Genomic DNA, 42,482 nt, shown 5'->3' on the forward strand with positions numbered 1-42,482 from the left:
TCACGCATTTCAGCGCTATAGCCTTCTTTAAAATAAAGCACAGCACGAATGGCAGGAATAGCCCCAACATAATCTTCTGGACCTTGGGGAGTGAAAATACCTCCACCAATTGCACCTTTTTCCTGTTGATCAGCCCAAACCTTATAGTCTTCTTGATTTTTAAAATGCAAAGACCTATCCCCAATCCACACGCCGATCTAAAAATGCATATTTAGAGCTTAGTTTAGGTTCTGCCTGTAATTTTTCAAAATAATCCAGTACGTCACTCTCTGGAATATCAAAACGTTTTAACCAATTGTCCGCAAGATAGCCTTTGACCAACGGAATCTCATCAGTGGAGTAGTTACCGCGATGGAAACTGCCAATCTTTTCAACCCGTAACGGTTTTAAAACACGATTCATTAATACATAAGGCGCTGGTAATGGATCTGTTTCAATTGAACCCGGCAGCGGTAATCTTCCTGCTTGAATCACTACGCCTGCGCCATAGTCATAACCGATAAACCAACTCATCGGTAATTCAATATTTAGTGCTTTTTCTTCACGAATTTGATTAAACCATTCCGTGTTAATCGCAGTTAACCAATTTACAGTTTTAATGCCATGAATTAAATTATCTGATTCTAGATAAGGGTTACCAATATCCATTGCCCACATTTTTCTTGAAAAGAAAGCTTCAGTTGGTTCATTTTTATCACTGCGAATTTCTGAGATTAAACAGGCATAACCAGCATAACCATGATGTGCTTTTAAACGGCGAGCACAATTCAAAAACAGTTCAATAAATGCCTTACTGTGCTCTTCTACCCATTCAATCGGCATGGCAAAGGTTAGAGTGCTTTGTTGTGTTCCCTTTGCAAATTGCCAACGGCTAATTCCACCAATATTAAACTCCCAAGCCCCCGTCTCAAATTTTTCTTTACCACTGGTATATAAAAAGCTAATCGGTGTCATTGGGCTATAGAGTTTAAAAATTTCACGGATTGGTTTTAACTTGCTATAGGCAATACAATCTGCCCCAGCACCTTTAGGTGGCGAACCTTGCCACAACCAAGTGAGATGCTCGTTGGCATAAGTCTGATAATCATCAAAACACTGTGCAATCGCTTCACGCATCTCATCGCTATAGCCTTCTTTAAAATACAGTACCGCACGAATCGCTAGATTAGCCCCTACATAATCTTCAGGGGCAGGTGCAACAAATAAGCCATGCCCCAAAGCTCCTTTTGACTGTGTTTTTGCCCAAGCTTCATATTCCTCTTGCGTTTTTAAATACATACTTTTTCCTTTGTTCTACCAAACAGGTACAGGAAATCTCGGCGCTGGAGTTTTCCCACGAGAGATAACATATAATAATGCGCCTGCAATTCCAGCAGCCCAAGCCGCAGCCGTAGATAGCTCAGTTACAGTACTCTCTTCCAGATTGCCGCAATCGCACTCTTCTGGCGTTAAAACTTTAACTTTATTTGCATCCCCAGCAATCTCTGTATAGCTTTTTTCTTGATCTCGGCCATACACATCATTACCAAATTTAATTTCCACCACATTCTTAATATTCTCCTGTGTCGGTGGCTTGCTTGGATCTTTGACAATGATCACATCGGGTCGTTTAGTTAAATTCTGTCCTTTTTCATAAGGATACCCTTTTTCTTTCTCCCAATATTTACGAATCCAAGCAGGCACATATTCATGAACTTTTGTCAGCAGACGCTTACTCATGATTGGCTCAGGTGGAGAGGTTGTCATATCGTAGGTCACCTCGGGTTTATAAGGACTTTGATGCCTCATAAATTTATCCAATTCACGCAAGCGTTCCGAGACACAGGACTGATGCAGATTTTGCCCAGTCTTCCCTTTATTTGGTCTCAGACCACAATAACAAATCGCCTTACATAACACTTCTTTATCTTGTGGCGTTAAAGCCCCTTGATCAAGCGCAATGACTTTGATGGGTTCTAACTGCGTCGTGGTGAGTGTTCCAAGTGGTTTTCCGCCCTTAGCCATAATTTAACTCACCGACTAAATCCAGATAGATTTTTGCCTCAGACGGTGTATAAATCCAGTCAGTAAACCCATTTTCATCACTTGCATAAATCGTGCTTGTGCCATCCTCTGTCGTAACTCTGACACGCCGATGCGCAATTGGCTCACCTGTCTTTTGATCGACGATTTGAAATCGGCCACTATAGTTTTGGTGCTCAGGCGCAGCGACCGTCTCTGCATCTTCATCGTTCGGATTTCCTATCAGGTAAGAAGAAAATGGAGAACTTGGGTCAACTATCACCAAATATTGGCTGGGCAACAAGCTTGCACCACATGCTGTTTTCATATTGGCTAGGGCAACAGCCCGCCCATCGGGCAATATAAAACTATTTTCACCTTGGGTAATCGGGAAAACACCTTTACATTTCGGACAGGCAACCATATAGCCTTTGCCCGCCATGCCGATACCATTAATTGAAATACTTGGGTGTCCTTGTATGACCACACCGCCATGATCAGTTTTGCAACCTTGCACAATTATAGCTAGAGCCATATAGATATCCTTATCATTGTTTTTAATTTAACTAAATTATAAACAATAAAAGTCACCTGTATACAGACCAGTCCATCTTATTAGTAAAATTAAGTAAACCTCTACAGCTTTAAAGAGAATTCTGATTGCACTGAAAGAAATGAGAATCAAAATCAACATTACCTACAAAATCCATATTATGTACTTATTCTTAGGTTATAATTTCTTACATGAACTTCATTATCTTTCCATTTTTTGACCATGTTTAAAAAAGCATTCTTCCAAATTCATTGGTTTTTAGGGATTACTGCGGGGCTTATTCTCTCTTTGATGGGGGTAACAGGTGCAATCTACTCATACGAACCACAGATTCTAAAATGGATCAACCAAGACAGCTATGTTGTTGAGGTTGCTCAAACCCCAAAACTCACGCCTGCTCAGCTGTATCAACATTTCAATCAGCAGCAACCCGAGATTGAAATTAACAGCATTACCATTGCTTCTGACCCAACGGCATCTTCGACCGTCAATATCAAAAAAGAAGGTGCACGTCGTGGCTATAATATGATGGTGAATCCTTATACCGCTGAGGTCCTACCTGATATTAAAGGTCGTGACACGCTGCAATTTATTCAGCGGTTGCACCGTAATTTAACCGCGGGAGAATTTGGGGCACAGATTACTGGCGCATCTACGCTGATGTTGATTTTCTTTGTATTGAGTGGCATCTATCTGCGCTTTCCAAAGAAACATAGCATCAAACAATGGTTATTTATTAAGCCAAAACTGAAAGGTCGTAATTTTATTTGGGATCTACATGCAGTGGTTGGAACCTGGGTGGTGGTGTTCTATCTATTGTTTGCATGCACCGGCTTATATTGGTCTTATGACTGGTGGCGTGCAGGTATGTTCAAAGTCATGGGTGTTGAACAACCACAACGTAATCAACAAAACAATGAACGTGGCAAAAATAAACAGCCTGAGCTGGAAAAAGCACAGCTTAACAGCATCCTGACGCAGACATGGACTGGGGTAAATGCGCAGATTGGGCGTGAATACTCAAGCTTAACCTTGAATATTCCAAAAAATGCGGATGCAAAAGTTGAACTCTCGTTTGTCGATGCCACCCCTCAACATGAACGTGCGCGTAACCAAGCAGTCTATAATTATCAAGACAATAAATTCGAAAAATTTGAATTGTATGAAGACAAGAAGCTCAACGAAAAAATCATGAGCAGCATGTTGCCTGTGCATCGCGGCAGCTTTTTTGGTTCGACCTATCAATTTATTGCCATGCTGGCTTCACTGGCAATGCCACTATTCTTTGTAACGGGCTGGATGCTGTATCTAAAACGTCGCAAACAGAAAAAGCTGACTCAAGCTGCACGTCAGTCACTTAGCGCACAGCAGATTGATCCAAATGCTAAGCCTTGGCTGATCACTTATGCGACGCAAACAGGTGTGGCTGAACAACTGGCATGGCGTACTGCGACCAGCTTGCAGGAAGCGCAACAGCCAACGACGGTTAAACCGATCCAGCAATTGACTGAGCAAGACCTATTGCAGGCGGAGCAAGTTTTATTTGTGATCAGTACCTATGGCACAGGTGAGGCACCCGATCTCGCTGCAAGTTTTAGCAAGAAACTGATGCAACAAAAGCTTGATCTTAGCCAAATGCACTATGCTGTACTCGCGCTCGGTTCAAAAGAATACTCTGATAGTTATTGCAGCTTCGGCTATGCAGTCGATGCATGGTTAAAACAATGCAAAGCACAACCATTGTTCGATTTGATCGAAGTGGATAATGCCAATGCCAACGATATTCAGCGTTGGAATCAAGGTCTATCTGCAGTAACCCAGCATGAGCTACATGCAATGAATATTGAGAAAGTATTTGATCAATGGACCTTAAGCGAACGCTCCCTGCTCAATCCAGATAGCCTCGGGCAAGCAGCCTACAATATCGAACTGCGTTCGGCTTCTGATATGACATGGCATGCGGGAGATATTGCAGAAATTCAACCAGCCAATAGCCTAGCTGAAATTCAAAACTTCTTGATCAAGTACCAAACCCCAGCCCACAGTATCGTTAAATCATTGAACCAAAATATTGAACAAGCACTTTGGGATAAAAATTTGCGGGTTGAAATCAAGCCTTTCAGTTCGCTTGAAGATTTACTGGAACAGTTGCCGACTTTACCTACGCGTGAATATTCGATTGCCAGCATTCCATCGCAACAAATACTGCGACTAGTGGTTCGTCAAAAACGCGATGAAAATGATCAACTCGGCCTTGGTTCTGGTTGGTTAACCGAATTTGCAGAGCTTAAGCAAACGGTTGCTTTACGTATTCGGACCAATGAATCCTTCCATTTAATTGACGATAACCGCCCGATTATTTGTATTGGTAATGGTACAGGTATTGCTGGTTTGATGAGCCTGTTACAACAGCGTAATCGACAAAATTACACGGCAAACTGGCTGATCTTTGGTGAGCGCCAACGCGAACATGATTTCTTCTACCAAGAAACCATTCAAGCTTGGTTAAACATGGGGACACTACAACGTCTTGATTTGGCTTTTTCTCGCGATCAAGAGCAGCGCGTCTACGTTCAGGATGTATTACGCAACAATGCTGATGAACTGATCAAGTGGATTGAGCAAGGGGCTGTGATTTATGTCTGTGGTAGCATTGAAGGCATGGCCTCAGGTGTTGATCAAGCTTTGACAGATATTCTCAGTGAAGAAAAACTAGATGCATTAAGACAGGCTGGGCGTTATCGTCGAGACGTTTATTAATCTTTTTCCGATCTAAAAAACGAGTGCCAGCCACTCGTTTTTTTTCATCAGCGCATAAGAGAATTTGCCTTTCTCAGAATTTTGCATACACTTAGCACGGTTCAAATCGACACAATTAAGATTATGCAAATAAGTTCATGGGTTCGTATTGTTTTCGCCCTTATCGGTTCAATTCTTTTTTTAGATGGCGCAATTCTGATCGCCTTTAAAAAGATTCACATCGGAACAGTACTCCCTCTCCTCCTTGGGCTATTTTTCTGTCTTTATGCTTATTTCTATTATCATATTGAACGTTTCTTCTTCTATCATTTCCGCCTGCATTCGATTTGGCGCTTTGGTTGGCTATGTTTCTGGATCTGGTTAGTGAGCTTAGGCTATTTCTTTGATTATCTTTCAGACAATAATGCCAAAACCCAACATATTCCACCCGTCAAAGCGATTATTGTATTAGGTAGCGGCGTTGAAAATGGCCAACCTTCTGCCACATTGGCTAAACGCCTAGATCGCGCTGCCCCGATTGCTTTGGCTCAACCACAAGCCAAATTAGTCATGACAGGAGGGATTGATTTTGGTGAACATGATAGTGAAGCAATGGTGATGTCACGTTATGTACAGCAGCACTATCAAATCCCAACCTCACAAATCATCTTGGAAGATAAAAGCACCAGTACCGAGCTAAATCTTAAAAATAGCCAACAACTCTTGCAGACACAACAAATTAGCATCCAGCAACCGATTGCAATTGTGACCAGTGATTTTCATACCTTGCGTGCTGCCGCGATTGCTAAGAAACAGGGCTACAGCAATATCACCCTACTTGGCGCAACCACACCTCTTGCGACACGCTACAATGCATGGCTAAGAGAATATTTTGCCTATGCCAGTGGTTGGATCTTAAATGAATATTGATTGAGGGTCTCCTCCTTCAATACTAGGATGAAGCTGAGTTATGCAAACGAATATCGCGTGGTAGCGGAAGTTTTAACTCAGCAAACACATCAGGACGCTGTAAATAGATTTGATATAAAAAATTCTTGATATCCAATAATAAAGCATCTGGAGAAACCAACAGGTTATTGCCTTCAGGGGTTAAATCCAAAGATAAGATGGTATTGTTTTCTTTTAAAAATGGAATCATTTTTTCAATAAAGGCCAGCAAAGTTATTTCCTGAATTTCGTATTGCGCCCAATTGTCTTTAATTAATAGTTTTGCCAAACTTTTATTTTGCCAAACCGATAACGCATGCTGTCCAGAGGGTGTTGAGCATAATGCCCAGCCGTCGTGATAAAGTGCGATCACCTGACGTTGCATAATAATATTTTGGATAAACTGACGATATGCATCTTTGAGTGAAGAATTGGCAGGTGTATTTTGAGATTTCGACGCAGCCTTGCGTTGATAAGGGTTTCTCATAAAGTACTTCATATTAGAATCATTATTGATGCTAATCATAAAATAACTTTATTGGGATTACAATGTATGAGATATGGGGAGAAATATGGTGGGCGCTGACGGGATCGAACCGCCGACATTCTGCTTGTAAGGCAGACGCTCTACCAACTGAGCTAAGCGCCCTGAGGAATAAAAATTGATTGACTATCAATTTTTATGACGCAAGACAAACGGAGTGCGTAGTGTCTTACATTTTCATTTCCTTGAACAGGGAATCAAGAAAATGGCGCAGCGGACGGGGCTCGAACCCGCGACCCTCGGCGTGACAGGCCGATATTCTAACCAACTGAACTACCGCTGCACTGTATACTTCTATAGAGAAGTAGATGTCACTAATTATGGTGGGCGCTGACGGGATCGAACCGCCGACATTCTGCTTGTAAGGCAGACGCTCTACCAACTGAGCTAAGCGCCCTGAGCGAGGTAACAAATCTAAAGCATCGCTTTAAAAATTTGTTTGAATATAAAAGACATAAATTCTAATGTACTCAACTCTATCTAATCTTGCAATCTTAAAGTGGCGCAGCGGACGGGGCTCGAACCCGCGACCCTCGGCGTGACAGGCCGATATTCTAACCAACTGAACTACCGCTGCACGATAATTTTGCAATCATAGCAAACGACGATTAAAACTTAAGTGGCGCAGCGGACGGGGCTCGAACCCGCGACCCCCGGCGTGACAGGCCGGTATTCTAACCAACTGAACTACCGCTGCACTTGAGTCTTAACGTAAAGAGCTTGGTGGGCGCTGACGGGATCGAACCGCCGACATTCTGCTTGTAAGGCAGACGCTCTACCAACTGAGCTAAGCGCCCTTAACGTCTTCATCGTTTGTGAGGTGCATTATAGAGAATCTTTACAGCCTGTCAAACGCTTTTGCCATTCTTTTCCGAAAAAACCGCACGAATGATTAAAAAATAAGTCATTCCATGCAAAAACCGATATTTTCGTATTTTATTTAAGCACTTATTGCGATTTTCATGCATCGTTTTTAATGGCATGTTCAGAAATATAAACCCGTGCCTGCTCAGAAATCAGCTCAAAAAGCTCTATCACTTCATCATTTTTCATTCGGATACAACCATGTGACATGGGAATGCCCATCGGTTCAGTATCTGGTGTGCCATGAATATAGATATAGCGCTTAAAGGTATCGTGCCCTTCCCCATGGTTAAAGCCTTCTTCTAAACCATCCAACCATAAGATTCGTGACAAGATCCAATCACGTTGCGGAAATTGCTGGGCTAGTTGTTGGTCATACACCTCACCCGTGGGTTGGCGAGCAATAAATACCGCATTTTTAGGCGCATCCCCACCGATCTTTTGTGCGACCTGATGCCAGCCTCGTGGCGTTTTACCACTATTCTCTTGTTCACCAATACCGTTTTTACCCGAAGAGATCACATAGAATTTATTATGTTTTGGCAAATGTAAGGTTTGTTGTGCCAAGTCAATGATGATGTCTGCCTGATCTAGGGTATAGCTCATTTTTATCTCGAAAACTGATAGAACAATTTTATTTCAACATAGACTGTCAGCTTTTTCTTGTGCTTTTCAGTAGTTTTAATTGTTCGTCGGTTTTAAATATAAAAAAACAAAACAGTATGATTTATCTTTGGGATAAGCTAAAAGCGTTGCTTTAAGTTTATTTATCCTCGCCACTCGCAGCATATGAGCCATATTTGGCGCAAGGTCTTGCGCATGAGGAATTATTCCGCAAGAGCGTTGCTTTTCTTAACTCGCCACTCGAACATAGTTCTCGTCTTGCGCATGAGAAATACATTTCGCAAGAGCGTTGCTTTGCTTAAACTCGCCACTCGAACATAGTTCTCGTCTTGCGCTCGGACAAAGCGTTGCTTTGTTTATCCTCGCTCAGGCTCGGGGCGTAACCACAACCACACAGCCACGATAAACATGGTGACATCGGTAAAAACTTTTACCCAAAATGGCGCATTGGTAAATAGCATCAAAATACCACTGATCAGCATCATGATACTGGCAATCCATTTTGCCTTACGAGGAACAGTGCCATGCTCGCGCCAATTGCGTAAGGTCGGTCCATATTTGGGATGATTCAACAACCATGCATCCATTTCAGGCCAGCCTTTGGAAGCGGCCCATGCGGCAAGAATCAGAAATACGGTGGTTGGCATGCCAGGTAAAATTGCTCCAATGATTCCTAACGTAATAAAAATCACGACCAAACTACGCCAGAATAATGTTTTCATTGAGCAATTAACCAACACCGATTTACAACCGTGCTAGTATAAAGTGTTTTTATCGTTCTTTCTTAAACTTCACTTATTATTTCAATGATTGAGTTAATTCATGCCTAACCTGATTACCACTTCCAGTTATTTTGAACCGTGGTTACAGTTTAACAACCCAATCGTACGACATTTAGCATTTTGTATTGCCAGCCCTAATATATTGGCTGAAATTCCCAATGAGCTTCATGTAAAACATCATTTTGAACTCCACTCAGATCTGATTTGGCAAGGTCATTATCAACGTTATGAATCACGCTTAAAACAGCTCGATCAGCAGCCCCAGCCACTGATTGATTTTCTGGCACAACTCAAAAGTACCCGACTTGGTCTACGTTTTGAAAATTTGCTCTGGTTTTGGTTATTGGATGATGATTATCATCCCTATCAGTTGCTAGGACACAGTATTCAAAAAATTGCGGGTGCAATCACTTTGGGTGAACTCGACTTCGTGGTATTTAATCAGCAGACCGCAGAAGTTGAACATTGGGAAGTCGCCTTAAAATATTATCTAGGCGAAGGACAATTAGATTTAGCGCAATGGTATGGCCTAAACAGAGAAGATACTTTACAGCGAAAGTTAAAACATTTTACTGAACGGCAATTTCAGTTTTTAGAAGCCAATCACCATCAAATTCAAAGAAAGTTTGCAGTGATGAAAGGCCAACTCTATCTACCCCAAGAGCAAAATAACTTAAATTTACCATCTTGGATCAATGCATCACGACGTTTAGGGCATTGGGGTACGCACATCCCACAAACGCCTTATTACCGCCTACAACGACATGAATGGCTCTGCCCTGATCTAAAGCCCTCATCACAAACCGCAGTCTGGTGGAGCAATGGTCTGTATCATCAAGCAACAGCTGAACCAAACTTTTATATGTTTCGTCAGCCCTCATTATTATTTAGTGTAACTTAACAAAGTAATTACCCAATAAGATAACATTTCATAACACTTCTACCATCAAACACTTATGTTCATTTTCTGGTAAATTTTTTAGCCTCTTAAGTACATCATAATTATATTCAAACGGAGAAGATGATGAAAAAAATCTTAGTTGCTTCAATCATGACTGCTTTTGTTTTAACTGGTTGTAATACATTCAAGGGTATCGGTAAAGATGTGTCTAAGGCAGGTGACAAAGTCACTCAAACTGCTGAAAAAACACAAGATAAAATGTAATCCTTGAAAGCAGCTTAGTAAAACCTTATCTAAACCTAGATAAGGTTTATTTTTACATACCTTTCTTTAGCATATTCCCCTATTATATCGGTTCATATTTCACCAGATTTAGCTACATCCCGCATGAACCATTCCGATACACTCGAACTCAGTTTACAACTCCTACGTCAACCCTCTGTAACGCCTATTGACCATGATTGTCAAAATATCATGGCTGAACGTTTGGCAAAGATTGGCTTTAATATCGAAAACATGCGTTTTGAAGATGTTGATAATTTATGGGCACGTCGTGGCACAGAAAATCCCGTATTTTGTTTTGCAGGCCATACCGATGTAGTCCCTACAGGTCACTTAGACGACTGGAATTCAGATCCATTTTTACCAAGTATCCGTGATGGTAAATTATATGGTCGTGGTTCTGCCGATATGAAAACAGCTTTGGCTGCGATGGTGGTTGCCTCTGAACGTTTTGTTGCTAAACATCCGGACCATAAAGGCTCAATCGCCTTCTTAATTACTTCTGACGAGGAAGGCCCATCCATCAATGGTACCGTAAAAGTTGTTGAAACATTAGAAGCACGTAATGAAAAAATGACATGGTGCTTGGTCGGTGAACCATCTAGTACCCATCAATTGGGGGACATTGTCAAGAATGGTCGTCGTGGTTCTTTGAATGCGGTCTTAACTGTATATGGTAAACAAGGCCATGTGGCATATCCACATCTGGCAGAAAACCCGATTCATACGGCCTCTAAAGCACTGAATGAGCTCTGCGAAACCGTTTGGGACAATGGTAATGAATATTTCCCTGCAACCTCATTCCAGATTTCAAATATCCAAGCAGGTACTGGCGCAACCAACGTCATTCCAGGCACATTAAAAGTGACCTTTAATTTCCGTTATTCGACTGAAGTCACTGCCGATATCTTGAAACAACGCGTACTTGAGACTTTAGATCAACATAAACTCAATTACGACATCCAATGGACTTTATCTGGTTTGCCATTCCTGACGCCTGTCGGTGAGTTAGTCAATGCTGCAAAAACCGCGATTAAGAGTGTCACGGGCATCGATACCGTGCTTTCAACCAGTGGTGGTACTTCGGATGGTCGCTTCATTGCACCAACAGGTGCTCAAGTGCTTGAATTAGGCGTATTGAATGCCACGATTCATCAGATTAATGAACACGTCAATGTTGCCGAGCTTGAACCATTGGCTGAAATTTATGAGCAAATCTTAATCGAGCTGCTTGCTTAAAATAAAAAGACAGCTATAAAAAAGGAACTCAAATGAGTTCCTTTTTTATTATAGCCCAAGCTGGGTTTGTATATTTTGCAGATGGGGAACATAAAATTCATGCTCTCCCATCTTCACATATTTAAACACTTTATCATCATCGATTTCACGCTCTTCATCCACAATTTCAGAAATACGCACACGAATCGACTCAGGCATTTCATTGCAGACCAGTGCAAATCGTTCAGAAACGTCATCGCCTTCAATCACCAATGCAACACCGTGTTTCTGCTTTGGATCATTCACAGCGTAGACAGGAAGTTTTAGATCATGCCATTCGATATGATCAACGTTGGTTTGGGTATCCATCGCTGACAACACAATATTTTGTGGTAACAGCATCGGTACTTTTTGATGGCACTGAATAATATATGCATCAATAAATCCCGTTGAGACCGTAATTAAATGTTGTAACTCTTGCTGGTCAATCTGGCCCAGTGTGGAGTTTGCACTTTTCTTAGCCATTATTTTTCACCTCTTAGCGCACCGCAAGTAAGCTTTCAATATTTTCCAAGAGCGCCTCTTCTTGGAATGGTTTACCCATATACTGGTTTACACCCAACGATAACGCACGTTCACGATGCTTCTCACCGGTACGTGATGTAATCATGATAATTGGCAAGTCACGATGAATTTCATGATGTCGTACTAGGTTAGACACTTCAAAACCATCCATACGTGGCATCTCGATATCCAGCAACATTAAGTCTGGCTTCACAGTTTCAAGCTGTTCAATTGCATCCACACCATCTTTAGCGGTCACAACATCATAGCCTTGACGTTCTAATAGACGTGAGGTCACCTTACGTACTGTCACCGAGTCATCGACAATCATAATCAAGCGACGTTCATCATAACGTTGCTTGGTATAAGTCTCATCGGCCTGCTTACTGCGTGCAGTTGACTGCGCTTGTCGAGCAATGTTTTGACCATCCAAGATCAAACACACTTGACCATCACCAAGAATCGTTGCACCTGCAATCACGCCAATACTTGAGAACTGTTGCCCCACGGGTTTGACCACAATTTGTCCTCGCGAACCAATCAACTGATCAACCAATAATGCCGTGGTCTGACCTTGAGCCCCTTTAATCAACAGCACAGGTAGAGAATGTACCACGCCGCTTAAACGTGGAATTGGCTGTCCAGCCACGAACTCAGACAAGTAGCGTAAACGATAACGTTCTTGATCAATACTGAAGTAATCTTCTTGGCTTTCAAAGTACTGTTCTAAAGCCACAGGTGAGATACGTACAATACGATCGATCTGCGCCAATGGGAAGGCGAACTGTTGATCGCCAGCTTTTACCATCAAGGCATCACTCACCGCCACTGTGGTCGGTACGCGAATGGTGAAGGTGGTGCCCTGACCAAAGCTTGAATCGACACTGACATGACCACCTAAGGCTTTAATATCACTTTGTACAACATCCAGCCCAACACCACGACCTGAAATCTGTGTCACTTGAGCCGCGGTACTAAAGCCTGGATGGAAAATAAATTGTAGAATTTCTTCCTGATCCAGTTTCTGATCTTTGGTCATCAAGCCTGTTTGTAAAGCTTTCTCCTTGATGCGCTTAACATCAATGCCTTTACCATCATCACTAAAGGTCACCACAACATCTGTGCCTTGACGGCCAATGTTCAGCACAATATGACCCGTCTCTGGCTTTTGCGCTTGTAAACGCTGTTCGCGGTCTTCAATGCCGTGGTCAATCGCATTACGTAACATATGTTCAAACGGCGCAACCAAACGCTCAAGAATACTGCGGTCTAACTCACCTTCGGTATTATTCACCACCAATTCAGTTGGGCGGTTTAAGGTCGATGCGGTTTGACGCACAATACGCTGTAAACGTGGTAATAGACGCGAGAATGGGACCAAGCGAGTACGCATCAAGCTTTCTTGAATTTCAGCCTGAATACGTGACTGCTGTAGTAGCAAACCTTCGGTATCACGAATCTTTTCAGACAGCGTGGTTTTGAAATCAACCAAATCCGATGCTGACTCAGCTAAAGACTTGGACAATTGGTTCAACGATGAATATTGATCCATTTCCAGTGGGTCAAAGTCGGCATAACGCGAATTTTCACCGCCATGTCGTGCAATGATCTGACTTTCCAACTCACCTTCCATTCGGCGTAACTGATCCGCCAAACGCTTGATCGCCAGTTCCATTTCCGTCAGGGTACCGCCCAATTGGCCTAAGTCCATCTCGATACGTGAACGGTTGATCGCATTTTCCCCTGACAAGTCAATCATCTTTTCAATGACGTCAGCAGAGACACGGATCATTTCATTATTCTGTTCAATACGTTCAGCGGTTTCCCACTCACCCAACATTGACGGCGGCTCAGTACCATCCCCCTGAACAAACTCCATCGTATATTCAGGCGTAAAGATGTCCTTAGCAGAGAGCTTCTGTGGCAGTTGTGCCGAAACATCGACAAACTCCATCTTCTCTAAGCTTTGTTTTAAGCCATCAAAATTGGCATATTGGCGCTTAAAGATCGCATCATGCAACCATGCGAATGCTGTATTGAGTAAATTGTCATACACATTCGAACTGAAGTGATGTACACCGAATTGCTCAAAAGCATTCTCTAAATGATAGGCAATAATCGCGATGGCATCCATTTCTGCCATGCGTGCACCACCTTTCAGACTGTGGGCATTACGCTGTAACTGTAATAGCAAACTACGGTTACCCCGTTGATCGAACCATTGCTTCAATAAACTTTGTGCTTGCTCAAGCAATTCTTCTGCTTCTTCAAGGAAAGTCTGTTCAACTAGATTACGAACATCATCATCTGTCGTATCAGCAACGGTTTCTACCAATTGTGCTGCGGAAATATCCTCAAGCACTTCTGTCTCAACAGGTGAAGCCTCAAGCTCAATCGCTTGTTCAGCAACTACGGCTTCAACATTGTCCAACGCAGGCTGTTCCACCTGAATCGCTTCAACTGCGTCAAATTCTTGTGCTGTCTCAGGCACTAGCTCTACAGCAACAGACTCAATTGATTGATCTGCCTGTTGTAATAACTGCACCACATGCGTCGATGGATAATCTGTTTGCTGATCGCGAATGGTTTGAATACGATCTGCAATATCATCCTGTACCAAACGAATAATCGCGATGAGTTGTGGCGTCGCTTGAATCTGTTGGTTAATTAGCTTTTCATAAATGGTTTCTAATTCATGCGCGATCAAACCAATATGACGCGCTTGAATCATATTTGAACCACCTTTTAAGGTGTGCAAATAACGCATCAAATTCTTTAAGGCATTAACGTTTTGATGGTCCGCAGTCCATGTATTCAGGTCCGTATCAATCCCACCGAGTAACTCATCTGCTTCTTCTAAGAAGATATCCAGTAGGTCTGGATCAAAGTCGCGGTTAGCATCTGCTGACTGGAGCTGTTGCTTATCCAAGGCAAGCTGTGCCGCAAAAGCAGTGACATCAATCGCAGTAGACTCAGTTTGAACAGAAGTGGCTGTCGTCAATGTTTCGACTGGCTCGGCATCTGCTTCACTCACGATTGATTGATCTTGTTCCACTGTTGATACAGCTTCAATTCCAACCTGATCAGCAACGGGTGCTGTTTTAGATAAATCAGCAAGTACAATCAACGTGTGCGTCGCTGGGTAATCTACCTGTTGATCTCGAATGATTTGGATACGATCGGCGATATCATCTTGCACTGAACGAATCGTCGCAATCAATTGTGGCGTTGCCTGAATCTGTTGATTGATCAGCTTTTCATAAATTGTTTCTAATTCATGCGCAATCAAACCGATATGACGCGCTTGAATCATATTTGAACCACCTTTTAAGGTGTGCAAATAACGCATCAAATTCTTTAAGGCATTGAGGTTTTGATGATCCGCTGCCCATGTATTTAGATCGGTATCAATACCACCGAGTAACTCATCTGCTTCTTCCAAGAAGATATCCAATACATCTGGATCAAAATCACGATTGGCATCTGCTGATTGGAGTTGCTGTTTATCTAAAGCAAACTGTGTCGCCACATCTGAGGAAGCATGACTCACTGCGCTAACGGGCTCAATAACAGATGCATCTACAGGCACATCCATTGTTTCCACCGCAGCAGCCTGTTCCAAAGACTCAATATTTTGCTGGGTAAACGAACTTAATTCATTCAAAACACGTTCATGTGTTTTACTCAATGTGACACGCTGTCCCGCCGCCAAAGTATCAAACAGTTGAATAAACTGTTGATGAACCTGATGATACAGCTCAAAGGCATAATCAAGATTAAGTAAACTTGGCTTATAGATCAAATCCTGATAGCTGGAACGCAGCAAGCTGGTGTATTGATACATCCCGATCGTGGCATGGTGATGGGTATGCTGTAACAAGGTTTCTGCTTGCTGACTCAAGCACTGAATATATTGTGGGAACTCGTGACGGGCACGCTTCTCAAAATCAAACTCAACGTCTAATAGATCATTGATATTCAATTCAAGTAATTCAGAAACCAAGCCTTGCGGCCGCACAGATGTTCCGTTCTTTTCTTCAAGTTGGAAGTCATAGCTATCCCAAGCAACATTGAAGGTTTGATAAATTTCATCAAACTGTTGCTGTGGTGCTTGCTGCTTCAAGGTATGCAAATAATCACGTACAAATTGCGCATAATGCGTCAGTAAAGCCGTTTCATCCGAGCTTGAATCCAGCTCTTCTTGTAATAATGTTTTAAACAGATTTTCAACTTTAGAGCTGGCCTCAAACACATGATCGACATGCGCCATGGCAGAGCTACCACGCAAGGTATGTAAGGCACGAATGAGCGTATTGTAGTGATCATTACTTGGGCGATCATTCTTTAAGAACTGATCAATCGTTGCAAGATGCTCTTCCGCTTCTTCCAAGAAGATGGCCAACGTTTCTTTAGCAAGTGCCTCATCTTCAAATGGTGCCGCCCATTCAAGTTCGGTAGCAGGCTCAAGCTGTTCTTGCTCAAGTAGCGTAGTTTCTCCAACAAGTTCAAGACCTGTCGACCCCTGCGCTTGATTCAGGTCGGTGGCTAGATTCAGAAGCTCTGCCAAAGCAGGTTCAGGACTTTGCTGCTGTTGTAATTGTTGTCCCAATAAAACCAATGGTCTGAAATCAATGAGATGACTTCGAACTGCTTTAAAATCATGTATAAGCTTAAAGCGATAAAGATTAAATACTGTTTGGACATAGCGTTGAATATCACTGTTGAGCACAATCGTACCAGCGATCACACGATTCAACGTATCTTCAACCGTCCATGCCAACTCACCTGATGACTTAGCACCCACCATTCTTCCAGAACCTTTTAAGGTATGAAAATGGCGGCGAATATCGCTCAACACATTGTGTTGATGTGGTTGTTCTGTCCATTGAACGAGTAATGGTTCTAACTCAACAAAGATTTCATCTAATTCTTCAATAAAAATCTCAAGAATCTCTGCATCTTGTTCAAGATAACTGTCTTCAGGAAGCGTCATCGTTTCAACTAACGTTTTTAATATTTGTTTCATAGCTGCTTCTTTCGTTTTTATCCACCAATGTGGGTAAAAATTACGTCTATCTATCACACAAGATGTAGTTACATTTCGCCATCACCTTGTTGAGATATCCAACATCTCTAAAAATGGAAAGACAGACACCCCCATCTGCCTTTCCAATTCGGTTTAATCAGGTAACTTAAAGTCCGTTACCGATTCACGTAATGATTCAGCCATGTTTGCCAACTCAGATACTGAGCGTGCTGTATCAAACGTTGCAGTTGTGGTTTGTGAAGTAATTTCCTGTACGACATTCATCGTGGTTGCAATATGACTGGCAGACGCAGACTGAAGTTTTGCTGCATCAGAAATGCTCGCAATCAGTTTTGCCAAGTCACCCGATACGGTTTGAATCTCATCCAGTGCAATCCCCGCATCCTTCGCCAAGTTCGCACCACGAACAACCTCGGACGTGGTTTGTTCCATCGAAATGACCGCTTCGTTGGTATCAGTCTGAATAGTTTTTACCAAGCTTTCAATCTGCTTGGTTGCTGATGCAGAACGTTCCGCAAGACGTTGGACTTCATCGGCTACGACCGCGAAACCACGGCCTGCTTCACCCGCCATCGATGCTTGGATCGCTGCGTTTAATGCCAAGATGTTGGTTTGGTCGGCAATATCGTTAATCAACGAGACGATGTTACCAATCTCTTGCGAAGATTCACCCAAACGTTTAATACGTTTTGAGGTCTCTTGGATCTGTTCACGAATGTGATCCATCCCTTCAATCGAACGGTTTACCACTTGCGCACCATTGGTTGCAATTTGTACCGAACGTTGTGCTACGTCAGCAGATTCAGATGCGTTGGCAGATACTTGGTCAATCGACAATGCCATTTCGTTCATCGCCGCTGATGCACCTGCAATTTCTTGTGCCTGATGTTCAGATGCTTCTGCTAACTGGTTGGTAATACTCTGAGTATCTTGGGTATAACGTGCAACCTCTTGCGAAGTGTCGGTAATACGAGAAACAAGGTCACGTAACTGATCAATCGCGAAGTTAATCGAGTCGGCAATCGCCCCCGTAAAGTCTTCAGATACTGTTGCATACGAACGCAAGTCACCGTCCGCCAAGTCGGCAATCTCATCCAGTAAACGTAAAATTGCGTTTTGGTTACGGTCATATTCGTCTTGTAGACGCGTTACACGTTCTTTATCAGTATTACTACGTAACATTAAGAGTTGTAATACAAAAAACACCAGAGCCGCTAAAGAGAGGATTAAGAAAATACCTGCAACAACGTTATCCCAACCACCTTCGGCTTTATTTGATAAATCATTGAGTGAGGTCAACAGCGCATCAGACTGCGAGAAAATCTGCGAGGATGCTTGACGTACACGAACAATCTGGTTGGCGTTTTGCAATACGGTTGCTGCTGCTGATTTCAATACAGCATCATAATCTGACTTAATGCTGTCTACAGATTCACGCAATGCTGCTGAACTGATACGGTCTACACCAAGTTCAGAACTACCATTCAATTGTGCATTCAGATAAACACCAAAAGTATCAATATCGGCACCAAAGTCATTTGCAGAAACGCTTGAGTTGTCTGTGCCGACCAGTACCGAGTTGATCGAACGTAAAATACGTTCTGCAATGAACACTTGGTTTTTGGTGATAATTACCTGACTACTCGGCATGTTTTCACGCACCATTTGGTCGACCATCAGGTTATATTCCGCCTGAATCTCAGGAATCGTTTCACTGATCGAGATGTTGGTGTCGTAAAGCTGGTTAATGACTTTTTGTTGCGATGCAATCAGATCAATATTCTTGGCAACAGTGTCCCAAAGACCACTGACTTTCTTGTACTCATCAGAACCTTTACCATAAACACTTTCAACAGTGTCTAGGTTTTCAGCAAACTGCTTCTCTGACTCGACCAATTTTTTCATGGCTTCTGGCGTACCAGATGCAGTTGCTTCAGTTGCTTGACGTGAAATGGTTTGCGATAACAAACGCAATTCACCCAAACTACGGGTCAACTGGTTTGAACGCGGAACGCTCACGAATAAGTAAATCAAGAGGATCGCTGCAAGGGCCAAAGCAATTAAAGCACGATAGATAATCGGTTTTGATTTCTCAGTTTCACCGAATAAGCGCGAAAACTGGTCAAGTTGCGTTCGAATATTGTCTAAGAACGCCCCACCCTTTTTCAGCCCTGCACTATCGCCATTGCCGTTCTTTTTTTTAAGTTTAAAGCCCATCTCAGCTTCTCCCCTGAATACGCGCTTATGTTCCGTAGCGTATAAATTAGTTTATAAATTTTATTGATGCATTCATGTACTGAGGGTTGTTTAATAACCGGCTCAATAAAAACACATGCCATTGTTGATTATGTTGATGGAAATGACCTTGGCAATAATCTTTCAATTTATTGTCCAGCTCATTATTTTGAGAGAAAAAACTCTTCTTATTAAAGTGTTGAATCCCCAAAACCTGATCGACGACCAACCCCACATAATGGTCTTGATGGCTAATACAAATCACTTTTTGCGTTGGAGAAAACTGACTTCGCTGCCCTGAAATAAAGTGTGTTAAATCAGAAACCGAAAGTAGTCGTCCACGAATATTGGCCAAACCTCGCACCCACGCCTGAGTGTTTGGTACTGGTGTGTATTTCGGAGGATAGATTACCTCCGAAATTTCCCCTAAAGGCGCAACAAAATATTGCCCTAACATCTCAAATGCGATACCAGACCAGCGGCTGACTTCATTTTGAGTTGAAGTGTATTGTTTATTGCCTCGCTTGGATAAACGAAGCAACTCGATAAATCCATTTGCTGCCATACCCTATCCCGTATTGAGTAATGAGAAGGCTCATCTTGAGCAAAAAAATTAACTTAATAATTGTTTAATGACATCAATAAGTTGCTGTTCATCAATAGGCTTAGTCAAATAATCACAAGCCCCTTGACGCTTACCCCATACACGGTCTGTGGCCTGATCTTTGGTACTCACAATCACAACTGGAATATGTTGAGTGTCCTTACCTTTACTAATTTGACGCGTTGCCTGAAAGCCATTCATCCCTGGCATTACCACATCCATCAGCACCAAGTCAGGCAATTCTGCCTGCGCCATGGTCACCCCATCAGCACCATTGGTTGCTTCAATAACGTCATAACCGTGCTTCGTTAAAATTTCTCTAAAGCGAAACGTTTCCGTAGGTGAATCATCTACAATAAGTATGCGAGCCATTTTTTCCTCAATCTTAAATTTTATGCGCTAACATGGTTGCGAATCGCGTTTAACAGCTCATCTTTACTGAATGGCTTGGTTAAATATTCATCCGACCCCACAACACGCCCTTTCGCCTGATCAAACAAACCGTCTTTGCTTGACAACATAATGACTGGAATATTTTGATAATTTAAAGAATTTTTAATTAATGCACAGGTTTGGTAACCGTCTAAACGAGGCATCATGATGTCGACAAAAACGATATCTGGATTAGCTTCTGCAATTTTTGATAATGCTTCAAAGCCATCAACCGCTGTAATTACTTCACAACCTTCACGTTGTAATAAAGTCTCAGCTGTACGACGAATCGTTTTTGAATCGTCAATCACCATGACCTTCAAATTTTGAAATTTATCTTCCATTTATTGTCCTGCCCCAATACTCAATACAAATTATGGTTGGTTTAATTTGTTTTATACAGATTAGTTGATATTTTTAACATATCTTTACTTGCATTATCAATGAAGTTTTTTGAACCAACCTATCAGTTTCGCTTAACAATCATAAACAGTTCACACTTTTGATTAAATTCCTAATTTTTTTGCTGAATAACTATTTTTAAATGTCTAAATTAGCACTAATATACAACTGATTATTATTTAAAAATAAGTGATTTAATTAACTTTTTTTCGGGGAATGTAATGACTGGTTCGTTAAAGTGCGGTTTCCGCATTGGTCACTTTACAACGATTACTCGTAGTTACATTTGTGGTTTTTTTCTATTGCTATTTGTCAGCCATTCTTGCCTTGCAGCTACTGAACAAGTTAAACCAGTTTGGTATCGTTATTATGACAAAAATGGCGTTGCCAATGTCAGTACCTCCGTCACCCCAGAACATATCAGACATGGCTATGAAGCACTTGATCGTAATATGCAGGTGATCAAACGCAATCGTGCTTATAATGCCGCTGCTGATGTTCAGCAATCGGCTCAACGTGAATCTCTCGCACGTCGTCGCGAACAAGATTTAAGACTCAAACGCGCCTATGGTAGTCCACAAATCGCAGCAGCAAAACGCGATCAAATCTTAGCAAATCTCAAAAAACAACTGAATTATCAGCAAGAACAATTACAGCAATTACAAAAGGACAAGATTGCTTTTAAACGCCAAGAGATGGAATATCATCGCAAAGGTGAAATGCTACCGACCCAACTTAAAAGCAATCTGCAAAATAATGCTCAAAATATCGAAAACGTCAAAAAAACGGTTGAAAGTCTACGTAATGCCTACCATAAGACTGAGGTTGAATATAGCGAGATTATCAATCGCCTAAATGCACTCGGCTCGACCTAAACCCTAAATATACAACCACGCACTGACCATCTCGACATTAATCTTTAAACAATTCCAATACTTAAGCGCATGCCTGTACTTTATACTGCGCCAAATTGAATGATTCATGTCATAATGCCCATTGCTCAAAACTGAGCTGATTATTTTGCTCATTGATAGCACTTTTTAAATAACACTTAACTTTAGGACAGTTTCCATGCGCGCAAGCCGCTTTTTATTTGCAACGTTAAGAGAAACCCCAAATGATGCTGAAGTGATTTCACACCAGCTCATGCTACGTGCGGGGATGATTCGTAAACTCGCTTCTGGCTTATACTCTTGGTTGCCCATGGGAACGCGCGTTTTAAAGAAAGTGGATGCCATTGTCCGTGAAGAGATGAACCGTTCAGGCGCATTAGAAGTCTTTATGCCAGTGACTCAACCTGCTTCGCTTTGGGAAGAGTCGGGTCGTTTTGAACAATACGGCCCAGAACTATTACGCTTTAAAGATCGTCATGACAATCCATTTGTGCTCGGTCCAACTCACGAAGAAGTAATTACCGACTTGGCCCGTAATGAACTCAAAAGCTATAAACAGCTCCCTTTGAATTTCTATCAAATTCAAACCAAATTCCGTGACGAAATTCGTCCACGCTTTGGGGTAATGCGCTCGCGTGAATTCATCATGAAAGATGCATATTCATTCCATGCGGACCAAGCATCATTACAAGAAACCTATGATGTGATGTACGACACTTATAGCCGTATCTTCACTCGTCTAGGTTTGGACTTCCGTCCAGTACAAGCAGATACCGGTTCAATTGGTGGTTCAGCTTCACATGAGTTCCATGTACTTGCGTCAAGTGGTGAAGATGACATCGCTTTCTCAACAGAATCTGACTTTGCAGCCAATGTTGAAATGGCCGAAGCCCTGTTAGTGGGTGAACGTGCTGCTGCAACTCAAGCGTATACTCTAGTCGAAACACCGAATCAAAAAACCATTGCGGATGTGTGCCAATTCCTCAATGCTGATGCGAAACAGTCCGTTAAAGCATTATTGGTACAAGGGCCGACCGATGATAAAGGTCATACACCAGTTGTTGCCTTGTTCCTCCGTGGTGACCATGAACTTAATGACATTAAAGCTGAAAAGCATCCATTGATTGCTGCACCATTAGCCTTTGCGACTGAACAGCAATTGCAACAGCATGGTTTAACCGCTGGTTTCTGCGGCCCACAAGGTTTAGTGGAAAAAGGCTTAACCGTGATTGTGGATCGTGCTGCATCGGTCTTGTCTGACTTTGTTGCAGGTGCAAATGAAATCGACAAACATGCAACTGGGGTTAACTGGGATCGTGATGCCAAATTCACAGAAGTATTTGACCTGCGTAATGTGGTTGAAGGTGACCCATCTCCAGATGGTAAAGGCACAATCCTGATTAAACGTGGGATCGAAGTCGGTCATATCTTCCAGCTCGGCACCAAATACTCAGAAGCGTTAGGCTGTAAGGTTCTTGGCGAAGATGGTAAACCATTTACCGTCACCATGGGGTGTTACGGCATCGGTGTAACACGTGTGGTCGCTGCGGCGATCGAACAAAACTTCGATGAGAAAGGCATTATCTGGCCACAAACGATTGCTCCTTTTGAAATTGCGATTGTGCCAATGAATGCACATAAATCACCACGTACGCTTGAAGCAGCAGAAGCATTGTATGCTGAGCTACAAGCACAAGGTTATGATGTCCTGCTAGATGACCGTAACGAACGTCCAGGTGTGAAATTCTCTGATCTTGAATTAATGGGAATTCCACATCGTATCGTGATTGGTGAAAAAGGTTTGGATGCAGGTACGTTCGAGTACAAAGGTCGTCGTGATGCTGAATCAAGCAATCTCAATAAAGAAGAATTATTAGCAAAACTTGTTCGCTAATCTAAATTCTAAACATAAAAAAGCCGTTTCCATGAAACGGCTTTTTTATTCATTAAGCAGTCAGATCTTTAATGGTTTCTGATGGGCCATTATTTTTCACAGACTCAATCCCCTTATCACGAGACTGTTCGCTTGCATACAGTTGACTGCTTCCAATCACCTGATGATTGGCAGCCTTTAAATTAAAATAAGCTTTTTCATTTTTAGACGTCAATCGTTCATAACGACCATCATCTGGACTATTTTTTTGTACCGATGCAATCCCATTTAAGGCCGCTGCTTTGGTTTTATACAACTCACTATTCAATACGGGCTCGCCATTTCCGGCTTTTAACACAAAACGATATTGCCCATCACTTGCTTGACTGACTTCGAACCATCCTGCCATAAGGACCTCTATTTTTTGGAGTTAGTGTTGTTTGTTATCTCATCCAATATAGAACAGCTGTGAAAGTTTAAAAAGATTAAATTTTGTTCGCTTTTGGTAATTATCATCAAACATAAAAAAGGAGCATTTTCATGCTCCTAAATAGAAATCGTTTAAACTTTTTTCACGAACTCTGACTTTAGCTTCATCGCACCGACACCATCAATTTTACAATCAATATTATGACCGTCACTGGCATCTGGAACCAAGCGGATACTTTTCACTTTTGTTCCAACCTTCACCACAGAAGATGAACCTTTAATTTTTAGGTCTTTCACAACCGTTACGCTATCCCCATCGGCTAGCACATTTCCATTGGCATCTTTAATGATGTCCTGTAATTCTGAAGCCGCTACTTCCCCTTCCTTCCATTCATGTGAACATTCAGGACAAATCAATAAATCGCCATCTTGGTAAGTATATTCTGATTGGCATTGTGGGCAATGTGGAAAAGACATAAAAGAAACTCAAAACGGCTATTATGATGGATAGATGTAATTTTTCAAAATTTTAGGCTTGAATCTCAATGCCAAGTAAATAATTCTTCAAAACTAAAGCATGATTCAGTTGAGGATCTTTGGCTGCATAAATCAGCGTCAATTGCTGTTGCGCTGCCATTTCTCGGAGCTGCTGTACATAAGGATTCTCTTTAAGCTCTTGATAATAGCCTTGCTGAAAACTAAGCCAATGCTCAGCCTTGTGGCAAAAAGCCTGCCGCAATGCCGTTGAGGGGGCAATTTCCTTTAACCATAAGTCTAAGTGCGCACGCTCTTTGGAAACCCCTCTAGGCCATAAGCGATCAACCAAGATCCGCTTTCCATCAGATACGGCTACAGGATCATAAATACGTTTAATCTCGATTTGCATACTCACTCGCCTTCAACTTAGACTTAACTTTCCATTGCAATATCCATCACCTGCCCTTTTGTATCAAAGCTGACACAAATCACATAATTGGTAACCCCATCGGGCAAGGTAAAATCAAGCATATCATGTGGCGCTAAGCCCTCCTCCTCGCATTGATGTTCAAGAACCAAAAACGCTAATACCTGCAACGGCGTTGGGGTCGATGTCCCAAAATGTTTTTGCCAATATGCAGATTCAATCTCTTCAAGATGATGTTGAATAAATAACTCTACACTGTCTTCGGCCTGTTGATTTTCTAAAGCTTCCCGCATTGCAAGGCGTGCAAGCTGCTCACGGCGTTCAACAATTGCTTGTTCTGACATAGCATCCCCCGATGTCATCATCATAAACTATATTTTTAAGCTGATTTTTCTTTTCGATTACTGATCTGGAATCTCAGCCTGCACCAATAAGCCAAGCAGATACAGTGATTCCTGCCACCCTAAATAACACGCTTCGACAGGAATCACCTCTGGTATGCCTTCTTGAGTGATATGGATTTCGGTACCGACCAATACTGGTTTTAATTGAATCGTGACTTGAATGTCACCCGGTAAATTCGGATCGTCAAAGCGATCGGTATAACGCAAGCGTTCATTGGGAACCAGTTCAACATAGGTTCCACCAAAAGAATGCGAGCGTCCGGTTGAAAAATTGGTAAATGACATTTTATAGCTACCACCCTCTTGAGGATCAAGATGATGGACTTTTGCGGTGAATCCATGCGGTGGTAACCACTTTACCAAGGCATCAGGATCTAAAAAGGCTTTATAAACCCGAGCAGGTGGCGCATTCAATACGCGATGTAATTTTACGGTACCCGTCATTATTATTCTCCAATCTTAGGATTCTTGTGTTGGATCGATTTATCATAGCGATTTGGTGCACAAATGCTATGCCTTTAATCCCTCATTTGAGCACGAATATCGAGAATCTCAAGCTGCTTTTTTGTGAAAAATAGCGCAAAATAACAATCCATATTTTCGTGATTAGAATGCAGATTTAGGATTGATCTATGAGTCAGCTTGCTTTTACTGCTTTTAGCTTAAATGGTGTAGATGCACAAAAATTTTTACAAGGTCAGGTGACCGTGCATGTAGAGCGTATACCTGAAAATGAAAGTCGCTATACCGCTATTTGTGATTTAAAAGGACGTATTCATTTTGGTTTATGGATTAAACGACTTGGCCCAGAGAGCTTTGAACTTGTAACCACGCAAGACCAAGCTGAAGAATTTGCTAAGCACATTAAAAAGTTTGGTGCCTTCTCTAAAATGAAGTTAGAACAAATCGGTCCTGTCTTTCCAACGGTAAATGGCATTCAAACCGAATTTTCATCAGTAGAAAGTGATCTCAACACTTGGCAAATTCAGGCAATTCAGTCTGGACAAGCGTGGATTAGTCAAAGTACAGAGCATTTATTTCAACCACAAGAATTACGATTACATCAACGTGATGGCGTACATTTTGATAAAGGTTGTTATCTCGGTCAGGAAATCGTGGCGCGTCTTTGGTTTAAAGCAAAGCCGAAGCATTGGTTGCATTTAATTCAAGCCCAAGGTGATCTGCCTGCGCCAGCAACTCAACTCAGCAAAGATGTTGAGGTGGTGAATAGTGTTTCATTTGAAGAAGGCTATTTAGCACTGGTCATTGCAAAACCCGCTGCTTTAGAAGAGCTCGGTGTAACCGCTTTGGATCTACCAGATGCACTGAATGGTGATGTGGCTCGCCCGCAATCATAAAACCCTAGCAAAAGCCCTCTTAGGGCTTTTGCATTATGTATAAAATTATTAAAATAAAATTTCCTTTCAAATTCAACATATACTGATTTAAAACAATTATGCCTATTCTTTTTTTACGGGAAATTTCTGTGTATAAATTAAATTCACTTTATATTATGACAATTGCAATAATATTGAGCTCACAATCTATTTTTGCAAATACAGAACAAATTCACCAACGAATAAAAAGCCTTCCAAAAGAGCTCAAACCTGAATTTATAGATAAGACACCGATTCCCAATCTATATACTCTTTCAAATATTAGAGGTTCTATATTGATTGATGCTTCAGGCCGATATTTAATTGATGGGGATATGATTGATCTTGAGAATATGCAAAACATAGCAGACTATAATTATCAAAAACATTATGCAATCAACCCAAAGCAACTCCCTACAGCCAATGCATTAAAAGAAGTAAAAGGGAATGGTAAAAGAGTTTTATATGTTTTTGCAGATCCCGACTGCCCTGCATGTCAGGCATTACAAGGGATTCTTGAGGATATTGATAACATAACAATTTACACTTTCCCAATGGGATTAGCACATTTACACCCCACGGCCATTGAAACCTCCAAGAATATTTGGTGCTCAAAAGATCCTGTCAAAGCTTGGAAGGCATATTTATTAGATGGGGATAAACCAAATAAAAGAGCAAATTCGTGTCATCAACCCATCGATCAAAATATGGCAATAACCAAAAAATATCGAATTAATCTAACACCGACAATATTTAATTCACAAGGACATCGAGTTGTTGGGGTACCCGAACTTGAAGGCTTAGAAAATTTTATTAATACTGTCGATCATGAATGAGGTACTTGTTTGAATACCCTGTTTATTTGTAGTCGTAATCAATGGCGTAGCCCAACAGCTGAGCGCATTTTCGCTCAAGGCTATGGCCTACATACCCGTTCCGCAGGGACCAGCCGTCATGCCAAACATACTCTCTCTTTAAAGGATATTGCTTGGGCGGAACAAATCTTTGTAATGGAGTCTCGACACAAGCAACAGATCAAAGAACAGTTTTCTAAACAACTCATACATAAACGAGTGTTTGTGCTCGATATTCCAGATGACTATCGCTATATGGACCCGGAGCTGATTGAATTACTTCAATTGGCGATGCAACCATATTTAAAATAAAGTTTGGGCTAAATTCTTGTCGAAAGCACAAATCAACGTTATTGTTCCTTTATTCTCAACACAACCGATTCCTCATGAAAATAACGATCAAAACATGGTTATCTGCACTCAGCTTGAGTCTGCTCAGCTTACAAAGCCTACATGCCGATAGCAAAACACTGGAAAGAAACTTCAAACAGAATTATCCAGATATTCCAGTCAAATCAGTTAGTCCTTCACCTTTACCTGGTATTTATGAAGTCTATGCTGCTGGCAAAATCATCTATACAGATGAAACAGCCAAATATCTGTTTTTCGGTAACCTTCTCGATGTCAAAAACAAGAAAAATTTGACCGAAGAGCGCTTAGCTGAATTTGGCAAAATTGATGTCAAACAACTACCGCTCGATCAAGCAATCAAATATGTAAAAGGTAAGGGAGAACGTATCCTTTACGTCTTTAGCGATCCTGACTGCCCCTATTGCCAAAAACTTGAACAGAACATGACCTCTATCGATAATGTCACGGTTTATCTGTTCTTGTTCCCACTAAAAAGTTTACATCCACAAGCTGAAGCTGTTGCCAATCAAATTTGGTGTTCAAAAAACCAATATGAAGCTTGGGAGGATTATATGCTGCATCGTAAAGCACCGAAAAACGCAGTACAGTGTGAAACCCCAATACAAAAGAATCTTGCCTTAGGTCAAAAACTACAAATTGATGGTACCCCGACCCTATTCCTGCAAAATGGGATGCGCCTCTCTGGTAGCCCACAAAATGCGGAACAGATTGAGCAGCTTTTACAGGAAGCCAGCAGTAACAAATAATACGCAATGATGGAGGCTTGTTGACTTTTTTGCCACAAAGGGTTCACAAGCTTTCATTCAAAAAATTAAACATAAATTATTGATTTAATTTTATTTATTTAATTTACAGACTTAATTCCCCTTCTTCCATTTCACTACGATTTATACAAAATCCTTATTTACATTTTCGCCCAAACTTTTATGATGAAGGCAGCATATTGAGTTCTGCTATGCAAAGGATGAAAGCAGATCAACATGAAAGGAAAATAAACATGAAAAAATTGCTCATCGCGAGTTTAATTACGATTGCAAGCCATACAACATTTGCAGCAGACACTAAAGCAACAACCGTCAAGGCCGATCCGTTATTCACCAAAGCGACTCAACTTTACGAAGCAAAAGACTACCCTGCAGCCTTTCAGGAAATGCAACGTTTGGCCGATACTGGAAATAAACAAGCGATCTTTAATTTAGGTTATATGACTCAAGCTGGGCAAGGGACAGCGAAAGATGAGAAGAAAGCATTGCAGTATTATCAAGATGCATCAAACAAAGGCTATGGCCCTGCAACCTTTGCACTCGCTCAGGCCTACCATAAAGGCACACTTGGGCTAGGTAAAAATCCACAAAAATACAAAGAATATTTAGAGAAAGCCTCAATTCAAGGCTCGGATGAAGCGACCGTTGAGTTTGCTGATATTCTTTTTAGGCAAGGTAAGCCTGAATATGATCAACTTGCTATTCAGAAATTATTGCCTTTATTGAGAAAAGATTATTATCCTGCTAAAAATCTAAAAGCGGTGTATGACCTTGGCATTGGTGTGAAGAATAAAAATCCATTCATGCAGCAACAAGCGGTTGAAAGTTTAAAAGAGCTTGCCAAGAAAGACTATGCACCGTCACTGATGATTCTAGGTAATATGCTCGCCAACGGGAATATTATCGATCAAGATTTAGAACAGGCAAAAAATATTTTTACTCGTTTAGCAGCAGCAAATTACCCCAATGCGAAAGAGTCTTTGGCCAAAGTTGAAGAAGTAATTGCTGCGAAAAAAGCAGCGCCCAAAAAGTAAAAAATAAAGAGCAGCATACACATGCTGCTCTTTTCACTTAGAATTGTTTGCTTACTTTAATTCCAGCACTCCAATTACGCCCATCCGCTGGTTCAAAGAAACGGCTATTGCTATCATTGACAATCACAGAGCCTGCATAGTTCTTATCAAATAAATTATCAATACGCGCAAAGCCATTAACCCCCCAATCTGCATATTTCCATGCATATCCTGTATAAATTGAAGCAACGGTATAGCTTGGCGCTGTATCACTATTCACGTCGTCTACATAAACCTTGTCCATATACTGCGCATCTGCACCCGCATAGAAGCCCTGCTCTGGTTTCCACGCTAAACCAAGAGAAGCTTGGTTCTTCGCAATACCGGGGATTGCGTTGCCCTTTTCAACAGCCTTAACCGTACCGATAGCTGGAATTGCAGCATCAAACTTAGCATCTAAATACCCGTAACTACTGCTAATCTCAAGATCTTTCCAAAGCTTTTTATTCCATGCTAACTCAAGCCCTTGACGAAGCGTTTTATCGGCATTCCGAAAGGTCGCACGTCCATTTGAAGTGCCTGCTGAAACAATATCATCTTTGGTTTTGCTCTGAAAAACAGCCAAAGTAAAATCACCGAGCAGGTTTTGTGATTTTACGCCGAGTTCATAGTTATCACTGCTAGATGGTTTTAGATTAAAGTTAAATCCAGCTTTATCCTTATCCGCCTGATAAGCCATTTCGGTAAACGTTGGGGTTTCAAAGCCTTTGGCGTAGCTCGCATAAGCCAATAACGCAGGTGTAATTTGCCAGCTTAAAGCAGCCGACGGTAACACCTTGTTATAATCTGTTTTATCACTATCATTGCCATTGCTTAAATAGTGATCCTTAGATTTATAATGCACATTGCTATAACGTACACCTGTGTCTAAACGCCAAGCTGGTAAAAACTGCCAAGAGGCTTGTAAATAGGGATCAACATTCCATAAAGTATTGTCTTCATCGCGACGCAATGTGCCTTTCACCCCATAAGTTGGCTTAGCGTTAACGAGATTAAAATTCTCATAGCCTTTGCGGTCTTCATCCATGCTATCAACAGCAAGCCCTGCGCTGAAGGTTGTATTCGGTAACAGCTCTTTCCCTGTCCAACGGAAATCAGCACCATAATAATTCCGTTCAAAATCGATCACCCCACCCGCATGATTTGGATTGGCTTGAGCTGTTTGAGGAATCGATTGATACTGAGTCACTTGACGATTGCCGAAATAAGCCATCACATACAGCTCATGCTGATCATTAATCGGTTTAGACCACGTCACACCCGTTTGCGTTTGCTCAATATCTTTACGGACATTATAAGTATTATTCGCATCATTGACTTGACGCGGATTTTGCTGCCATTGAGCTCTATTTAACCCTTGAGGATCATCAGCATGAATCTTGACATAGTTGGTGACCCAGTTGATTTTAGTGCCATCATCCAAGTTCCACGTCAGTTTGGCATTATTTAAGACTTTTTCTGCACTGCTATGGTCACGATAGCCATCGGTATCAAAATAAGATGAACTAATGATATAGCTCGGTTCATTTTGATTTTTTGCACCGCCCTGTAGTACCACTCCTGCACGATTCTTGTTATGGCTGCCACCCGCATAACTCATTTCAATCGAATCTTTGCCCTGACCTTCTTTGGTCGTTGCCAAAATCGCACCACCTGATGAGTTGCCATATAGTGATGAAAATGGACCAGTTAATACTTCAAGATGACTGAGGCTACTTAAATCAATATTCGAGGTTTGGCCCTGTCCATCTGGCATCGTTGCTGGAATACCATCGGTATATAAACGGATCCCGCGCACACCAAAGGTAGAACGCGCACCAAAACCACGCATCGAGAGCTGCAAATCTTGAGCGTAATTTTCACGATTGCGTAATTGAACACTTGGAATCCCTTTCACCACTTCGGTTAAGTTCACCTGCGCAGATTGATCATTTTGCGGCATATCCACTCTAAAGATCGATGCAGGTGTTTGCATATAAGGGGTATTGGTTCGTGTTGCTTCAACTTTAATGGTTGGAAGCTGCACCGCCTGATCTGCATCGGATTCAACTGCCCAGACAGCGCTACTACTCGCCCCCATACACATTGCGACGCAACCATATAAAAGGTTTATTTTCAGTGAAGGCATGAAGGTTCCTTATTTCTCAAAATTTCAAAAGGATGATTTTTAAAAGTAAGCATCTGATTATTTTATATTTGTCTTACATCATTCACTTTAGCCAAAACCATCAATCTGGTTACTGATTGGCATTGGTAAATAAAATTAAATATCGTCATAATTGTAAGTGAAACATTTGCCCTCATTGTATTGTTGTTGAAACAACTTGAGCTTTCTATGCCCGAACTTCCTGAAGTTGAAACCACCAAAACCAGCTTGCTACCGCTGTTAGAACAACGTGTTCAAGCCGTCAAAGTATTCAATGCAAGTTTACGTTGGCCAATTCCAAACGATCTCGACAAACTAGTCGGACAGCGTTTGACTCAACTTAAACGTCGCTCTAAATATATTTTAGCTGAGTTTGAACAAGATCAGATGCTCTGGCATTTGGGTATGTCAGGCAGCTTTCGTTTGTGTGAACCCAATGAAGCACTCAGAAAGCATGATCATCTGGTGATTGATTTTGAATATCTGCAATTACGCTATCACGACCCACGTCGCTTTGGCTGCATTTTGTGGTTAGACCAACACAATCAAAGCAAACTAATCGACACACTTGGCCCTGAGCCATTAAGCGAAGATTTTAATGCAACTTATCTCCGTGAAAAGCTGAGTAAAAAGAATGTAGGCATTAAAATTGCTTTAATGGATAACCATGTGGTGGTTGGTGTCGGCAATATCTATGCAACAGAAAGTTTATTCAACATCGGGGTTCACCCAGCACAACCAGCTTCAACCTTAAGCAAAGGACAAGTCGACAAACTCGTTATCGAAGTTAAACGCATCTTAAAGCAGGCAATTGATTTAGGTGGCTCGACCTTGCGCGACTATAGCAATGCCATGGGCGAAAATGGTTACTTTCAACAAACGCTTTTGGCCTATGGTCGTGCAGGCGAAATGTGCGTGAATTGTGAAACGACTTTGGAAAATCTGAAATTAGGCCAACGTGCCAGTGTATTCTGCCCGCAATGCCAACCACTGAAGTTTAAAAAAGCGTAAGCTTATTAAGATGTACGGAGGAGAACATATCATGCAAACTGCGATTGTTCGACATATTTTAGTCAAAGACAAAGATCTGGCTGAACAGCTAAAAAAGCGCATTCAGTCTGGTGCTGATTTTGGCAAGGTCGCCAAGCAATACTCAACCTGTAACTCAGCAAAACGGGGGGGAGAATTGGGCGAGGTGAAAAAAGGTCAACTGGTGCCCGTCATCGATAAACTGGTTTTTAGCGCCGCAGAACGCATTTTACATGGCCCAATTAAAAGCCAATTTGGTTTTCATTTGGTTGAAGTCAAATTCCGTATGGGCAGTTTAAGATAATTGATCTCGTTGAGCTTAAATTTAGATTTAAGCTCAACTGTACGGTTATACGAATTTAATCTTGGGGTTTCATCACATAGGTCCATGCCAAGGTTGTACCGCCATCTGACAGTTGAACCAGAACCTCTACCCGTTGATATTGCATCCCTTCAAAATCATCCAACATCTGCCAATTCTGTTCTAATTTTTCGGTACTAAACAAATATCCCTCAACCAAAGGATCTGCTTCATTCAACACGATTGCAGGTAAACCTTGATCTGGTCCCCAATCCAGAATATGAATGGTGCCATGCACCGACGCCTGCCGCCAATCACCGCCGATTTCCCCCAAAATATGGGCATTTTCTCGATTTGGGCACAGTGTGCCATATACAAATAATCGATTCATGTTGCTTGATCCCCCTCATCATATGCACAGCATCTTAAAATGAAAGCAGCAATTTTTCTATGAAAAATAACGATTTTCACATCATTACCCTGCAATGATCTATTCCAATAGGCAATAAAAAAACGGCATCTCAAATGCCGTTTTTTTATTCAAGCTGAATTAACCTTGTTTTTTCAATTCATCACGAATTTCACGTAACAATTGAACATCTTCTGGTGTTGCTTCAGGCTCAGGTGCAGCCTCTTCTTGTTTGCGGATACGGTTCATCACTTTCACCAACAAGAATACCACCCATGCCAATAACAAGAAGTTAATCAGAATGGTTAAGAAGCTACCATAAGCAAATACATTCAGTCCTGCATCTTGTGCCGCTTTCAGGGTTGTCACATTATTCGGGTTATCGCCAAGGATAAGGAACCAGTTGGTGTAATCCACATCACCACCCAAGATCCATGAAATCACCGGCATCACGATATCTTTTACCAATGAATCAATGATTTTACCGAAAGCGCCACCAATGATGACACCAATCGCTAAATCCATCATATTGCCTTTGATGGCAAATTCTTTAAATTCTTTAATAATACTCATCTATAACTCTCCAGAGTTGAACTTGATCGCAACCTGTTTTTGCATTGTTTATTACACAGGCGCAGTTATCCACATAATGTTGATAATTTAATATTTTTATCAAAAAAAGAAAGTTATTTCACACTTTAACAACACTTTTTATTTTCATAAAAATATGTGTTTAAGCATGTTCCTCCCCTCTGATTTATGCAATAAAAAACCGCTAAATAAATTTAGCGGTTTTGTCATTTTTCAGTGAAGAAAAATTATTTATCGCGGTTACGTTTACGTTCGTTTTCAGTTAAGTAACGCTTACGGATACGAATCGATTTTGGTGTTACTTCAACCAACTCATCATCTTGAATGAATTCAAGCGCTTGTTCAAGCGTGTATTCCATTGCAGGTGTTAAAGTTAAAGCTTCATCAGTACCTGACGCACGAACGTTGGTTAACTGCTTCGCTTTGGTCGGGTTTACAACCATATCGTCAGAACGTGAGTTAATACCAATGATCATCCCTTCATACACTTCTAACTGTGGCTTCGCGAATAAACGACCACGGTCTTGAAGTGTGAACAGTGCATAGCCCAAGCAAGTCCCTTGAACCATAGAAATCAACACACCATTTTGACGTTTCGCAACAGTACCCGCTTTTGCTGGACCGTAATGCGAGAAGCTTGATGTCATGATCCCTGTACCAGAAGTCATGGTTAGGAATTCAGAACGGAAACCAATCAAGCCACGTGAAGGTACAGTTGCTTCAATACGGATACGGCCTTTACCGTCAACTTCCATATTGGTCATTTCGCCTTTACGGAAGCCCATTTGTTCCATTACAGAACCTTGATGCTGTTCTTCAACGTCAAACGTTACATTTTCGTATGGCTCTTGTTTTTCACCATCGATTTCTTTCATGATCACTTGTGGACGTGATACGCCCATTTCGAAGCCTTCACGACGCATGTTTTCAATCAATACTGAAAGGTGAAGTTCACCACGGCCTGAAACCTTGAAACGGTCTGGACTGTCAGTATCTTCAACACGGAGTGCTACGTTGTGAATCAATTCACGGTCAAGACGCTCACGAATGTTACGTGAAGTTACGAACTTACCTTCTTTACCCGCAAACGGTGAGTTATTGACTTGGAATGTCATCGAAACTGTTGGTTCATCTACAGACAATGCTGGTAATGCTTCTACATTTTTCGGATCACAAATCGTATCAGAAATGTTTAATGCATCAATACCAGTAATACAGATGATGTCACCAGCTGAAGCTGATTCAACATCAACACGCTCTAAACCATGGTAACCCATGATTTTTAAGATACGGCCGTTACGTGTATTGCCATCTTTATCGATAACAGTAACAGGTGTATTTAATTTTACAGAACCACGTTGGATACGGCCCACACCGATAACACCAACGAAACTGTTATAGTCAAGTGATGAAATCTGCATTTGGAAAGGACCATCAACATCAACTGCTGGTGGTTCAACGATATCTACAATCGTTTGGAACAACGGTGTCATGTCTTCCGCTAATTCTTCTGGTGAAGGACCAGCAACACCACGTAAGCCTGAAGCATAAACGATTGGGAAGTCTAACTGTTCGTCAGAACCACCAAGGTTATCAAACAAATCGAATACTTGATCGATTACCCAATCTGGACGCGCGCTTGGCTTGTCAACTTTGTTGATAATCACGATTGGCTTCAAACCACGCGCGAACGCTTTTTGCGTTACGAAGCGAGTTTGTGGCATTGGACCTTCTTGTGAATCTACAAGAAGCAATACACAGTCAACCATCGACATTACACGTTCCACTTCACCACCGAAGTCGGCGTGTCCCGGGGTGTCCACAATGTTGATGCGGTATTCGGTGTTTGTACGTGCGTCTAACCATTTGATTGCAGTGTTTTTTGCAAGAATGGTAATACCACGTTCAGACTCAAGCGCGTTAGAATCCATAACACGTTCAATCTCGCCTGCGCGATCACCAAGAGCACCTGATTGTTGTAAAAGTTTGTCGACTAGAGTCGTCTTACCATGATCGACGTGCGCAATAATGGCAATGTTACGGAGAGTTTTAATATCTGACATGTAAAATTCGATACGCTTTAAATTTGAGGGCAAATTATACAGAAAAATACTAAACTTTAGTAGTGACAGTTTATTGACAGTGCACTTTTTTTCTGACGAAGTGTTATAGAATCGTTGGTAAAGCGAGCTAACTCTATTAGAATATTCCACTAATGCCTCTCGCTTTTTATACTCCCATGTCGAATTCACAACCTCAGCAGCAGCTTGATCTGGTCTACGGACTCAATGATCGACCGAAACCTTTTGTTGCATTTTTAGCCGCCTTACAGCATCTTTTGGCGATTTTAGTCCCAATTGTCACCCCTGGATTACTGATTTGTTTGGCACTTGGCGTCTCCCGCGAAGACACCAATATGATCCTTTCGATGTCTTTAATCATTTCAGGCATTGCAACCTTTTTACAGTGTAAAAAGGTAGGTCCATTTGGTGCGGGACTGCTCATTGTCCAAGGTACAAGTTTTAACTTTATTGGTCCAATCATTGGTATCGGGAGCGCAATGGTTGCTGCGGGTACACCCGTTGAGCAGGTGATGGCTGCCATCTTTGGTGTGGTGATTGCGGGTTCATTTATTGAAATGGGCGTTTCTCGAATTTTGCCATGGGTAAAAAAGCTGATTACGCCGTTAGTCACAGGTATTGTGGTGCTGTTGATTGGTCTTACTTTGATTAAAGAAGGTCTGATTAGTATGGGCGGTGGTTATACCGCAATGCAGGACAACACCTTTGCCAATGCAGATAACCTGATCATGTCATGTACCGTACTGGGTATTATTATTCTACTCAATCGTATCAAAATTATTTGGGTCAAAAGTTCAGCAATCTTAATTGCATTGGTGATTGGTTATATTCTTGCCGGTTTTATGGGCCATTTAAACTTTTCAGTACTCAGTGATGCTCCCTTGATTCAAATTCCAACACCAATGCATTTTGGACTCAGCTTCTCATGGAGTCTGTTCATCCCGATGGCTTTTATCTATCTGGTCACGTCACTCGAAGCAATTGGTGACGTTACAGCAACCAGTAAAATTTCAAATCAGCCAGTCGATGGCCCAATCTGGATGCAACGGATCAAAGGTGGTGTGTTGGTCAATGGCGCCAACTCATTTTTAGCAGGTATCTTTAATACCTTCCCAAGTTCTGTATTTGCACAAAACAATGGTGTGATTCAATTGACTGGTGTTGCCAGTCGATATGTTGGGATTTGGATTGCCGTGCTATTGGTGATTTTAGGTTTATTCCCTGCTGTAGCTGCCGTGATTCAGGCCGTACCACAAGCGGTACTTGGTGGTGCTGTCATGGTCATGTTTGGCGCAGTCGCTGCTTCTGGTATTAATATTCTTTCCAGTATTCACCTCGACCGTCGTGCTTTGTTGATTATTGCGATTTCACTTGCATTAGGTCTAGGTGTTGCACAAGTACCTCAAATCCTCGAGCATCTACCTGAACTATTTAAAAATATTTTTAGTTCTGGTGTTGCAACAGGCGGTATCGCTGCACTAATTTTAAATATTGTTTTACCTGAAACACATAAATAATCAACCAACAATCGCAAGTGCCCAGTTTCACGACTGGGCTTTGTTTTTGATGAGAGATCAAAATGGATCCACGTAGTGAAGTTGTCATCAGACAACAAGATTATTTAAATGGGCAAATCTTACTGATTAATGCCCCAAATGATCAACTCGCCAAAAATCTACCTCAACATGTTCAAGCTTCTGTATGGACTTGGAATTATGCAGATCACCAAGCTTTCTTAAATACGGGGATCACATCGCATTTTTCAGTTGAATTCCCACAAGCAACGTTTGATCAGGTTGTTATTTTCGTCCCCAAGTCGAAAGAATTACTAAATTATATTCTGCACGTTGTCGTTAGCCATTTAAAACTTGATCACAATATTTTTCTGGTTGGTGAAAAAAAAGGGGGGGTTGAGCGTGCAGCAAAACAATTATTGCAATATGGCAAAACACTAAAACTTGACAGTGCACGTCACTGCCAACTTTGGCAAATGAAGATCGAACGAACAGAGCAGTTAAAACCACTGGAACACTGGTTAAAAACTTATACAGTTCAAATAGATCAAGAACAGTTAAATATCTGTGCCTTGCCTGGTGTATTTAGTCAAGATCATTTAGATGTCGGTACAGCCGTATTAGTCCCTTACCTTAGTCAAGTAAAATCAGGTAAGATTGCCGACTTTGGTTGTGGCGCTGGAATTATTAGTGCCTATTTGGCCAAACTAGATTCGAATCGGCAAATTTTTGCACTTGATGTTGATGCATTTGCATTACGGTCTACTGAGCTGACCTTTCAACGAAATGGTCTGAATTTAACTCAGTTAAATCTCCAAGCTGTCACTGGTTTTGTAGATGCACCGAATGATTTAGATGCGATCGTCAGCAATCCGCCTTTTCATCAGGGAATTCATACCAATTACGATGCGAGTGAGGAACTTTGCCAACGTGCGAAAAAACATCTGAAAAATTCAGGTGAATTATGGATCGTGGCAAATCGTTTTCTAAACTACCCTCCTCTGATTGAACAGAGTTTTGGTGAATGTCAGGTGAAAGCCGATCAACAAGGATTCAAGGTGTTATATGCCTGTGCAAACAGGGGCAGCTGATACTTTATCTATGGTTGCGGCAGAGAATATTTTTTAGGCGGTATAAGGCATGGTTGATGAAATTTAGTGATTCTAAATGAGTCAGCCATAACGCTATAGCGGCAAAAAATATTCCTGCCCCGAAGGGTTATGGTTGAAATTTCCTCACTCTTCGTTATGAAACTTAGCAATAGAGTCGCTATTACTTTCGTTTCATGCCTTGATTAATGAAATTTCAGCTTATAACGCAACCCAGATATAAAGTGTCAACAGACCCTTATACAGTTTAAGGAATTTTTATGAGCGATACATCTGCTCCTCAACACCTTCAGCGCAAGCTCGGGGCTCGACACCTGAACATGATTGCCATTGGTGGATCGATCGGCACAGGCTTATTCCTTGCTTCAGGTTCAACCATTGCCACTGCGGGTCCAGGTGGTGCGTTATTGGCCTATGCCCTCATTGGGATCATGATTTACTTCTTGATGACCAGCTTAGGTGAACTCGCAACGCATAATCCAACATCAGGTGCGTTCTTTACCTATGGTAGCCGCTATGTCGAAGATGGCTTTGGTTTCGCCTTAGGTTGGAATTATTGGTATAACTGGGCCATTACCGTTGCTTTCGAATTGGTTGCCGTCCAGTTCATCATGAAATTTTGGTTCCCTGATATTCCAGGTTTCTACTGGAGTGCGATCTTCCTTGCCATTATTTTTGGGATTAATGCCTTAACGGTGAAAGGTTTTGGTGAAAGTGAGTTCTTATTCTCTTTGATTAAAGTCATTGCCATTATCGTGTTTATCGTGATTGGTATCTGGATGATTGCTAAAATCATGATGACGCCAAATGTCTCGGTATTTCAGCACTGGACTTACAAGGAAGCTCCTTTTGTCGGTGGTTTACAAGCCTTAATCGGGGTTGCCATGATTGCTGGATTCTCATTCCAAGGGACTGAGATGGTGGGGGTTGCCGCAGGTGAATCAAAAGACCCTAAAAAGACCATTCCATTGGCGATTAAACAAATTTTCTGGCGTATTTTACTGTTTTATATCCTATGTATTTTCATCATTGGTACCTTGGTCAGCTATGACGATCCTCTACTGTTAAAAGCAGCTCAGAGCGAAGATATTGCACTCTCTCCATTTACGCTTTTATATGAAAAAGCAGGCTTTGCCTTTGCAGCAAGCTTAATGAATGCGGTAATTCTCAGTGCAATCTTATCTGCGGGTAACTCGGGAATGTACTCCTCTACCCGTATGTTATTTGACATGGCCAAAGAAGGCCGTGCGCCGAAATGGTTCTCCAAACTCGATGGCCGTGGCGTACCAATGAATGCACTCTATGCAACCACTGCAGTTGCGGCATTGTGCTTCTTAACCACCTTTATTGGCGAGAAACAAGTTTTTAACTGGTTACTCAACATGTCAGGAATGTGTGGTTTCATTGTATGGTTAGGTATTGCGATTTCACATTATCGTTTCCGTAAGGGCTATATTGCGCAAGGCTATAAAGTTGAAGATCTGGCATATCGCGCCAAGTTCTTCCCATTTGCCCCATGGTTTGCATTTATTCTTTGTTCAATCATTATCTTAGGTCAAAACTATCAAGCGTTACTTGGTGGTAAAATAGACTGGCTAGGTCTAGTTTCAACCTATATCAGCATTCCATTATTTTTGGCGATCTGGTTGGGTTATAAGTGGAAACACAAGACCAAACTGATTGCTTACAAAGACATGAATGTCAAAGAAGGCGAATAAAAAAACCGCTTTTTACTTGACCCAAATGAAAATATGAGTAAAATCTCGCTCATATTTTCAACGGCACCACATGATAGGAGGATGACAACATGCCATTACAACTAGGAACTACACCATAAGATTTGGCACTGTCGACTCACGGACAAGTGTACAAATCAATTGATCACTTGTCCGAATGCTCTATTTAACCTAGCATTCGCTAGGTTTTTTTATGCCTATTCGGACCAACAATTAAAATACCCGAGACAAGAAAATGGGCATACAAAAAATACTCAATGCAGATGCGCAATATGGTGTTCCAGTGAAAATTTTCACAACCGATATTGATAGCGAAAGTATTGAACAACTGAAAAAAATGGCACAACTGCAATTTGTTTATTCACATATTGCGGTGATGCCTGATGTACATGTCGGCAAAGGTGCGACCGTAGGCAGCGTCATTCCTACCAAAAATGCCATCATCCCCGCAGCTGTCGGTGTTGATATTGGTTGTGGGATGAATGCGATTCGACTCAACCTCAAGGCCTCACAGCTTCCAGACAACCTCGCACCGCTACGTCATGCCATTGAACGTAAGGTTCCTGTGGGCTTTGAACTGCATAAACAAGTAAAAGCAAAAGCTTCTAGCATTATTCCTCTGGAGAAACGCTTACAACCGATCATCAAAAAACATCCAGGTTTGGTTCGGATGCTCAGAAAGTTTGATGCCACTTGGCAAAAACAACTGGGGACCTTAGGTGGCGGCAATCACTTTATCGAACTGTGTTTAGATGAAAATCAGGATGTTTGGGTCATGCTGCATTCTGGTAGCCGCGGTTTAGGCAATGTGATTGGAACCTACTTCATTGAATTGGCAAAGAAAGAAGCACAGCATCGTTTCGGTCATGTCCCTGACAAAGACTTAAGTTATTTTGCTGAAGGTTCAAATAGTTTTGATGATTATGTTGAAGCCGTGGAATGGGCACAAGAATATGCCTTTGAAAATCGACGTGAAATGATGCGTCTGATTTTAGAAGCAATCCGCCCACTGCTACCACCGTTTCAAATGACCAAAGAAGCAATTAACTGCCACCACAATTACGTCAGTCAAGAAACTCACTTTGGTGAGAATCTCTTGATTACACGTAAAGGTGCAATTCGAGCAGGTCAAGATGAATTAGGCATTATCCCTGGCTCAATGGGAGCACGCTCCTATATTGTAAAAGGCAAAGCCAATCCTGAGTCCTTCTGTTCATGCTCACATGGCGCAGGACGTAAAATGAGTCGCAGCAAAGCCAAACTACTGTTTAGTCAGGATGATTTGATTCAGCAAACCCAAGGGATTGAATGTCGAAAAGACAGTGCTGTGATTGATGAAATTCCAGCTGCTTATAAAGATATTGATCAAGTCATGGCAAACCAATCTGATTTGATCGAAATCGTACATACCCTCAAACAGATTTTATGTATCAAAGGATAATCAAATGAAACTCAAAGAAATGCCAAAAATTAAAGTCCGCAACCCTGTAGCGCTTTCGCCTTTATTACATAAAGGTGGAATTCATGAAACAGAGAAACCTCGAGCACAGCATCGACGTGAAAGACAAAATACTAAGCAGCAGCTTAAAAAAGAAATATGGTAAATAATTAATAGTGATTAAAATATTTTAAACCTATTCAATAAAAGGAGAATCCCAATGTTTTATGACTTAAATCCATCATATAAAAAAAGCGACTCTGACGAGTCGCTTTTTTTCAGTTCATAAACTCAAATTATTGAGCTTGTTGACCTGGTTGTACAAGAACAGTACGGCTACCAGTAATCGCAGCGAATACGCGACGGTTCATAGCACGACCTTCTTTAGTTTTGTTGTCAGCAATCGGTTGATCCCAAGCGAAACCTTGAGTTGTCAAACGAGTTGC

Annotated in this window: 41 protein-coding genes, 6 tRNA genes and 2 pseudogenes; 20 read left to right on the forward strand and 29 right to left on the reverse strand. The window is 41.6% G+C overall.

Annotation, left to right across the window (positions count from 1 at the left end; genetic code table 11):
• The 4 genes and pseudogenes from F957_RS22170 to F957_RS00275 form a co-directional block, all read right to left on the reverse strand.
• Positions 1-170 (reverse strand): annotated as a pseudogene (locus F957_RS22170) (type VI immunity family protein); the annotation flags it as partial.
• Between the two features lie 4 nt (positions 171-174).
• Positions 175-1,278 (reverse strand): type VI immunity family protein, encoded by a 1,104-nt coding sequence (locus F957_RS00285; protein WP_016541447.1) that lies wholly within the window; start codon positions 1,276-1,278, stop codon positions 175-177.
• 15 nt (positions 1,279-1,293) lie between these two features.
• Positions 1,294-2,004 carry a VRR-NUC domain-containing protein gene (locus tag F957_RS00280; protein ID WP_016541448.1) on the reverse strand — a complete coding sequence of 237 codons (711 nt, stop codon included), beginning with the start codon at positions 2,002-2,004 and terminating at the stop codon, positions 1,294-1,296.
• Positions 1,997-2,536 carry a PAAR domain-containing protein gene (locus F957_RS00275; RefSeq protein WP_016541449.1) on the reverse strand — a complete coding sequence of 180 codons (540 nt, stop codon included), beginning with the start codon at positions 2,534-2,536 and terminating at the stop codon, positions 1,997-1,999. Before F957_RS00275 ends, F957_RS00280 begins: the two co-directional genes overlap by 8 nt.
• 240 nt (positions 2,537-2,776) lie before the next feature.
• Between F957_RS00275 and F957_RS00270 the strand changes: the two genes are divergently transcribed.
• Together F957_RS00270 and F957_RS00265 are read left to right on the forward strand one after the other, a co-directional pair.
• Positions 2,777-5,314: a PepSY domain-containing protein gene (locus F957_RS00270; RefSeq protein ID WP_016541450.1), complete on the forward strand. Its 2,538-nt coding sequence runs from the start codon at positions 2,777-2,779 to the stop codon at positions 5,312-5,314.
• 123 nt (positions 5,315-5,437) lie between these two features.
• On the forward strand, positions 5,438-6,223 hold the full coding sequence (locus tag F957_RS00265; RefSeq protein ID WP_016541451.1) for a YdcF family protein: 786 nt from the start codon (positions 5,438-5,440) through the stop codon (positions 6,221-6,223).
• Between the two features lie 22 nt (positions 6,224-6,245).
• Here F957_RS00265 and F957_RS00260 read toward each other — a convergent pair whose 3' ends face one another.
• From F957_RS00260 to elsL, 8 genes are all read right to left on the reverse strand, one after another.
• The gene (locus F957_RS00260; RefSeq protein ID WP_016541452.1) at positions 6,246-6,728 is read right to left on the reverse strand and encodes a DUF2750 domain-containing protein; all 483 of its coding nucleotides are present in this window, start codon (positions 6,726-6,728) and stop codon (positions 6,246-6,248) included.
• A gap of 86 nt (positions 6,729-6,814) precedes the next feature.
• Positions 6,815-6,890, reverse strand: a tRNA-Val gene (locus F957_RS00255).
• Positions 6,891-6,991: 101 nt separating this feature from the next.
• A tRNA-Asp gene (locus F957_RS00250) sits at positions 6,992-7,068 on the reverse strand.
• 38 nt (positions 7,069-7,106) lie between these two features.
• Positions 7,107-7,182, reverse strand: a tRNA-Val gene (locus F957_RS00245).
• Between the two features lie 103 nt (positions 7,183-7,285).
• A tRNA-Asp gene (locus F957_RS00240) sits at positions 7,286-7,362 on the reverse strand.
• A gap of 43 nt (positions 7,363-7,405) precedes the next feature.
• A tRNA-Asp gene (locus F957_RS00235) sits at positions 7,406-7,482 on the reverse strand.
• A gap of 24 nt (positions 7,483-7,506) precedes the next feature.
• Positions 7,507-7,582 (reverse strand) — tRNA-Val (locus tag F957_RS00230).
• 163 nt (positions 7,583-7,745) lie between these two features.
• On the reverse strand, positions 7,746-8,255 hold the full coding sequence (gene elsL / locus F957_RS00225; protein ID WP_016541453.1) for a cell wall-recycling L,D-carboxypeptidase ElsL: 510 nt from the start codon (positions 8,253-8,255) through the stop codon (positions 7,746-7,748).
• A gap of 38 nt (positions 8,256-8,293) precedes the next feature.
• Here elsL and F957_RS22160 point away from each other — a divergent pair, with 38 nt between their 5' ends.
• Positions 8,294-8,410, forward strand: coding sequence for a hypothetical protein (locus F957_RS22160; RefSeq protein WP_407638714.1), 117 nt, complete (start codon positions 8,294-8,296; stop codon positions 8,408-8,410).
• 219 nt (positions 8,411-8,629) lie between these two features.
• Here the strand turns inward: F957_RS22160 and F957_RS00220 are convergent, their stop codons facing one another.
• Positions 8,630-8,995, reverse strand: a complete 366-nt coding sequence (locus F957_RS00220; protein ID WP_005150086.1) for a YbaN family protein — start codon at positions 8,993-8,995, stop codon at positions 8,630-8,632.
• A 100-nt stretch (positions 8,996-9,095) separates the two neighbouring features.
• Here F957_RS00220 and F957_RS00215 point away from each other — a divergent pair, with 100 nt between their 5' ends.
• The 3 genes from F957_RS00215 to dapE all read left to right on the forward strand — a co-directional run bounded on the left by F957_RS00215 (position 9,096) and on the right by dapE (position 11,477).
• Positions 9,096-9,956 carry a DUF1853 family protein gene (locus F957_RS00215; RefSeq protein WP_016541455.1) on the forward strand — a complete coding sequence of 287 codons (861 nt, stop codon included), beginning with the start codon at positions 9,096-9,098 and terminating at the stop codon, positions 9,954-9,956.
• Between the two features lie 120 nt (positions 9,957-10,076).
• Complete coding sequence (locus F957_RS00210) at positions 10,077-10,220, forward strand: entericidin A/B family lipoprotein (protein WP_016541456.1); 144 nt, start codon at positions 10,077-10,079, stop codon at positions 10,218-10,220.
• A 123-nt stretch (positions 10,221-10,343) separates the two neighbouring features.
• On the forward strand, positions 10,344-11,477 hold the full coding sequence (gene dapE, locus F957_RS00205; RefSeq protein ID WP_016660716.1) for a succinyl-diaminopimelate desuccinylase: 1,134 nt from the start codon (positions 10,344-10,346) through the stop codon (positions 11,475-11,477).
• A gap of 48 nt (positions 11,478-11,525) precedes the next feature.
• Here the strand turns inward: dapE and F957_RS00200 are convergent, their stop codons facing one another.
• The 6 genes from F957_RS00200 to pilG all read right to left on the reverse strand — a co-directional run bounded on the left by F957_RS00200 (position 11,526) and on the right by pilG (position 20,682).
• Positions 11,526-11,981 (reverse strand): hypothetical protein, encoded by a 456-nt coding sequence (locus tag F957_RS00200; RefSeq protein WP_016541458.1) that lies wholly within the window; start codon positions 11,979-11,981, stop codon positions 11,526-11,528.
• A 13-nt stretch (positions 11,982-11,994) separates the two neighbouring features.
• Entirely contained in the window at positions 11,995-17,046 is a 5,052-nt protein-coding gene (locus F957_RS00195; protein WP_016541459.1) for a hybrid sensor histidine kinase/response regulator, read from the reverse strand.
• A 153-nt stretch (positions 17,047-17,199) separates the two neighbouring features.
• Positions 17,200-19,284 carry a methyl-accepting chemotaxis protein gene (locus F957_RS00190; protein ID WP_016541460.1) on the reverse strand — a complete coding sequence of 695 codons (2,085 nt, stop codon included), beginning with the start codon at positions 19,282-19,284 and terminating at the stop codon, positions 17,200-17,202.
• Between the two features lie 46 nt (positions 19,285-19,330).
• Positions 19,331-19,867, reverse strand: a complete 537-nt coding sequence (locus F957_RS00185; RefSeq protein WP_016541461.1) for a chemotaxis protein CheW — start codon at positions 19,865-19,867, stop codon at positions 19,331-19,333.
• Positions 19,868-19,915: 48 nt separating this feature from the next.
• On the reverse strand, positions 19,916-20,278 hold the full coding sequence (locus F957_RS00180) for a response regulator (RefSeq protein WP_004652355.1): 363 nt from the start codon (positions 20,276-20,278) through the stop codon (positions 19,916-19,918).
• Between the two features lie 20 nt (positions 20,279-20,298).
• Positions 20,299-20,682: a twitching motility response regulator PilG gene (gene pilG, locus F957_RS00175; protein WP_004652356.1), complete on the reverse strand. Its 384-nt coding sequence runs from the start codon at positions 20,680-20,682 to the stop codon at positions 20,299-20,301.
• 279 nt (positions 20,683-20,961) lie between these two features.
• Between pilG and F957_RS00170 the strand changes: the two genes are divergently transcribed.
• Both F957_RS00170 and F957_RS00165 read left to right on the forward strand, forming a co-directional pair.
• On the forward strand, positions 20,962-21,615 hold the full coding sequence (locus F957_RS00170) for a hypothetical protein (protein ID WP_016541462.1): 654 nt from the start codon (positions 20,962-20,964) through the stop codon (positions 21,613-21,615).
• 196 nt (positions 21,616-21,811) lie between these two features.
• Positions 21,812-23,527 (forward strand): proline--tRNA ligase, encoded by a 1,716-nt coding sequence (locus F957_RS00165; RefSeq protein ID WP_016541463.1) that lies wholly within the window; start codon positions 21,812-21,814, stop codon positions 23,525-23,527.
• Positions 23,528-23,579: 52 nt separating this feature from the next.
• On the opposite strand, the gene F957_RS00160 is transcribed toward F957_RS00165, so the two are convergent.
• From F957_RS00160 to F957_RS00140, 5 genes are all read right to left on the reverse strand, one after another.
• Positions 23,580-23,915, reverse strand: coding sequence for a YegP family protein (locus F957_RS00160; RefSeq protein ID WP_016541464.1), 336 nt, complete (start codon positions 23,913-23,915; stop codon positions 23,580-23,582).
• Between the two features lie 152 nt (positions 23,916-24,067).
• Complete coding sequence (locus F957_RS00155; protein WP_016541465.1) at positions 24,068-24,412, reverse strand: zinc ribbon domain-containing protein YjdM; 345 nt, start codon at positions 24,410-24,412, stop codon at positions 24,068-24,070.
• 52 nt (positions 24,413-24,464) lie between these two features.
• Positions 24,465-24,821, reverse strand: a complete 357-nt coding sequence (locus tag F957_RS00150) for a DUF488 domain-containing protein (RefSeq protein WP_016541466.1) — start codon at positions 24,819-24,821, stop codon at positions 24,465-24,467.
• Positions 24,822-24,844: 23 nt separating this feature from the next.
• Positions 24,845-25,207 carry a DUF2004 domain-containing protein gene (locus tag F957_RS00145; RefSeq protein ID WP_045544739.1) on the reverse strand — a complete coding sequence of 121 codons (363 nt, stop codon included), beginning with the start codon at positions 25,205-25,207 and terminating at the stop codon, positions 24,845-24,847.
• A gap of 33 nt (positions 25,208-25,240) precedes the next feature.
• A complete protein-coding gene (locus tag F957_RS00140) occupies positions 25,241-25,693 on the reverse strand; it encodes an SRPBCC family protein (RefSeq protein ID WP_171068334.1) in 453 nt (150 codons plus the stop codon).
• A 182-nt stretch (positions 25,694-25,875) separates the two neighbouring features.
• On the opposite strand from F957_RS00140, the gene ygfZ reads away from it, so the two are divergent.
• The 5 genes from ygfZ (at position 25,876) to F957_RS00115 (ending at position 29,643) form a co-directional block, all read left to right on the forward strand.
• Entirely contained in the window at positions 25,876-26,601 is a 726-nt protein-coding gene (gene ygfZ / locus F957_RS00135; RefSeq protein WP_016541469.1) for a CAF17-like 4Fe-4S cluster assembly/insertion protein YgfZ, read from the forward strand.
• 128 nt (positions 26,602-26,729) lie between these two features.
• Positions 26,730-27,455 carry a DsbC family protein gene (locus F957_RS00130; protein ID WP_023271402.1) on the forward strand — a complete coding sequence of 242 codons (726 nt, stop codon included), beginning with the start codon at positions 26,730-26,732 and terminating at the stop codon, positions 27,453-27,455.
• 9 nt (positions 27,456-27,464) lie between these two features.
• Positions 27,465-27,785 carry a low molecular weight protein tyrosine phosphatase family protein gene (locus F957_RS00125; protein ID WP_016541471.1) on the forward strand — a complete coding sequence of 107 codons (321 nt, stop codon included), beginning with the start codon at positions 27,465-27,467 and terminating at the stop codon, positions 27,783-27,785.
• A gap of 74 nt (positions 27,786-27,859) precedes the next feature.
• Positions 27,860-28,591 (forward strand): DsbC family protein, encoded by a 732-nt coding sequence (locus F957_RS00120; RefSeq protein WP_016541472.1) that lies wholly within the window; start codon positions 27,860-27,862, stop codon positions 28,589-28,591.
• A gap of 251 nt (positions 28,592-28,842) precedes the next feature.
• Complete coding sequence (locus tag F957_RS00115) at positions 28,843-29,643, forward strand: tetratricopeptide repeat protein (protein WP_016660719.1); 801 nt, start codon at positions 28,843-28,845, stop codon at positions 29,641-29,643.
• Positions 29,644-29,680: 37 nt separating this feature from the next.
• Here the strand turns inward: F957_RS00115 and F957_RS00110 are convergent, their stop codons facing one another.
• A complete protein-coding gene (locus F957_RS00110) occupies positions 29,681-31,810 on the reverse strand; it encodes a TonB-dependent receptor (RefSeq protein ID WP_016541474.1) in 2,130 nt (709 codons plus the stop codon).
• Positions 31,811-32,017: 207 nt separating this feature from the next.
• Here F957_RS00110 and mutM point away from each other — a divergent pair, with 207 nt between their 5' ends.
• Entirely contained in the window at positions 32,018-32,839 is an 822-nt protein-coding gene (mutM, locus tag F957_RS00105; RefSeq protein ID WP_016541475.1) for a bifunctional DNA-formamidopyrimidine glycosylase/DNA-(apurinic or apyrimidinic site) lyase, read from the forward strand.
• Positions 32,840-32,849: 10 nt separating this feature from the next.
• Positions 32,850-33,161 carry a peptidylprolyl isomerase gene (locus tag F957_RS00100; protein WP_081401633.1) on the forward strand — a complete coding sequence of 104 codons (312 nt, stop codon included), beginning with the start codon at positions 32,850-32,852 and terminating at the stop codon, positions 33,159-33,161.
• A gap of 55 nt (positions 33,162-33,216) precedes the next feature.
• On the opposite strand, the gene F957_RS00095 is transcribed toward F957_RS00100, so the two are convergent.
• The 3 genes from F957_RS00095 to typA all read right to left on the reverse strand — a co-directional run bounded on the left by F957_RS00095 (position 33,217) and on the right by typA (position 36,221).
• Positions 33,217-33,549, reverse strand: a complete 333-nt coding sequence (locus F957_RS00095) for a gamma-glutamylcyclotransferase family protein (protein ID WP_016541476.1) — start codon at positions 33,547-33,549, stop codon at positions 33,217-33,219.
• Between the two features lie 159 nt (positions 33,550-33,708).
• Positions 33,709-34,140: a large conductance mechanosensitive channel protein MscL gene (gene mscL, locus F957_RS00090; RefSeq protein ID WP_004652374.1), complete on the reverse strand. Its 432-nt coding sequence runs from the start codon at positions 34,138-34,140 to the stop codon at positions 33,709-33,711.
• A 245-nt stretch (positions 34,141-34,385) separates the two neighbouring features.
• Positions 34,386-36,221, reverse strand: a complete 1,836-nt coding sequence (gene typA / locus F957_RS00085; protein ID WP_016541477.1) for a translational GTPase TypA — start codon at positions 36,219-36,221, stop codon at positions 34,386-34,388.
• Between the two features lie 176 nt (positions 36,222-36,397).
• Between typA and F957_RS00080 the strand changes: the two genes are divergently transcribed.
• The 5 genes from F957_RS00080 (at position 36,398) to F957_RS21760 (ending at position 42,202) form a co-directional block, all read left to right on the forward strand.
• Positions 36,398-37,756, forward strand: coding sequence for a uracil-xanthine permease family protein (locus tag F957_RS00080; protein ID WP_016541478.1), 1,359 nt, complete (start codon positions 36,398-36,400; stop codon positions 37,754-37,756).
• Positions 37,757-37,818: 62 nt separating this feature from the next.
• The gene (locus F957_RS00075; RefSeq protein WP_016541479.1) at positions 37,819-38,844 is read left to right on the forward strand and encodes a class I SAM-dependent methyltransferase; all 1,026 of its coding nucleotides are present in this window, start codon (positions 37,819-37,821) and stop codon (positions 38,842-38,844) included.
• A 278-nt stretch (positions 38,845-39,122) separates the two neighbouring features.
• Complete coding sequence (locus F957_RS00070; protein ID WP_016541480.1) at positions 39,123-40,580, forward strand: amino acid permease; 1,458 nt, start codon at positions 39,123-39,125, stop codon at positions 40,578-40,580.
• 253 nt (positions 40,581-40,833) lie between these two features.
• Positions 40,834-42,039, forward strand: a complete 1,206-nt coding sequence (locus tag F957_RS00065) for an RtcB family protein (protein WP_016541481.1) — start codon at positions 40,834-40,836, stop codon at positions 42,037-42,039.
• Between the two features lie 4 nt (positions 42,040-42,043).
• On the forward strand, positions 42,044-42,202 hold the full coding sequence (locus F957_RS21760) for a hypothetical protein (protein ID WP_016541482.1): 159 nt from the start codon (positions 42,044-42,046) through the stop codon (positions 42,200-42,202).
• Between the two features lie 130 nt (positions 42,203-42,332).
• On the opposite strand, the pseudogene F957_RS21560 reads toward F957_RS21760, so the two are convergent.
• A pseudogene (locus tag F957_RS21560) lies at positions 42,333-42,482 on the reverse strand (OmpA family protein); the annotation flags it as partial.

The sequence above is a fragment of the Acinetobacter gyllenbergii CIP 110306 = MTCC 11365 genome (genome assembly GCF_000413855.1).
Taxonomy (GTDB): Bacteria; Pseudomonadota; Gammaproteobacteria; order Pseudomonadales; family Moraxellaceae; genus Acinetobacter; species Acinetobacter gyllenbergii.

Bases quoted from the DNA above. Each gene is read 5' to 3' on its own strand.
- F957_RS00210 (WP_016541456.1), top strand. From the start codon at position 10,077: ATGATGAAAAAAATCTTAGTTGCTTCAATCATGACTGCTTTTGTTTTA.
- F957_RS00095 (WP_016541476.1), bottom strand. From the start codon at position 33,549: ATGAATCGATTATTTGTATATGGCACACTGTGCCCAAATCGAGAAAAT.
- F957_RS00065 (WP_016541481.1), top strand. From the start codon at position 40,834: ATGGGCATACAAAAAATACTCAATGCAGATGCGCAATATGGTGTTCCA.
- mscL (WP_004652374.1), bottom strand. From the start codon at position 34,140: ATGAGTATTATTAAAGAATTTAAAGAATTTGCCATCAAAGGCAATATG.
- pilG (WP_004652356.1), bottom strand. From the start codon at position 20,682: ATGGAAGATAAATTTCAAAATTTGAAGGTCATGGTGATTGACGATTCA.
- F957_RS00110 (WP_016541474.1), bottom strand. From the start codon at position 31,810: ATGCCTTCACTGAAAATAAACCTTTTATATGGTTGCGTCGCAATGTGT.
- typA (WP_016541477.1), bottom strand. From the start codon at position 36,221: ATGTCAGATATTAAAACTCTCCGTAACATTGCCATTATTGCGCACGTC.
- mutM (WP_016541475.1), top strand. From the start codon at position 32,018: ATGCCCGAACTTCCTGAAGTTGAAACCACCAAAACCAGCTTGCTACCG.
- F957_RS00265 (WP_016541451.1), top strand. From the start codon at position 5,438: ATGCAAATAAGTTCATGGGTTCGTATTGTTTTCGCCCTTATCGGTTCA.
- F957_RS00145 (WP_045544739.1), bottom strand. From the start codon at position 25,207: ATGATGATGACATCGGGGGATGCTATGTCAGAACAAGCAATTGTTGAA.
- F957_RS00160 (WP_016541464.1), bottom strand. From the start codon at position 23,915: ATGGCAGGATGGTTCGAAGTCAGTCAAGCAAGTGATGGGCAATATCGT.
- F957_RS00070 (WP_016541480.1), top strand. From the start codon at position 39,123: ATGAGCGATACATCTGCTCCTCAACACCTTCAGCGCAAGCTCGGGGCT.
- F957_RS21760 (WP_016541482.1), top strand. From the start codon at position 42,044: ATGAAACTCAAAGAAATGCCAAAAATTAAAGTCCGCAACCCTGTAGCG.
- F957_RS00155 (WP_016541465.1), bottom strand. From the start codon at position 24,412: ATGTCTTTTCCACATTGCCCACAATGCCAATCAGAATATACTTACCAA.
- F957_RS00100 (WP_081401633.1), top strand. From the start codon at position 32,850: ATGTACGGAGGAGAACATATCATGCAAACTGCGATTGTTCGACATATT.
- F957_RS00190 (WP_016541460.1), bottom strand. From the start codon at position 19,284: ATGGGCTTTAAACTTAAAAAAAAGAACGGCAATGGCGATAGTGCAGGG.
- elsL (WP_016541453.1), bottom strand. From the start codon at position 8,255: ATGAGCTATACCCTAGATCAGGCAGACATCATCATTGACTTGGCACAA.
- F957_RS00270 (WP_016541450.1), top strand. From the start codon at position 2,777: ATGTTTAAAAAAGCATTCTTCCAAATTCATTGGTTTTTAGGGATTACT.
- F957_RS00150 (WP_016541466.1), bottom strand. From the start codon at position 24,821: ATGCAAATCGAGATTAAACGTATTTATGATCCTGTAGCCGTATCTGAT.
- F957_RS00285 (WP_016541447.1), bottom strand. From the start codon at position 1,278: ATGTATTTAAAAACGCAAGAGGAATATGAAGCTTGGGCAAAAACACAG.
- F957_RS00165 (WP_016541463.1), top strand. From the start codon at position 21,812: ATGCGCGCAAGCCGCTTTTTATTTGCAACGTTAAGAGAAACCCCAAAT.
- F957_RS00185 (WP_016541461.1), bottom strand. From the start codon at position 19,867: ATGGCAGCAAATGGATTTATCGAGTTGCTTCGTTTATCCAAGCGAGGC.
- F957_RS00075 (WP_016541479.1), top strand. From the start codon at position 37,819: ATGGATCCACGTAGTGAAGTTGTCATCAGACAACAAGATTATTTAAAT.
- F957_RS00195 (WP_016541459.1), bottom strand. From the start codon at position 17,046: ATGAAACAAATATTAAAAACGTTAGTTGAAACGATGACGCTTCCTGAA.
- F957_RS00200 (WP_016541458.1), bottom strand. From the start codon at position 11,981: ATGGCTAAGAAAAGTGCAAACTCCACACTGGGCCAGATTGACCAGCAA.
- F957_RS00220 (WP_005150086.1), bottom strand. From the start codon at position 8,995: ATGAAAACATTATTCTGGCGTAGTTTGGTCGTGATTTTTATTACGTTA.
- F957_RS00280 (WP_016541448.1), bottom strand. From the start codon at position 2,004: ATGGCTAAGGGCGGAAAACCACTTGGAACACTCACCACGACGCAGTTA.
- ygfZ (WP_016541469.1), top strand. From the start codon at position 25,876: ATGAGTCAGCTTGCTTTTACTGCTTTTAGCTTAAATGGTGTAGATGCA.
- F957_RS00120 (WP_016541472.1), top strand. From the start codon at position 27,860: ATGAAAATAACGATCAAAACATGGTTATCTGCACTCAGCTTGAGTCTG.
- F957_RS00180 (WP_004652355.1), bottom strand. From the start codon at position 20,278: ATGGCTCGCATACTTATTGTAGATGATTCACCTACGGAAACGTTTCGC.
- F957_RS00275 (WP_016541449.1), bottom strand. From the start codon at position 2,536: ATGGCTCTAGCTATAATTGTGCAAGGTTGCAAAACTGATCATGGCGGT.
- F957_RS00170 (WP_016541462.1), top strand. From the start codon at position 20,962: ATGACTGGTTCGTTAAAGTGCGGTTTCCGCATTGGTCACTTTACAACG.
- dapE (WP_016660716.1), top strand. From the start codon at position 10,344: ATGAACCATTCCGATACACTCGAACTCAGTTTACAACTCCTACGTCAA.
- F957_RS00115 (WP_016660719.1), top strand. From the start codon at position 28,843: ATGAAAAAATTGCTCATCGCGAGTTTAATTACGATTGCAAGCCATACA.
- F957_RS00215 (WP_016541455.1), top strand. From the start codon at position 9,096: ATGCCTAACCTGATTACCACTTCCAGTTATTTTGAACCGTGGTTACAG.
- F957_RS00260 (WP_016541452.1), bottom strand. From the start codon at position 6,728: ATGAGAAACCCTTATCAACGCAAGGCTGCGTCGAAATCTCAAAATACA.
- F957_RS00080 (WP_016541478.1), top strand. From the start codon at position 36,398: ATGTCGAATTCACAACCTCAGCAGCAGCTTGATCTGGTCTACGGACTC.